This window comes from Mesorhizobium sp. M7D.F.Ca.US.004.01.2.1, assembly GCF_003997785.1.
Taxonomy (GTDB): domain Bacteria; phylum Pseudomonadota; class Alphaproteobacteria; order Rhizobiales; family Rhizobiaceae; genus Mesorhizobium; species Mesorhizobium loti.
This window is the reverse complement of the sequence record NZ_RZRQ01000014.1, coordinates 1-40,632: the sequence shown is the minus strand read 5'-3', so window position 1 is coordinate 40,632 and position 40,632 is coordinate 1. Positions and strand designations below refer to the sequence as shown.

Sequence of the window (40,632 nt, the reverse complement as noted above, 5' to 3'; positions counted from 1 at the left end):
CCTGGCCGGGGAGAAGGGCTTGCCGATCCTCAAGAGCAATCACGAGGCGCAGATGGCCGAGGGCGCCGCCATCGTGCTCGAGGACGCGGAGCAGCTGGTGCGCCGCTTCCCGTGGCTGTCGGCCGAGGGCATCACCGCCGGCGCCTATGGCCGCAGCGGCGAGGGCTGGTTCGACGCGCATGCGATGCTGATGCTGTTCCGCAAGGCGCTGCGGCAGAAGAAAGTCGATTTCATCACCGCCGATGTCACCGGCATCGAGCGGCAAGGCGACCGTGTCACCAGCGTCCGCCTCGACAATGGCGAGGTGCTGGAAGCCGGCACCGTGATCAACGCCGCCGGGCCGAATGCCGGCAAGGTCGCCGCCATGGCCGGGCTGGCGCTGCCGGTCGAGCCGCGCAAGCGCAACGTCTTCGTTTTCGAGGCGCGCGAGAAATATGCCGACATGCCGCTGCTGGTCGATCCCTCCGGCATCTATGTGCGCCCGGAAGGCTCGGTCTACCTCACCGGCGGCGCCGAGCCGGAAGAGGGCGACGGTCCGGCCGCCCCCGGGGATTTCGCGGTCGACTGGCCGCTGTTCGAAGAGGTGATCTGGCCGGTGCTGGCGACCCGCATTCCGGCTTTTGAGGCGATCAAGCCGACCCGCGCCTGGGCCGGCCACTACGATTACAACACGTTGGATCAGAACGCGGTGATCGGCCCGCATCCGCAGGTTGGGAATTTCATCTTCGCCAACGGATTCTCCGGCCACGGCCTGCAGCAGGCGCCGGCGGTCGGCAAGGCGCTGGCCGAGCTGATCGTGCATGGCGGCTATCGCACGGTGGACTGCTCGGCGTTTGGCTATGGCCGTGTCGCGGAAGGACGGGCGTTTCGGGAATTGAATGTGATTTGACGCCGGCGTTTCCTTCTCCCCTGGGGAGAAGGAAGACGCGTCCCTAAGCAGCTGCCGGTCTTTCAGCGTCGACATAGGCCTGCAGCCAGCTCAGCACCCGTCCCCAACCCTCGGCATGCTCGGTGGCCGCTTCACTCAGCCCGCCAAAGCCGCCATGGCAGATGGTGAGGCGCGTGCCGGTGGCGGTCGGCTCCAGCAGCCAGGCAATCGTCGTTTGCCGTCGGCCAAGTGTTGGATGGTCCCATTCATAGGCTCGCGTCTGTACGACCCTGCGCGGTGCCTCGATGTCGAGGAACTCGCCGCTCGCTGGAAGCTCCCTGCCGTCGGCCGTTCTGACAGAAACCGCCCAGCGGCCGCCGACGCGAAGATCGCATGACCAGTCCACCATCCTGTAGGTGTCGGCAGACCCCCACCAGCGCTCGACCTCGTTCGTGACCAGGGCACGGAAGACACGCTCCGCAGGCGCGCCGATATCGGCTGATGCCATGACGGTCTCGCCATTGGTCATGCTGTGCACGATAGGGACATGCATCATAGGGTTTCTCCTGACTAGATTGTTTCGTTACCGAAACGAGGCCGTTCACCCCTTTGATGCCGGGCGCGAGAGGCCCTTGCCGGTTTCGAGCAGGCTCTTGAGACTCGACAACACCAGTGGCCAGCCATTGCCGATATGTTCCAGCAGCTTATGCGGACCGTCGGCCTCATGAGTGACGGCGAGCTTCATCATGTCGCGCTCCTGCTCAATGACGAAGGTGCAGGTGGTGTAGCCGTCGGCCTTCACTTCCGGCATGAACTCATTGCGCCACTTGATGACGATGCGCCTGGGTGGATCGATCTCGAGGATCTCGCCGCTGTCGGTGACGCGGCCGTCGGGGTAGACGATCTTCCAGGCCGAACCCTTTCTCCACTCGCTCTGCATCTGGGCGCCGAGGAAATATTGCTGGTGGAACTCCGGCTCGGTCAGCGCTTCCCAGAGTTCTTCGGGCGTGGTGCGGATGTAGGTCACGTAGACGAACTTGTTGCTCATCAGTCTTCCCTTTCGAGGCGTTTCTTCAAGTCGCCGAGAGCGGTCAGCCGCCCCCGCTCGAATTTGCCGATCCAGCGGTCGGCGATCTCGTTGATGGGGACGGGGTTGAGGTAGTGCTCCTTCTCGCGCCCCTTGCGGACGGTGCTAACGAGGTTGGCCTCCTCCAGGATCGCCAAATGCTTGGTCACCGCCTGGCGCGTCATATCCATCTGTTCACACAGCGCGTTCAGCGTCTGCCCGTTCCTGGCATGGAGGCTGTCCAGCAACTGCCGGCGGGTCGGGTCGGCCAAGGCGCGAAAGACGGCATCCATGCTCATGGCTTTAATATGCAACCAAATGGTTGCATGTCAAGCGACCAAGGTCGTCAGGAATGTCACGGCTTTCTGAGGAAGGTCAGCCCTTGCGGGAGAACCAGAAGGCGTCGGCCATGTGCTTCATGCCGATGCGTTCGTAGAAGCCGACGGCGTTGGGCATGGAGATCAGGCTGATGGCGACGGACGGACCGAGTTGCCGGCGGGCCTCGTCCATCAGGCCCTTGCCGATGCCGAGCCCCTGCGCCGATTGGGAAACGGCGAGTTCGGAGATGTAGCAGACCCAGGAAAAGTCGGTCATCGCCCTGATAATGCCGATCAGTGGCCTGCCTTCGACGTCGAGGCGTGCGGTCAGCACCAGATTGGCGCCCGACAGCATTGCCTGTAGCCTGACGTCGTCATCGACGGGACGTGTCTCGCCGAGGCCGGATTCGATCAGAACGCGGCGGAATTCGTCGATGTCGAGCGCGGCTTCGCGTGCATAGAGGACGTGTGAGTTTTCTGCCATGGTCGCCAGACTGCACCATCGGGCTGGCTTGTGCCACCGCGCACAAACAGTTGCCTTTTATTTGCCGCCGGCTTTGTGTAAACCGTGCCTCAGCAAATCCTCCCGCAACGAAAACACGGGCAAAAGCCATGGAAAAATTCACCAAGCTCACCGGCGTCGCCGCTCCGATGCCGATCGTCAATGTCGACACCGACATGATCATCCCCAAGGATTATCTGAAGACGATCAAGCGCACCGGACTTGGCACCGGCCTGTTCGCCGAAATGCGCTACAATGACGACGGTTCGGAAAATCCGGATTTCGTGCTCAACAAACCGGCCTACCGCAAGGCGCAGATCCTGGTTGCCGGCGATAATTTCGGCTGCGGCTCGAGCAGAGAGCACGCGCCGTGGGCGCTGCTCGACTTCGGCATTCGCTGCGTCATCTCGACCTCGTTCGCCGACATCTTCTACAACAACTGCTTCAAGAACGGCATCTTGCCCATCACTGTCAGCCCCGAGGATCTCGAGAAGCTGATGGACGACGCGTCGCGCGGCTCCAACGCCACGGTGTCGGTCGACCTCGAGGCCAAGGAAATCCGCGGACCGGATGGCGGCGTGGTCAAATTCGACCTCGACGATTTCAAGCGGCACTGCCTGCTCAACGGTCTCGACGACATCGGCCTGACCATGGAAAAGGCCGGCGCCATCGCCTCGTTCGAGAAGCGCAACGCCGAACAGCGCCCCTGGGCCTGATAGACGCCGCCTGAGTACCAAGGCCGCACCGATGGCTGGTCTTCGCTTCGGGTAGAACGGGGACCTGTCATGACACGCTCGCTTTTTGCAGGCGCCTGCGGGCTGGCGTTGATGCTGCTTCCGACGACTAGCTTGCATGCCCAGACGCAGGCGCCTGCCATCGATCAGCAGGCGCCGATCCCGTTCGAGGGCGGTCACCTGACCGTCACCCAGCAGGAGCCCGACGGCGAAAAGGTGCTCGCCTTCGACGGTCAGAAGCTGGCGAGCAATTACGACGTCTTCTTCGACAGGATCGTCAATATCGCCGGCGCCAAGGTGGCGCTGGTCGATGTCGGCGACGGCAACATCGACCATCTCTGCGGTCCTCCTGTGATGATCGTGTGGAAGCCGAAAGGCGGCACGGTCCAGGGCATCACGGTGGAGCAGGACGGCTGCGGCGCGCCGGCGTCGGTGACCGACAATTCCCTCTATTTCGTCCCCTATCTCTTACCGGGCGCTTCGAAGCGTGTGATGCAATGGTCGCCCCAGGACGGGCTGACGATTTCGGGCAATCTCACCTACATGCCGGACCCTGGCACGGGTTGGAAAGATGTCGACGCGTCGGAATACGAAGACATGATCGACGCCTTCCACAACGAGGCTGTCTACAGGGACGCCGAAACATTGCTCGGCAAGGACATGGCCATCCTGGCGGCCAGTTTCCTGGCCGCCGGCGGTACGAAAAAGACGGCGTCCGGCATCGTCTATTTCGACGGCTGCGCGCCGCACAATTGCGGCGGCAACCACGGGTTCATGGCGGTCGACCAGACCAACCACAAACTCTATTTCGCCCGCAGCAGCGGCAAGCCAAGGATGGATGTCTGGCCGGCAGTGGAGACGTGGCCTGCCGACATCAAGGCGGCGCTGGACAAGGCGCTTGGCTCGCCGAACTAGGCCACCATTCCGCGAAGGTGATGACGAAAACGCGAAGGCTCCTGCGCAGAGCGCGGACTGGCGTTTCGGTTTCGGCCGGCTATGATCTGACGAAACGGAGGACCACCATGACACGTTCGCTTCTTGCCGGCGCCTGCGGGCTGGCCCTTTTGCTGGTGCCGGTGGCGGGCGCCTATGCGCAAACACAGACGCCCGCCGCCCAGCCGGCACCTGCGGCCGAGAAGCCTACCACCGACCAGGGGACAGACGCCGCCGACGCCTCCGATGACGACAAGCAGGCGCCTGTGCCCTTCGAGGGCGGCACGCTGACCATCACCCAACCGGAACAGGACGGTGAGAAGGTGCTTGCCTATGACGGCAAACAGCTGGCCACCAACTATGACGTCTTCTTCGATAAGATCGTGGAAGTCGGCGGCGTCAAGGTGGCGCTGTTCGATGTCGGCGATGGCGGCAATCAATGCGGGCCGGCGACAGTGATCGTCTGGAAGCCGGAAGGCGGCACCGTCCAGAGCACCACCGTCGAGCAGGACGACTGCGGCGCGCCGCCCTCGGCGGTGTCCGACAACGCCATCTATTTCGTGCCCTATTTGTTGCCGGGGGATCAGAAGCCGGCTTTGCAGTGGTCGCCGACCGACGGGCTGACGATTTCGGGCAATCTGACCTACATGCCGGAACCCGGCACGGACTGGAAAGACATCGATCCGGAAAAATACCAGAACATCATCGACGCCTTCCACAACGAGGCTGTCTACAAGGAAGCTGAAAAGCTGCTCGGCAAGGACATGCCCGACATGGCGACCAGCCTGCTGGTCGGCGGCGGCACGGAAAAGACCGCATCGGGCGCCTTTTACGCCAGCGGCTGCGTGCCGCATGACTGCGGCGGCAATGACGGGTTCATGGCGGTCGACCCGGCCAAGCACAAGCTCTACTTCGCCCGCCGCGGCGACAATGGCGAGCCGAACGCCTGGCCGGCGGTGGCGACATGGCCGGCGGATATCAAGGAAGCGCTGGACAAGGCGCAGGGGTCGGCAAATTAAAGCATTAGCTTTGCGCGGCGCCCCCGCGCTTTCGTCATCCATGGGCGGAGCGACGCGCAGCGGAGCGCAGACCCGAGGATGACGACGGAAGGGATGCTTCAACCAATCTCGGAGGTTCGCGCTTCGCTTCCGGGATAACAGTTCGCCTGGCTTGGCCCACGACCCGCGCCGTTCCGCCTGCTAATGCTGGCCGACAACCCAAGCAAGGCCCCTCATATGCGCAAACTCATCTCAACCGGTTCCCCCTTCGAAAAGACCGCCGGTTATTCGCGTGCCGTGGTGCAGGGCGACTGGTGCTTCGTCTCCGGCACGACCGGCTATGACTATGCGACGATGACGATGCCGGACACTGTCGAGGCGCAGACACGCAATTGCCTGGCGACGATCGGCAAGGCGCTTCATGATGGTGGCTTCGAGATGGCCGATGTGGTGCGGGCGCATTACTACATCACCGATCAGACCTTCGTGGACATCGTCTTCCCGATCCTCGGCGAGACGTTCGGCGACATCAGACCGGCGGCGACGATGATCGTCTGCCAGCTCAACAAACCGGAAATGAAGATCGAGATCGAAGTCACGGCGCTGCGGCGCACAGCGTAAAAGGCAGGCCGACGATGAAAGTCCAGCGCATCGTTGCCAACATCGAGACATCGGATGTCGCCGCGGCGAAGCGCTTCTACCAGGACGTGCTCGGCCTCGACATGCTCATGGACCTCGGCTGGATCACAACCTACGGCTCGCAAGCAAAGATGGATGTCCAGATCAGCTTCATGGCGCAAGGCGGCTCCGGAACGCCGGTGCCGCCTCTCTCGATCGAGGTCGATGATGTCGATGCAGCGCTCGATGCCATGAAGACGGCCGGCTTCGCCATCGAATACGGACCGGCCGACGAACCCTGGGGCGTGCGGCGCTTCTATGTCCGCGATCCGTTCGGCCGGCTGATCAACATTCTCTCGCATCGGTGATCATGGTTGTGGCGTGCAGGCTTGCGCGCCGGGCGCTTGGCGTTTAGCAAGACCCCAAATCGAAACGCATTCTTTCTGGGACGGTTTCTCCATGGCAACGAAGCATCTTTTCCTGCTCCCCGGCGACGGCATCGGTCCGGAGGCCATGGCTGAGGTCAAGAAACTGATATCAGCCATGAACGACAAGCTCGGCAGCGGTTTTACCACCGAGGACGGCCTGGTCGGCGGCTGCGCCTATGACGCGCATGGCGCGGCGATTTCCGATGCCGACATGGAGAAGGCGATGGCGGCCGACGCGGTGCTGTTCGGCGCCGTCGGCGGTCCGAAATGGGATGCGGTGCCGTATGAGGTGCGTCCCGAGGCTGGCCTGCTGCGGCTGCGCAAGGACATGGAGCTGTTTGCCAATCTTCGCCCCGCCATCTGCTATCCGGCGCTGGCGGCGTCCTCCTCGCTCAAGCAGGAGGTGGTCGAGGGTCTCGACATCCTCATCGTGCGCGAGCTGACCGGCGGCGTCTATTTCGGCGAGCCCAAGCAGATCATCGATCTGGGCAACGGCCAGAAGCGCGGCATCGACACGCAGGTCTATGACACGTTCGAGATCGAGCGCATTTCCGGCGTCGCCTTCGAGCTGGCGCGGACCCGGAAGAACCACGTCACATCGATGGAAAAGCGCAATGTGATGAAGTCGGGCGTGCTGTGGAACGAGGTCGTCACCCAGACCCACAAGGCGCGCTATTCCGACGTCAAGCTCGACCACATGCTGGCCGATGCCGGCGGCATGCAGCTGGTGCGCTGGCCAAAACAGTTCGACGTCATCGTCACCGACAATCTGTTCGGCGACATGCTGTCCGACATTGCCGCCATGCTGACCGGCTCGATCGGCATGCTGCCGTCGGCCTCGCTCGGCGCGCCTGACGTGAAGACCAAGAAGCGCAAGGCGCTCTACGAGCCGGTACACGGCTCGGCGCCCGATATCGCCGGCAAGGGCATTGCCAACCCGATCGCCATGATCGCCTCCTTCGCCATGTGCCTGCGCTATTCCTTCGGCATGGTTGATGAAGCCGACCGTGTCGAAAGCGCGATCGCTGCCGTGCTCGATGCAGGCCTGCGGACGAAAGACATCATGTCCGATGGCATGACCGAGGTCGGTACGGTTCAGATGGGCGACGCGATCATCGCCAAATTCCTGAGCTGATCCCCATGGCGGTCGACGTCCGCTGGGCGACGATCGAGGACGCCACGGCACTCGCGGCCATACTGTGCGCGATGGCGGAGCATTACCGGCAGCCGCCTCTCGATGCCGACCGGACCCTGTTTGCTGCACGCAAATGGCTTGGCGAGGAAAGCCCGGCCTATCCGCATTTCGCGCTCGCCTTCGTCGACGGCGAGGTCAGCGGCTTGGCGTCGGTGGCGATCGCGCATCCAGGTATCGATCTCGAGCGGCTGCTGTTCCTCAAGGACCTGTTCGTGCTCGACAACATCCGCAACGCCGGCGTCGGCCGGGCGCTGATCGGCTTTCTCGCCGATCATTGCCTCAGCCACGGCATTGGCCGTATCGACCTGACCACCGAAGATTGGAACGAGGGCGCGCTGCGTTTTTACGCGAGGCTCGGCGTCGAACGGCACGAGCAGAAGGTCTTTCTCAGGCTTTCGGGCAAGGCGCTGAAGGCGATTGCCCCTAGATCCTGACCCCTGCGGGTACCCGCCCCCAGGGGTTTTCGCCCACCTGAGACGGTACAAGCCCCAAGACCAGCAAGCCCACACCGCCGATAACCGGAATGAAGCAGAGCAAGACAAACCAGCTGCCCAGACCGACATCGTGCAAACGCCGCACCGTAAGCGCGATCCATGGCAGGCCGAATGCCAAGACGAAGACAGCGGCGGGTAGCAATCCGATCGACGTCCTACCCGCATTGATGCCGAAGCCGTTGATGGCCAAATTGACGAGTATCCCGAAGCCAATAAGCGCCACCAGCACAAGATTAAAGCATAGCCAAAAGGCCCAGAATTCCTTGCGGCGGGCGCGTCCGTTGAAATTGAAATAGTTCACGCTCACCGTGTTCCGGAAGTATGCCCACAGTCCCGTGGAACGAGTGGGCTGGTTTTCGGCGGTACGGCCGGGCTGGCGGGGAGGTGACGAGGCCGTGGTCGAATTCACGGCGACGATATTGTGTGCCGTGCCGTCATCGGGCTGGAATTCGACGAGGGTACCGCTGACGAGGGCCGCCCCCTGGGTCACATCGTTAAGGACGAAGAAGTAACGCTTGCCGTCAACTCCATTGATGTAGCCGTAGTCCTGATCCTTGTCGTAGTGAAGCACCGCGCCCTGCATGCGTACCCCCATCTATGCTGCGATGAGAATACTACCCAGGGTTGCCATCGATTGCAATATGCACGCTATACTAAACCCTGACGCCTGCCGGCACCGGCCCCCACTGGTTTTCCCTGGCCTGCGTCGGGATCAGCGCGAAGACCAGGATGATCAGGCTGCCGATGGTCGGGATCAGGATCAGCAGGCAGAGCCAGCCTGACAGGCCGATGTCGTGCAGCCGGCGCACGATCATGCCGAGGCTGGGAAGAATTGTCGCCAGCAGGAAAGTGCCGCACAGCCCGACCGTTATCGCGCCCGAGATATCGCTGTCGAAACCGCCCATATCCATATCGGTGTACAGGCCGATGCCGCCGATGATCAGCAGGCAAACCGTCCAGAATAGGCAGTAGCCCCAATATTCCTTGCGACGCGCGCGACCGGCGAAATTGAAATAGTTCTGCGTCACGCCACGCCAGAAATAGCCCCAGAGATCGCTGGGCTCGGCTGTTTCGGAAGACCGACCGAAATGCTGCGCAGGAGGTGGGGCTGCTGGGGGCGGAACGCCGGCCTGGGCAGGGGCGGCCTCGATGCCGGGGTCGGCGGCGGCCGCAGCGGCAGTCGGGGCGGCGATCGAAAAGACGTCGCGCGCCTGGCCGCCGCCCGGCTGGAACTCGACGGCCGTGCCGTTGGGCATGGCGGTTTCCCGGCGCAGGTTCTCGCGGGTGAAGGTGTAGCGGTTGCCGTCGGCTCCGGTGATGAAGCCAAACCCCTGGTCCTCGTCATAGTGAAGCACTTCGCCGCGCATTTGCCACCCCCGCTCGCCACGTCCCTGCCGAACGTGTGGCACAGGGCCGAGCCGATGGGCAATACCGGGCAGCATGGCTACCGTCTTGCCGGCAGATGAAGCATAAGGCATCAAGTACAACCGCCGTCGCCAAAGCAGACCCAAAAGCAGACAATGACAGCCGAGTGTTCCGATACCAGCGTCGCGATAGAGGACAGAGAGGCCGCAAGGCCTCCGAGGCTGGCCATCGATGCCACCGGTCTGATGTTCTGGCCACCCGGCGAGGGCCTGGCCGGCATCCCACGGGTAGAAAGCTTTCTCATCAACGCGGCGTTGGCGGATCCCGACTCTTGCGTGGAGGTGGTGGCGTTCAGAGCCGATGAAGCTCGGTTCCGCCCACTTGCCCCTTACGAGCAGGACCATGTCGCGGCGGGCGAGATTTCACCGCATCAGGTCCAGAGGTGGCCGGGAAGACGCACGGCGCTGTCGCAGGCTTTCGAGGCAGTGGCGCTGCAACCATGGGGCAAGCGCGACGCTGACCGCCATCTCGCCAAGACGGTGACCAATGGCCGCAAAGGGATTGCCTATCAGGCGACGAAGCTGCTGATCCGTGCCTATCGCCTGTACCAGCGGGCGAGGATCCGGTCGGGCCTGCGCCAGGACGTTCCAAGCCGAGCGGCCGAGACCGAACGCGGCCTTGTCTTGATCAGCCATCACATTCTGACCGGGGATGACCGAGCCGCCGTCTCGGCGCGCGCCGGTGGCCTCGCGTTTCTTTGCCACGACCTCATCCCGACACTGCGCCCCGACCTGGTTGGTATGACCCCTCGCGAGAGACGTTACGGGTCATATCTCGAACACCTCGTGCGTTCCGGTGCGCCGGCATTTTGTGCATCCGAGGAAGTTGGTGCGACGCTGACCGATCATATGCACAAGGCAGGCGTCGCCGCGCCGGTCGTGTATCGTTTTCCGATGCCCTCCATCCTGCACGAGACGGCATCACGCGCTGGCACGACCTCGCGCATCGAGACCGACGAGCCGTTCGTGCTCTACTGCTCGACCATCGAAGTACGCAAGAACCACATCCTGCTGGCGCGGATCTGGCAGCAGGCGCTCGACGAGGGCGTCAAGCTGCCGCGGCTTGTCTGCGCTGGGCGCTGGGGTTGGATGATCGAGCCGCTGCGGGCTTATTTGAAGGCGCATCCTGAGCTCCTCCAGTCGGTCACGTTCACCGGGCTGGTCAGCGACGAGGAACTCATCGGCTACTATCGCCGCGCTTCCTTCGGCGTCTTTCCCTCGCATATCGAGGGCTGGGGCTACGGCGCCTCGGAATGCCTCGATTTCAGCGTTCCGGTCATCGTCTCGACAGCGCCGTCGCTGATCGAAGCGACCGGCGGCCTGATGCCGGCGATCGATTCACAAGATCAGCAAGGCTGGTATGCGGCGATCCGCAGGATGGCGCAGGACCATGCGTGGCGATCCTCTCTGGTCGAGCGCATCGCGGAGAAGCATCGGCCGACGCCGGCGGCTGCTAGCTGGGCTGCCATCAAGGCAGGCCTGCAGGCGAGTGCGTCGAGCCGATCAAGGTTTTAGGCGGGCCGCTTCTTCGCCTTCTTGTGCTTGGGCGCGCCGGTGGCGTCGAATTTCGGCTTGCCCGGCTTCGCCCACGGCTTTGCCTCATGCGCGACTGCCGGGCGCTGATCGGCTGAAGCCGGTGCGCGTTTCTCGAATTTGCGCTTCGGCGCGTTGGGGTCGAACGGCGCCTTGCCGCGATGCGGTTTCTTGTCGGGGCTTGGCGGCTGGTAGCCGGCGCGCGACAGATCGGGCGTGCCGTCCAGCCGCTTCACCAGGATGTTGCCTTGCAGCTTGCGGTCGGGACCGATCGCGGCCAGGAAGCGGTCGGCCCAGTCCGCCGCGATCTGCACGTAGGTCTCTTCCGGCTGCATCTTGATGGCGCCGATCTCGCGCTTCGAGATGCTGCCGGTGCGGCACAGCATCGGGATCAGCCAGCGCGGCTCGGCATTCTGCCGGCGCCCGATCGACAGCGAGAACCAGACGCTGTCGCCGAAATCGTCTCGGCGGCTGGGCGCTTCGTCCCGGCGTGTGAAGTTTTCGCCCGCCGGTCTTTCACGCGATGGCGTGAACGGCGCAATTTCCATCAAGTCCTCCGGCGCCGAGCGGCTGGCGCGGCACTGGCGCACGAAGGCAGCGGCCACCTGTTCGGCACCATGCCTGGCGAGCAGCGCGTCGATGAAACCGCGCTCGTCCTCCTTCACCGGCTCGTCGAAAGCCGGATCGGCAAGGATGCGCTCGTCGTCGCGCCGCATCACGTCGTCGGCCGAGGGCGGGCTCGCCCATGTCGCCTTGAGGCCGGCATTCTGCAACAGCCGTTCGGTGCGCTTGCGGGCGCTGTTGGGCACGATCAGCGCGCTGACGCCCTTGCGCCCGGCGCGGCCGGTGCGGCCGCTGCGGTGCAGCAGCGTTTCCGGGTTGGTCGGCAGGTCGGCGTGGATCACCAGTTCGAGGTTGGGCAGGTCGATGCCGCGCGCCGCGACATCAGTGGCGATGCAGACCTTGGCGCGGCCGTCGCGCATTGCCTGCAAGGCATGGCTGCGCTCGTTCTGGCTGAGTTCGCCGGAGAGTGCGACGACGGAGAAGTTGCGGTTGTTGAAGCGCGCGGTCAGATGATTGACGGCGGCACGCGTGTTGCAGAACACCAGCGCGTTCTTGGCCTCGTAATAGCGCAGCACGTTGATGATGGCGTTTTCCCGGTCGGGTTGGGCAACGCTCAGCGCCCGGTATTCGATGTCGAGATGCTGCTTTTCCTCGCCGGCGGCCGAAATGCGCACGGCATTGCGCTGGTAGCCCTGGGCGAGCGTTGCGATCGAGCGCGGCACCGTGGCCGAAAACATCAGCGTGCGGCGCTCGGCCGGGGCAGCGTCGAGAATGAATTCGAGGTCCTCGCGAAAGCCGAGGTCGAGCATCTCGTCGGCCTCGTCGAGCACCACCGCCTTGAGCGCCGACATGTCGAGCGAGTGCCGGGTGATGTGGTCGCGCAGCCGGCCGGGTGTGCCGACGACGATATGGGCGCCGCGCTCCAGCACGCGCCGCTCCGAGCGCATGTCCATGCCGCCGACGCAGGACGCCACCGTGGCGCCGGTCAGCTCATAGAGCCATTCCAGCTCGCGTGTCACCTGCAACGCCAGTTCACGCGTCGGCGCCACCGCCAGCGCCAGCGGTGCCGCGGCGTGGCCAAAGCGCTCGGCGCCTCCGAGCAGGGTTGGCGCCAAGGCGAGGCCGAAGGCCACCGTCTTGCCGGAGCCGGTCTGCGCCGAAACCAGCGCATCGGCCTCGCCGAGTTCGGGCGCCACAACCGCCTTCTGTACGGGCGTCAGCTCGGAATAGCCGCGTTTTTCCAGCGCCTTTGCCAGCGCGGGAACGAGTGCATCGAAGTTGGACATCTTACTCTTTCGGAATTCGGATTCTTATATGCCCAGCAATGGGCCTGTCTTCGGCGGGCGTCGGGACGCTCCATGAGCCGGATAGTCACGCCGTTCGTACTTCGTGCCGCTGCCATTGTACAGGGCAACAGGGCGCTCATCGCAATTGACTCTTGACGCAAACCGCGTAAAAGCCCGCTTCGAACGGGATCGTCTTTCGATGCGCGGCCTTTTGATGGCTCTTCTTGCATTCGATGCCCCCAGCCTCAATGCACATCATTGGGCCGGGCGGGTCGGCACGTCTCCCCGTTCCAGCAAAACTATGGCCAAAACCACCGCCAAAACGGTGTGATTCCCTTGGCCTAACCACCCTCTCCCGGGTTCGGCCCGGGGGACGGAACCCGCATCGGCCAGCGGGTTTCTCCAAAAACCAAGCGGAGAGGGACAGGAGATTTTTCGATGAGTTTCAAGGTTGCAGTCGTCGGCGCCACGGGCAATGTGGGCCGGGAAATGCTCAACATACTGGAAGAGCGCGGCTTTCCGGTGAGCGAAGTCGTGGCGCTGGCCTCACGGCGCAGCCAGGGCACTGAAGTGTCGTTCGGCGACCGCACGCTGAAGGTCAGGACGCTCGACCAGTATGACTTTTCCGACACCGACATCTGCATCATGTCGGCCGGCGGCAACGTCTCCAAGGAATGGTCGCCGAAAATCGGCAAGCAGGGCTGCGTCGTCATCGATAATTCGTCGGCCTTCCGCTACGATCAGGACGTGCCGCTGATCGTGCCGGAAGTGAACCCGGACGCGATCTCGCTGTTCACGCGCAAGAATATCATCGCCAACCCGAACTGCTCGACGGCGCAGCTGGTGGTGGCATTGAAGCCACTGCATGACTTCGCCACCATCAAGCGCGTCGTCGTCGCCACTTATCAATCGGTATCCGGCGCCGGCAAGGAAGGCATGGACGAGCTCTTTACCCAGACCCGCGCGGTCTTCGTCGCCGATGGCGTCGAGGTCAAGAAGTTCACCAAGCGCATCGCCTTCAACGTCATCCCGCATATCGACGTCTTCCTCGACGACGGCTCCACCAAGGAAGAGTGGAAGATGGTCGCCGAGACCAAGAAGATGCTCGATCCCAAGATCAAGCTGACGGCGACCTGCGTGCGCGTGCCGGTGTTCATCGGTCATTCGGAAGCGGTCAACATCGAGTTCGAAAAGCCGATCACCGCCGATGAGGCGCGCGATATCCTGCGCGAGGCGCCGGGCTGCCAGGTCCTGGATAAGCGCGAGGACGGCGGCTACATCACGCCGCTGGAATCGGCCGGCGAGGACGCCACCTTCATCTCGCGCATCCGCGAGGATTCGACCATCGACAACGGCCTGTCGATGTGGATCGTCTCCGACAATCTGCGCAAGGGCGCGGCGCTGAACGCGGTGCAGATCGCCGAGCTGCTGGTCGAGCGCGGCCTGATCCAGCCGAAGAAGAAGGCGGCCTGACGGCTGATTCAGTTTTCGCTCACGGGCCGTATCGCCGCTGCCGCGGCGGGCCCTCCGCGAGGGCGCCGGACGACCGGCGGCCCGCAGTCGCGGGCTCGGCCTCTGGCCGTTAGCCCCCCTTCTCCCCGTTCACGGGGAGAAGGTCCCGGCAGGGGGATGAGGGGCAGCACCAGCCTCAGCTTCGATTCTCAGCCGCCAACCCAACCAACAGCTCCATTGCCTCCTCAGCCCTGTCCGCCGGCACGAACAGATGGTCGTGGTAGAAGGCCGAGACTGGATTGACGCCCATGCCGGCGGCGGCGAGCCGCGTGGTGATGGCGGCGAGGAAGCCGACGGCTTCCAGCGACGAATGGATGTTTAGCGTCACCATCCGGCAGCGGAACGAAGCGGTCAGTGCCGCTGCGCTGGCCTCCTCGTCGGTTACGATCAGCGTCACGCCCTCGCGCTCACGGAACACCATCACCGGCTCGAGGCCTTCCGGCTGGGGAACGCCAGGCGCCAGCGTGGCGAAGACATAGGTGCCGGCGAGCAGTTCCGGCGTCATCGATGCCAGCAGTGTCTTCAGATCGGTTTCGCCGGTCATTCGTCTTCTCTCGCCTGCAGAAGCGGGCCGCAGCCACCTGCTCCTCAATAGCCGCGACCGGCGAGTGCCGATAGCCCGGGCGCTGTACAGACGACATGGCGATGTCGCTGGCGGCTGGGCTTGCGGACCTGTTGCGTCGCACAATAAAGCAGCTGAGGACCAGCGCCGGTCCGCGAAAGGCTTCTGATGATCGTCCGCCCGCGCCCACGCCTTCTGCACCTGTTCTTCATCATGCGCGGCTCGGTGGTGCCGCGCATCCTGCCGCAGATCTTTGGCTTTGCAGCCTATGGCGCGTTGGTGGTGGTGGTCGTGCGGGCGCTGAAGCTCGACTTCGGCAATGCCGGCACAGCACCCTTCGCGCTGCTCGGTGTGGCGCTGTCGATCTATCTCGGCTTCCGCAACAATGCCGCCTACGACCGCTGGTGGGAGGCGCGCAAACTGTGGGGCCAATTGGTCTTCGATATCCGCAATCTGGCGCGCGCCTCCGCCGGGCTGGTCGACGACCGGGCGGAATTGCGCGGCCTGCTGATGGAAGCGATCGCCTTCTGCCACTTTCTGCGCGGGCTGCTCAGGCGGGTCGACGCGGCGCCGCAAGCCCGCGCCTTCATCGGTGACGAAACCGAGATAGTCGCCAAGGCAGCGAACGCACCCGACGCGATGGTACGCGGCATGGGCCGCCGCATCGCCGTGCTGCGCAAGGCCGGCGCGATCGACACGATCGGCTACCGCATCCTCGACGAGCGCCTGTCGGAAATCGCCGCCGCGCAGGCCGGATGCGAGCGCATCATGGGAACACCCTTGCCGTTCGCCTATACGCTGCTTCTGCAGCGCACCGCCTATGTCTTCTGCCTGCTCTTGCCCTTCGGGCTGGTCTCCGCCGCCGGCTGGGCGACGCCGCTGTTCACCGCGCTGATCGCCTACACCTTCTTCGGCCTCGACGCGCTGTCGGAAGAACTCGAGGACCCGTTCGGCACCGAGGCCAACGACCTCGCTCTCGACGGCCTCTGCAGGGTCTGCGAGATCTCGGTGTTCGAGGCTCTGGGCGAAACGCCACCGAAAATGCTGCCGGCCGAGAAGTTTTACTTCTCGTAGGCAGAACAACGCCAAAAAGAATCCGCATCCTGTAGGATCGCAGCCTCATGCCGCGTCCTTGGTTCGACCCCAGCGAAAGGGCTCGAACCATCAGGAGGGACCGCCATGAGCATTTCCGAAACCGTGCCCGTATCGCCGGGCGCTCTGTGGACCGGCCGCGCGCTCAGCGGCGTCATCGTGCTGTTCATGATCTTCGACGGCGCCATCAAGCTGCCGCCGCTCGACATCGTCACCCAGACGATGGTGCCGCTCGGTTGGCCGGCGGATCCGAATGTCGCGCGCATGCTCGGCATCATCGGCCTGATCTCGACGGCGCTCTACGCCTTGCCGCGCACTGCGGTGCTCGGCGCCATCCTGCTCACCACCTATATGGGCGGCGCCATCGCCACCAATCTCCGCGTCGATAATCCGCTGTTCTCGCACACGCTGTTCGGCGTCTATCTCGGCATCATCCTGTGGGGTGGCCTGTATCTGCGCGACCCACGCGTGCGCGCGCTGATCCCGTTCAGCCGATAGTCTCATTGTTTTGAAGCAATTCCGAACAGAAAACCGCTTCACACTTTTCCTGGAATTGCCTTAGGGAGAGAAAAATGTTCAGCACCATCCTCATTATCTTGCTCGTCATCATCGCCGCCGTGCTCCTCTATGCCGCGACTCGGCCGAATGATTTCGTCGTCACCCGCACCGCCACGATCAAGGCTCCGCCGGAAGCGATCTTCCCGCTGATCAATGATTTCAGCCGTTGGCCGACATGGTCGCCCTACGAAAAGCTCGACCCGCAGATGAAGCGCACGCTCTCCGGCACCGACAGCGGCAAGGGCGCGGCCTATGCCTGGGAGGGCAACGGCAAGGCCGGCAAGGGGCGCATGGAGATCGTCAATTCGGTGCCGTCCTCGCTGGTGTCGCTGAAACTCGATTTTGAGAAGCCGTTCAGGGCCAACAACAATGTCGACTTCACCCTGACGCCGTCGGGCGACAACACCGCCGTCACCTGGGCGATGCGCGGCGGCCGGCCCTTCATCGCCAAGCTGATGGGCCTGTTCATGAATTTCGACACGCTGATCGGCAAGGATTTCGAGGTCGGCCTCGCCAATCTGAAGCGTCTCGGCGAAAAGTGACGTGCATGAGCCCTATGCGGCGTGACGTCAGCTGTCCCATCCGGCAAAGCGGTTTGGGCTCAGCCATGACCTGGTGATCTGGCCGCCGCCATTGTTCAGCACGGCATCGACCAGCCAGCGCGCCGTGGCGGGCGCCGCATGCATGCCTATCGATCCCATCCCGCCATGCACGAAGAGCCCTTCGATGCGCGTTGGCCCGGCTACCGGCAATCCGTCGGGCAACATCGGCCGATTGCCCGGATAGACGTTCCTGATGGTGGGAACATCGAGGCCCCGGATCATGCGCAGCGTTCGAGCGGCCATCCGGCTCGCTATGTCGGTGTTGCGCACCAGATCCCGGAACGCCGGCTGGACAGTGGCGCCAAGGCGTGCGTCGCCGCCTTTCATCGGGTTGAGGCAGATGGCCTCAACCGCAATCTGGTCGTCACGCTGGCGAGCAAGATCTTCCAGACCGCGCAGGGACATGCGCTTCCCAAGCTCTTCCTGATCGGGCCATGTGAACTCTTCAACGATCCATGGAATCCTGAATCCAAGAGCACCAAGCTGGACAAGCCATCCGCGGCCCGCCGAAAGGGGGAGGCCCGGCAGGGGATCGTCGCCAACGGTTCGGCGCAGGACGTCATTGGCCCAAAGTCCGTTGGCAATGAACACCATGTCCGAGGTCAAAATGCCTTGATCCGTCAAGACGCCCTGGACCTTTCCGTTGCGCGTGTGGATCTGTGCGACACGCGTGCCGGTCTGAAACACCGCGCCCGCCTGACGCGCGGCGTGGGCGAAGGCATGGGTGGCTCCCATCGGTTCCAGGGTCCATGCCCGCTCGACGAAATAGCCGCCGGCCACGTTGAACCCCAAGGCCGGGTGGTCGTTGGCCAGATCGGTCCCGGTGGCCCGCTCCATGCCAACACCGGCCTGCCGATAGCAGTGTGCGGTCGCTTCGGCTTTCTCCAAAGTCTCGTCATCCTCGGCGATCAGCAGGTGCCCAATCCTTTCGAATTCAAAGGGAACAGGGCCGTCAGCCAGTTCTTCATAGATCGGGACGCAGGCGTCCAACATCTGGACGACCTCGGATTGGGGGCCGCTAAGCAGGGTTCCGGTGTTGCGCCCCGAAGACTCCGCCGCAATCACGTTCTGCTCGATGACGATTGTCTTGATGCCGTTGGATGCCAGTTCGTAGGCAAGGGTGCATCCGGCAATTCCGCCGCCGATGACGATAGCTTCGGTCGGTAAATGTGCCCGGTTTGGCCGAAATGTTCTTGCCATGGAATTCAAATGCTCCAGCGAATCTCGTATACGAGTATACCAAAATTCGATCTGGCGTCCACGCTCTTTGACGGAGGAAGCACCCTGGAAGCTTGCATGCGCGTCATGCCGTATCGTTTTGAGAGCATCTCACTGAAGGGGTCGGGATCAATCGCAAAAGATCAAATCAATCCTTTGCCGGAATTCCTTGCCCGTGGATCAAATCGCCGAGTTGCGAGTTAGAGACTCGCTTGGCGGCGGAGGCGTTTCCCTATCGGAGAGGAACGACAATGAAGAAAACGATGCTTTTGATGGCCCTGCTGATGCCGCTCGCCGCTTGTTCACAAACGGAAAAAGGCGCGGCTGTCGGCGGACTGGGCGGGGCTGCGGTCGGAGCTGCTGTCGCCGGTGATCCGGTTCAAGGTGCGGTCGTTGGTGGCGCTGTGGGTGCTGTTGCCGGTGCGCTGATCGGCCGGGCGAGCGAGCGTGGCGAATGCCGCTACCGTGATAGCCGTGGCCGCGTCTACATCGACCGCTGCCCGAGCGGCTATTGATCCGCCGCGTCGAAAAATGAAGTCGGCATAGCAAAACGGCGGGCACCATGGCCCGCCGTTTTCCTGGATGCGATAGAGCAATATTTATTCGGCGGTAGCGGCTTCCGCCTCGGCCGGTGCTGCGGCGGCAGCGGCAACAGCGGCTGCGGCGTCTTCCTGCGCCTTCTTCAGAAGGGCAGCGCGTTCCTGCGCCTTCTTGCCCGGCTCGGCCTTCTTCGGGTTGGAGCGGGCGTCGCGCTTGACGAGGCCGGCTTCGTCGAGGAAGCGCAGCACGCGGTCGGTCGGCTGGGCGCCATGCGCCAGCCAATGCTTGACGCGGTCGGCGTCGACCTTGACGCGCTCGCCGTCCTTGGGCAGCAGCGGGTTCCACGAGCCGATCGACTCGATGAACCGGCCGTCGCGCGGCGAACGGGCGTCGGCGATGACGACGTGGTAGTAAGGACGCTTCTTCGAGCCCGCGCGGGCCAGTCGGATCTTCAAGGGCATTTCTTTTCTCCTAAAAACTCTAAGTTCGTTGATTGGGTTTCAGTTGGTTTTCGTCACGCCGTTGGAAGCGGCGATCTGTTCGTGGTGGCGGATCACTTCGCGGACGACGAAGTTGAGGAATTTTTCCGCGAAATCCGGGTCGAGATGGGCATCCTTCGCCAGCTGGCGCAGCCGGGCGATCTGCTGCTGCTCGCGCGCCGGGTCGGCCGGCGGCAGGCCATGCGTCGCCTTCAGCACGCCAACCGCCTTGGTGCAGCGGAAGCGCTCGGCCAGCATGTGGATGAGGGCTGCGTCGATGTTGTCGATCGAGGCGCGGTAATCGGCCAGGATGGTGCGGGCGTCGGCCATATCTTTCTCTTCGTTCATGGCGTCCTCACTTCTTCTTGCCAAGGCCGGGCAGCCCGCCGCCGCCGAGACCGGGAAGCCCGGGAAGTTTCATGCCGCCGGGCAGACCGGGCAGGCCACCGCCGCCGGGAAGGCCTTTCATGCCGCCACCGAGACCGGCCGCTTGCGCCTGCTTCTGCAAGGCTTCGAGCTGCTTGGGATCCATCTTCGACAGGTCCGGCATGCCGCCGCCCATCATGCCGCCCATGCCGCCAGGCATCATGCCGCCGAGGCCCATCTTGGAGGCGAGACCGCCCATCATGCCGCGCATCAGGCCGCCGCCTTTGCCCTTGCCGCCCATCGCCTTCATCATGTCGGCCATGCCGCGATGCATCTTGAGCAGCTTGTTGATTTCGGCCGCGTCGGTGCCGGAACCGGCGGCGATGCGCTTCTTGCGTGAATGCTTGAGAAGGTCGGGGTTGGCGCGCTCGGCCTTGGTCATCGACGAGATGATGGCGAGCTGGCGGCCGAACATCTTGTCGTCGAGACCGGCGGCGGCCATCTGGTCCTTCATCTTGCCCATGCCGGGCATCATGCCCATGATGCCGCCCATGCCGCCCATCTTCGACATCTGCTGAAGCTGGCTGGCGAGGTCGTTCAGGTCGAACTTGCCCGACTGCATCTTCTTGGCCATCGCCGCCGCCTGTTCGGCGTCGATGTTTTCTGCGGCCTTTTCGACGAGCGAGACAATGTCGCCCATGCCGAGGATGCGGTCGGCGATGCGCTTGGGGTGGAATTCCTCCAGCCCGTCCATCTTTTCGCCGGTGCCGATCAGCTTGATCGGCTTGCCGGTGACGGCGCGCATCGAAAGGGCTGCACCACCGCGGCCGTCGCCGTCCATGCGGGTCAGCACGAGACCGGTGATGCCGACGCGCTCGTCGAAGCTCTTGGCCAGATTGACGGCGTCCTGGCCGGTCAGCGAGTCGGCGACCAGCAGGATTTCGTGTGGGCTCGACACCTTCTTGATGTCGGCCATCTCGACCATCAGCGGTTCGTCGATATGGGTGCGGCCGGCGGTGTCGAGGATGACGACGTCATGGCCGCCGAGCTTGGCCGCCTGCACGGCGCGGCGCGCGATGTCGACCGGCGACTGCCCGTCGATGATCGGCAGCGTGGCGACCTTGACCTGTTCGCCGAGTTGGCGCAGCTGCTCCTGCGCGGCGGGCCGCCGCGTGTCGAGCGAGGCCATCAGAACCTTCTTGTTCTGACGCTCGGAAAGGCGCTTGGCGATCTTGGCCGAAGTGGTCGTCTTGCCGGACCCCTGCAGGCCGACCATCATGATGACGACCGGGGCCGGGGCATTGAGATCGATGGCGACGCCTTCGGCGCCGAGCATCTCGACCAGTTCGTCATGGACGATCTTGACGACCATCTGGCCGGGCTTGATCGACTTGACCACGGCGGCGCCGACGGCCTTCTCGCGCACCTTGTCGGTGAAGGAGCGCACCACTTCCAGCGCCACGTCGGCTTCGAGCAGCGCACGGCGCACCTCGCGCAGCGCCGCCGAGACATCAGCCTCCGACAGGGCACCGCGGCCGGTGAGGCCGTTCAGGATGGAGCCAAGGCGCTCCTGCAGCGATTCAAACATTCTTCTTCCTTTTTCCCAGGCACCCGGACGGTGACCGAGAAGTAATGCGTTCGCGCCAAGTGTCCAAGCAAAAGCCCGTGCAAGCGAAAAGCCAAAAAGCACCCGGGGGCGCTCAGCGCTGCCGGGTGTTGGCCTCCAGGATCGATTTACAGCACTTCACCTCAAAAGAGGTTTCGGCGTCCTGGTCGGCTTGCTCGGAGGGATACTCGTCGCGGAATTCGGGGCGTGTAGACAGGAAATCGGCCGCAGAGTCAAGACAAGGCCCATATCGGGTCGTCCCAGGCTGCGTTCAGGCCGAGCCCGACCGGTCGGGCAACTCAGCGGCAACCCTCAGCGGTGAGCGCGGATGCAGCAGCAACCAAATCGTCAGCAGGCTGCAGGCGATGCCGATGAAGGCGATGAGAACCGCATCATATGTCGTCCAGCCCGGCCCTTCGAGCGGCCTGGCGGTGAACAAAGCGAAGGAATTGTAGCTCTGCTGATGCGAGATCAGCAGAAACCCGGTCAGATTGTTGCCGAGATGAGCGCCCAAGGCGGCGCCGAGATTGCCGGTGGCATAGACGACAAGCGTCAGCAGCAGCACGAAAGCGGCGATCGAGGCGAGCACGCAGGCGTTGATGGCGGGCGACGCGCCTGTGCTCCAATGCAGCGACGTGAACAGCAAGGCGGGCAACAGAGCCCAGATGAACGGGCTCCTGAACCGGTTGGCCAGGCCGCGCAGCAGATAGCCGCGAAACAGCATTTCTTCGGACGAGGTCTGCAACAAAGTGAGCGCGGCGATCGGGATCGCGAACAGCAGCCAGGACGACAGGCTGATCGTGCCGCGCGCGATCTGCGGCTGCAGCAGATAGAGCAGGATCTCGGATATGAGCGAGGTGATCAGCACCGCGATCAGCCCCTTGAGGAAGCCCGACCATGAAATACGATGGCTGACGCCGATCAGCGCCGATAGCTTCTCGCCATGCACCCAGCGCATGGCAACCCACAGGCCGATCCAGATGCCGGCGAACGAGACGAGCGCGGTGAGGATGCCGATGGGCGAGGCGAGGAAGTCCTGCATTACCCCGCCTGGTGGCGGAGCCGCTGGTGCCTGCCAGGTGAAGAAAACGTAGGTGCCGCAGAACAGCACGGCCGCGGTCGTGGCGGCCCAGAACAGGACCACGATCGCCGTTCCGAGGAAAAGGCGCGGCAACGTCGTCCTGGCGTTCGGCGAGCGCCTATAGCGCTCGAAGGCGGCCGAATCGATCGTCACGCTGGCTCCTTTGCCCAATTCATCGCCTGTTGATCTAGCCGATGGTCCGGAAAATCGGAATCGTTTTCGCAAAGGAATCACGCACGGATGACCGCCGCACGTCCAGACATGCGTGGCCCTGCCGGATCGACCGCCTGCAGGTCACCGGGCGGTCGCTGCTGTCGCGGCGGCCGCCTGTGCTAATTCATGTCAGCGCACGACGTACATGATGCGCCGCGTCTGTGGATCGATCAGCGCCGGCTGGCCGTTCACATAGACATAGCGGTAGTTGTAGTCCGGAATCTCGCGCAGTTCGACGGTGTCGGGCAAGGTCGCGCCGGTCACCACCTCGCCGTCGAGATAGACGGGGTCGAGGCGATGCGTGTCGACATAGGTTCTGATTTCGGGCGGAGGCGGGGGGAAGGCGTCCTCGACCGGCTCACCGCCAACGATCGCGCCGGTATAATCGGTCGAGTAGTTGCCGATGTCTTCCGGCGGCGAGACGACAGCAACGCTGGAACGCCGCTGCGTCAGCACGACCCGGCTGCCACCGAAATCAGCCGTCACATAGTCGGAATAGACCCAACCCTGGCCGCCGGCCTCGGCGATGGTGCACCATTTGCTGTTTTCCATGCAGCCATTGAGCGTCGCCGACTGCCCGGCGGCGAGCACGCCGATGACAGGATATTGCGGACCAGGCCCGGCTCGGACGTTGAGATCGGTGACGGCGGAGACGGCGGTGTCGGCAAAGGCGGCGCCCGACATCGCGGTCAGCATTCCGGCGACCGCCGGAAACAATAGAGATTTCATGGTTTCTCTCCGTTTTCATGGGCCCTCGCCAGCGAAAACGGGTCAGCGGCTTATGCGTTCCCGCTAAAACGCCTGCGCCAACTCACGATTTGTTCCCTGTTCTTTCGGCAAGCCGGTCAGAAGTTCGTGAACGAAGGCCAATTTCCGCGCCGTGACGTCCGAAATGACGAAGGGGTAGAGGTCGGGCAGGCCCATGCAGCGGTTGATCGAATTGGAGGCTTCCGACAGCACCAGCCAGCGGGCAAGGATCTTTTCGAAAGGCTCGGGCGCGGTCGCCGGCTCCGAAGGTGCGGCCTGCAGCCCGCCGCCGGTGTCGCCCTGCGGCAAGTCGTTGGCCTCCACTGTCTCCAGCCGGCCGAGCGGAAAGTTCAGCGCGTGGACCATTTCCAGCGTGTCGGTGATGTGCAGGTGGTGGGCCCAGGTCTCGGCCCAGTCCTCCCACGGATGCGAGGTGGCATAGGCCGAGATGTGGCCTTGCTGCCAGTCGGGCGCGGCACCATTGACGTAGTAGGTCTTCAACGCCCGCTCGTAGTCGGCGCGCTCATCGCCGAACAGCGCGCGGAAAGCTTCCAGCCTTTGCGGATCGTCGCGGATCAGGCGGTCCCAGTAATAATGGCCGAGCTCATGGCGGAAATGGCCGAGCAAGGTGCGATAGTTCTCGCCCATCTCGACACGCCGCTTCTCGCGCTCGGCCGAGTCCGCCTCGGCGACGTTGAGCGTGATCAGGCCATTGTCGTGGCCGGTCAGGATGCGCTCGCCGCCGGGGCCGCCGCCGATCGGGTCGGCGAGGAAGTCGAAGGCCAGGCCGATCTCGTCGGCGGGGGTCTGCTTGGGCGCCACCGGCAGGCCGAAGGCCAGAAGCGAGTAGATGGCGCGCTTCTTCGCCGCCTCGACGCGGATCCAGCGGCGGCGGTTGCCGTCGACGGAGAGGTTGGGGATCAGCTGGTTCAGCACGCAGGCGCGGCAAAAACCCTGTCCCGGCTCGGCCATCCAGTTGCAGGCGCATTCGTCGGCATTGGTGCACTGGAAGATGCCGTCGATATCAGACAGCGCAAAGCGGGCGTGCTCGGGATCGTAGAGCACGAGACTCCTGCAGTTCAGGCACTGGGCGTTCTCGAAGTAGAGACGGTGGCCGCAATGCGGGCAGTCGAAGAGTTTCATCTCGATCTCAAACCTTCAGAGCCAGCATATGTGGGGCGGCACGTGCCCAACGCCAACCGCCGGCCGGCGTTCCGCATCTCTCGAAGCTATTTAAGCTGGGCGAAGGAAAGGCCTGCCGCCTGCAGGGCCTGGCGGCGGCAAGACCCGCCGAACCGGCGCCGATGATCACGACATCAACGTCTTCCATTGCGTTTCCGCCACAATAATCACTTGATCGTAGGCAAATTCCCCTTCATTGGCCAGCGTAGCGCCGGGGGACGGTGACAATTGCGCGTTTCACTGGCAAATTCGCAACCGGGACGTGATTCAGGCAATCAGGAGAAAAAAGCATGGCATTACTTGCCAAGGGAAAGATGTTTGCATCGGCCGTGGTGGCGGTGCTTGCGCTGGCTACGGGCGCGCAGGCGGCGGCCAGCTGCGGCAAGACCGGCGCCGGATTCGAGGCTTGGAAGCCGGAGTTCGCCGCGGAAGCCAAGTCCGAAGGTGTAGGCCCCAAGGGTCTGGCCGCTCTGGCCGGCGCGAGCTACGCAACAAAGACGATCTCCGTCGACCGCGGCATTCACAAGGCTTTCAGCGGCTCGGTGGATGATTTCATGAAGCGCCGTGGCGGGGCCGCGATCATTTCCAAGGGCCGGTCGCTGAAGAAGTCGAACGCGGCACTGTTTTCCCAGATCGAAGCGAACTACGGCGTGTCGCCGGGTGTGTTGCTCGCCATCTGGGGTATGGAAACCGGGTTCGGTTCCGCCATGGGCAACCAGAATACGGTCTCAGCCATTTTGACGCTTGCCTATGATTGCCGCCGTCCGGGTTTCTTTTACCCACATGCCATTGCGGCCCTGAAGCTGGTTGACCGCGGGGCGTTGACAGCCTCGTCGGTCGGCGCCGCGCATGGCGAGATTGGCCACACGCAGTTCCTGCCGGGAAATGTCTTGAAGTATGGCGTCGGCAGCGGAAACCTGCGCGACAAGGGCACTGCGCTGGCTTCCACCGCCAACTTCCTCAAGGGTCATGGCTGGCGTGCCGGCGCGAGCGCGAGCGCGAATATGGGCGCAATTGCCGGCTGGAATTCCGCAAGCGTCTATCAGCAGGCGATCGCCCGCATCGCCACGGCGATCGATGGCGACTGATAACGGATAGCAGTCTCTGTTCGACAGAATAGCCCGGCCTTGCGCCGGGCTTTTTGTTGATGGTCCCGAACGCGGCGCGGATGCAGGGTCTTAGCAGGGTCTTAATTGAGCAAGACTTGCCTCGCGCCAAGCTGTGCGAGGCCCCGTCTCAATTCACAGTCACTCTCAATTCACGGTCACATTGAGTGCATAGGAGCAGCCTGCCAGCGTCTTGCCCGGATGCGAATCAACAGTCGAGACGTTGAGCGCTATGCGCGTTTCGATCTTCATGCCGTTGGCGTCCTCGGTGCTTTCGACGACGATTTTCTCGCCCAGGAATTTTTCCGCAGTCGACACCGTTGGAACTATTTCCAATTCATGCGCCAGATCCGGTGCCGAAACCCCGTCAAGGACCGCCATCGGCCCGGTCGCGGTAAAGACGATCGAGCTTGTTTCGCGCCCGAAGGTACGAACCGGCTCCGGTAAGTCGTACTGCTTGAGAAAGAGGTTGCCGGACGTGGCTTCCTTCCAACCGAGCTTTTCCAGTGCAACTGGGCCGTCGCTGATCCAGAAGGCGAAATTATTGTAGGCGGAGACGCTTGCCTTGCACTCGATCAACCCGGCCAGGTCGACGGAGGCCGGGTCGAACTCCTGGCCGGCCGCCGGCGTCGCCAGAAGAACCAGCGGCGCCAGGCAGCGACCGAGACCGCGCATCCGCGTTACTTGTTGCGGTTGCGCGCGGCCAGCGTGCGCAGCCGCAACGCGTTGAGGCGGATGAAGCCGGCAGCGTCCTTCTGGTCGTAGGCGCCGCGATCGTCCTCGAAGGTGACCAGCGCGTCGGAATAGAGCGTCTTCTTCGACTTGCGGCCGGTGACGATGACGTTGCCCTTGTAGAGCTTCAGCCGCACCGTGCCTTCGACGTCTTCCTGGCTCTTGTCGATCATCGCCTGCAGCATCAGGCGTTCGGGCGCGAACCAGAAGCCGTTGTAGATCAGCTCGGCATAGCGCGGCATGAACTCGTCCTTAAGGTGTGCAGCACCGCGGTCGAGCGTGATCGATTCGATGGCGCGGTGAGCTGCGATCAGGATCGTGCCGCCGGGCGTCTCGTAGACGCCGCGCGACTTCATGCCGACGAAGCGGTTCTCGACCAGGTCGAGCCGGCCGATGCCGTTGTCGCGGCCGAGATCGTTGAGCGCGGCCAGCATCGTTGCCGGCGACAGCTTCTTGCCGTTGAGCGCGATCGGATCGCCCTTCAGGAATTCGATCTCGATCTCGGTGACGGTATCAGGCGCATCCATCGGCGAAACGGTGCGCTGGTGGACGAATTCCGGCGGCTCGCTCCACGGGTCTTCCAGCACCTTGCCCTCGGAAGAGGAGTGCAGCAGGTTGGCGTCGACCGAGAACGGCGCGTCGCCCTTCTTGTCCTTCGGCACCGGGATCTGGTGCTGCTCGGCAAAATTGATCAGGTCGGTACGCGACTTGAACGACCAGTCGCGCCATGGCGCGATGACCTTGATGTCGGGGTTCAGCGCGTAAGCCGAAAGCTCGAAGCGGACCTGGTCATTGCCCTTGCCAGTGGCGCCATGCGCAATCGCGTCGGCGCCCGTCTCTTTGGCAATCTCGACCAGATGCTTGGAGATCAGCGGCCGCGCGATCGAGGTGCCGAGCAGATAGGTGCCTTCATAGACGGCATTGGCACGGAACATCGGGAAGACGAAGTCGGAGACGAATTCCTCGCGCACGTCGACGACACGGATGTCCTTGATGCCCATCATCTCGGCCTTGCGGCGCGCCGGCTCGAGTTCGCCGCCCTGGCCAAGATCGGCGGTGAAGGTCACGACTTCGGCGCCGAGTTCGGTCTGCAGCCATTTCAGGATGATGGATGTGTCGAGGCCGCCGGAATAGGCGAGCACGACTTTCTTGACGTCTTTGGCCTTGGACATTTTTACCCCGTCGATGGCGGACGCCCCAGCCGAGGCGTCATGGATTGTCGGAGGGCCTTTTAGCAGGAACGGCAAAGCGAGCAAGCACGCGTGCGTGCATGGCTTCTGGTCCAGCGCATGGCGAGGGCTGGTGCCGACAGGGGAAACAACCGGCTGCAATCAAGGGCTGCATTTGCTGGAGGGATTTAATCAAGTTTTCACGCTCCGTCGCTAATATAACGACAAGCTGTGTCGGCGACGTGCCGGGACGGCCTTGCCTGCCTCGTCGCGGGCACCCTCGGGCTTGGGCCATTCCTGATGCGCGTTATATCATGTATCGCCACGGAGCATAATTTGTGGCTTGTCCTGCTGGCGGCGCTGATGTGCGTCACTGGCTGCTGGGTGACGATCGGCCTCTTCGACCGTGCCAGGAAAACCGCCGGCGTGCAGATGCGGGGCTGGCTGTTCCTGACAGCGGTTGCCGCCGGCTCCTCGATCTGGTGCACGCACTTCATCGCCATGCTGGCCTATCAGCCCGGCGCGCCGATCACCTTCGATCCGGTCCTGACCATGGTGTCGCTGGTCATCGCCATCGCGGGCACCGGAGCCGGCTTCACCCTAGCCTCCGACAAGAGCCGGCGTCTTGCCCCGGAATGGGGCGGATGCGTCGTCGGGCTGGCGATCTCGGCCATGCACTACATCGGCATGATGGCCTATCACGTTGCCGGCATCGTCGAATGGGACAGCTCCTATATTGCCGCTTCACTGGTGATTTCGGCGGCGTTTTCCGCCGTGGCCGTCGGCCATGCCGTGCGTCGGCCATACCGCTGGTCGCACTATCTCGCCATCGGGCTGCTGGTGCTGGCGATCGTCGGCCTGCATTTCACGGCGATGGCGGCGGTGGCCGTGACGCCGCTGTCCTTCATCACCACCGGCACCAACCCCGACATTCTGGTGGCGATGGCGGTCGCCGTTGCCGTTGTCGGCCTGATCGTCGCAGCCACCGGCTTCGCCAGCTACCTGATCGACGAACGCGGCCGCCTGGAGAGCTTCGAGCGGCTTCAGCATCTTGCCCTCAACGACGCCCTTACCGGTCTCCCCAACCGGGTCTCCTTCAACGACCGCCTCGACCATGAGATCGAACGGGCGCGGGAAGACAAGGACACGATGACGGCCGTCATCGTCATCGATCTCGACCGCTTCAAGGAGATCAACGACCTCAGGGGGCACGCGGCCGGCGACCAGGCGCTCAAGATCGTCGCCCGCAGGCTGTCGAAACTCATCGGCGAGGGCGAATTCGCCGCAAGGCTCGGCGGTGACGAGTTCGCCGCGATCAAGCGCTTCAAGGATCAGAACGACCTTCTCGGCCTGGTCTCGCGGCTGGAGAAATCCCTGTTCGAGCCGTTGCGGCTCGACGATTTCGAAATCGCCGCCGGCGCCAGCATCGGCGTCGCCGTCTATCCGCGCGACGGGGCTGATCGCGAGCGGCTGGTCAGCAATGCCGACCTCGCCATGTACCGGGCGAAGAACGATGTGACGCGGGCCGTCTGCTTCTACGAATCCGCCATGGACGAGACGGCGCGGGCGCGCCGCGCGCTGGCCACCGACCTTCGGCAGGCGATCGAGCGCGGCGAGCTTTCGCTCCATTATCAGGTGCAGACCTCCGTCCCGACCGGCGCCACCTGCGGCTACGAGGCGCTGCTGCGCTGGACCCATCCCGTGCATGGCATGATCCCGCCGGTCGAATTCATTCCGATTGCCGAGGAGAACGGCTCGATCATGGCGATCGGCGAATGGGTGCTGCGGACCGCGTGCCGCCAGGCAGCCTCGTGGGACAATAGCCACAAGATCGCGGTCAATCTGTCGCCGGTGCAGTTCGCCCATGCCGATCTCGCCAAGCTCGTCCACCAGATCCTGGTCGAGACCGGGCTGTCGCCGAAACGCCTGGAGCTCGAGCTGACCGAATCGACGATCGTCGCCGACAAGGTGCGCACGCTGCATGTCCTGCGCCAGATCAAGGCGCTGGGGGTGACGATCGCGATCGACGATTTCGGCACCGGCTATTCCTCGCTCGACACGCTGCGCTCGTTTCCCTTCGACAAGATCAAGCTCGATCGCTCGTTCATGGCCGATGTCGAGCGAAGCCCGCAAGCCAAGGCGATCATCCGGGCGGTGCTGACGCTGGGCCGCAGCCTCGATATTCCGGTGCTCGCCGAAGGCGTCGAGACGCATGTCCAGCTCACCATCCTGCAGGTCGAGGGCTGCAACGAGGCGCAAGGCTATTTCCTCGGCCGGCCCAAGCCGATCGATCAAATCCTGCTTATTGGCGGCCCCGACGTCCGGAACGATCAGCCTGCCGCCACGGAACCCGCCAGGATGCGGCTGAGCAGGCAGGCATAGGATTTACGGCGGCTGGGCGCCCGTTGACGCCTTCGCCATACGCCTGCTGGATCGACCATCGGATCGCTCCTGCGTCTGGCACCGTCGCGGCTCATCCTGTATAGGCGCCTCCAATCTCCTGAGGCCGCTCATGTCGTTCATTCCGGACACCGCCACGCTGATCCAGTTTGCCATTGCCACCGTGATCCTGGCGATCACGCCGGGGCCGGACATGACCTTGTTCGTCTCGCGCACGCTGAGCCAGGGCCGCGCCACCGGCTTTGCCTCGATGGCGGGTGCGCTGTGCGGCACGCTGATCCACACCACGCTGGTGGTGGTCGGCGTCTCGGCGCTGATCGTCGCTTCGCCGATGGCCTTCTTCGTGCTGAAGATTTTTGGTGCCGGTTATCTCGTCTTCCTGGCCTGGCAGGCGATCACCAGGGGCTCGGCCTTTTCGCCGGAGAAGAAAACCGGCCCCGAAATTTCGCTGTTGCGCAGCTGGGCGGCGGGCCTCGGCGTCAATCTGCTCAACCCGAAGATCATTCTGTTCTTCATGACCTTCCTGCCGCAGTTCGTGTCCGTGCATGATCCGAGCGCACCGGGAAAGCTGTTTTTCCTTGGGCTCATGTTCATCGTGCTGTCGATCCCGGTGACCGTGCCGATGGTGCTGGCGGCGGAAAGGTTCTCGGCGGCGATGAAGGCCAGCCCGCGCGTGACGCGGGTGGTGGACTATCTCTTTGCCGGCGTGTTCTCCGCCTTCGCGCTCAAGATCCTGACGGCGCAGGCGAAGTAGGGGCCCGTCATCCTGTTCGACCATCCTCTTCGGATCCTGGCTCGCCCTGCCACCAGCTTCCGGCCCAGCGCCCGGCGCTGAGCCAGTAGAAAATGCCGCCGACCATGCCGCTGCCGATCACTGCCATGATGGCGCTGGTGTCCCTGACCGCGAAGGTGGTGTCACCGCTGTGGTCGACGAGGCCGAGGAAAACCGCCGCAACCACCGCACCCGCCAGCGCATAGAACAGCCAGTCGCGCCGGCCGAGGATCTCGGCAACCAGGATGACGACGCAAGCCGGCATCAGGGCGAAATAAGCGACGAACAAGGCGACGAAGGGAATTGAGAAATACAGGGAAGCCGTCGCTGTGGGGTGCGCGTGCTCCGGCGTGTAGCCAAGTGACGCCAGGAACAGGACGTTGAGGAAGGCGCTCGCCGCCAGCGAGGCGACAGCATAGCCGAACAGGATAACAGTGAAACGGACGAGGTAGCCGACGAGGCGGGTCATCCCAAATCTCGGCCCAAATCCCGACGCATGCCAGACTTGCGCCCGGCCAGAAGCCAGTAGACCGAACCGGCGGCAATGCCGGCCGTGGCCAGAAAACCGAGAAAACCCGGATTGAAAACAAAGCTGCCTGCCGAGCGCGGCATGGAAACGCCAAACGCCGTCGAGGTGATCGCGCCCGTGGCGGCAAAGTAGAACCATCCCCGAAGCGAAAACCATTCGGCGACAAAGAGCGCGGGGCCGACGATCAACAGCGCGCCGATCATCACGGTCAAGACGGCGAGCGGGAAGGAGCCCAACCAGTCGAATGCGAAAATGATGGACCAGTTCCCGTCCTCGATGCCTTCCAGAAGCGCGATCAGCAGCACGGGCACCAGGATCGAGGTCAGCACACCGGCGATATAACCGACGGCCATCACGGCGAGGCGTTTCAGCCAGGCGAAGCGGCGGCTCACGCCTCGCCGTGCCCCGCGATCATCATGGCCTCCAGGGCCAGCCGGTCGACCTTGCGCATGCGCTCGGAGTCCGACTTGAGCTGGCCGCAGGCGGCCAGGATGTCGCGGCCGCGTGGCGTGCGAATCGGCGAGGCATAGCCGGCATTGTTGATGTAGTCGGCGAATTTCTCGATCGTCTCCCAATCCGAGCACTGGTAGTTGGTGCCTGGCCACGGGTTGAACGGGATCAAATTGATCTTGGCCGGAATGCCCTTGAGCAGCTTAATCAGCCCCTTGGCGTCCTCGATGGAATCGTTGACGTCCTTCAGCATCACATATTCGAAGGTGATGCGCTTGGCGTTCGACAGGCCGGGATAGGCACGACAGGCGGCGATCAGTTCCTTCAGCGGATACTTCTTGTTGATCGGCACCAAAAGGTCGCGCAAATCGTCATTGGTGGCATGCAGCGAGATCGCCAGCATGACGCCGATCTCCTCGCCGGTGCGGAAGATTTCCGGCACAACGCCGGAGGTCGACAACGTGATGCGCCGCTTCGACAAGGAAAGACCATCGCCGTCGGAAGCGATCAGCAGCGCCTTCTTCACCGCCTCGAAATTGTAGAGCGGCTCGCCCATGCCCATCATGACGATGTTGGAGACTTTGCGGCCCTCGGCCGGCACGATGGCGCCGTCCGGCGTGTCGCGGTCGGGGAAATCGCCGAGCCGGTCGCGGGCGGTGAGCAGCTGGGCGAGGATTTCCTCGGCGGTCAAATTGCGCACCAGCTTCTGCGTGCCGGTGTGGCAGAACGAGCAGGTCAGCGTGCAGCCAACCTGCGAGGAGATGCACAGCGTGCCGCGGCCTTCCTCGGGAATGTAGACGGTCTCGATCTCGACGGGCCGGCCGGCGCCGCGCGGCGGAAAGCGGAACAGCCATTTGCGCGTGCCGTCGGAAGAAATCTGCTCCTCGACGATCTCGGGCCTGGCGACGGTGAAATGCTTGTCGAGCTCGGCGCGCAGATCCTTGGAGATGTTGAACATGCCGGCGAAGTCGGAGACGCCGCGCACATACATCCAGTGCCAGAGCTGCTGGGCACGCATCTTGGCCTGGCGTTCCGGCACGGTGCCTGATGCAACCAGAGCCTCGGCGAGCTCGACCCGCGTCAGGCCGATCAGCGACGGCTTTTCGGGCTGCGCTGCGCGGGCACGCAACGCGTCACGGGTGCCGTCAATGGTAAGATCGAATGAAAGGGTCATGGTTGCACTAATATAAGCGGTTTGCGGCCGATTTCACGCATCGTGCCGGAAAGGAAGCGCGGCGCATAGCACAGGTTGAGGGCAGAGTCATGCGGCGGGAATGCAACGGCATGCACGCCGGCTGACAGGCTGCTACGACCATCTGGCAGCCTTGCCCAGTCTTTCCACGTAAAGGAACCGATCACATCGTCGTGTTTGCGTAACGATTCCCATCGCGCCGTCGAAATCCGAAGGGGGCAACCATGCCCCTACAAAATGGGAGTATGCAGAATGAACTCTATCAAGCTCGCCGTCATTGCCGGCCTCGTCGGCCTTTCCACCTCGCAGGCATTTGCCGAAGACGCGATGGGCACGATGACCATGATGAAGGGTGGAGAAGTGATGGCGATCATGCCGGACGGGCACATGGGCACCATGATGCCGGATGCAAAGATGGGCGCCGAGATGATGAAGATGGCAAAGCCGATCAAGCACTGCATGATGATGATGACCGACGCCAAGGGCAAAGCCTTCATGATCGATACGTCGACCAAGAAGGCTCAGGCCGAATGTGAAAAAATGGCCATGTGAGACCTCGTTGACCCGCCCCGCCGGCATGGAAGCCGGCGGGGCCATACGGAACACCGGCGGTGTCGAGCTGGAGCCCCCTCATCCGTCGCCCCTAAGGCTGGCCCAAATAGCCATCGCCATGTTAGGTCCGAACATCCCATCCCGAGGACAGACATGGCCGGCATATCGCGAAAATATCCCATGCTGCGGCGCACGCAGGCGATGTGGGGCTCGCGGCGCGTCTGGCAGCCGCGGCTGGTGTTCTGGGCCGGCGCCATCTGCATAGGCCTGATCAGCGTGCTGTTCGCGGTGCTGGCCGACCGGGCGCAAAGCCTGTTCCATGCGATGATCGGCAGCGAGGGGGGCGGGCGTTTCTATCTGCCGCTCATCGCCACCCCACTCGGTTTCGTGCTGTGCGCCTGGTTGGCGTACGCCTTCTTCCCCGGTTCGCAAGGCAGCGGCATTCCGCAGGCGATCGCCGCACGCCACCTGCGCGACGACGAGGACCGCAGCCATATCCTGTCGCTGCGGCTGGCGGCGGGCAAGATCGCGCTCACCATCGTCGGCCTGTTCTGCGGCGCCTCCATCGGCCGCGAAGGCCCGACCGTGCAGGTCGGCGCGTCGCTGATGCTGCAGGTGGCGCGCTGGGGCGGCATGGCGCAGGCGCGCGGCCTGATCCTGGCCGGCTCGGCGGCAGGCATCGCGGCCGCCTTCAACACGCCGCTGGCCGGCATCGTCTTCGCCATCGAGGAGATGGGCCGCACCTACGAGGCGCGCACCAACGGGCTGGTGCTGACGGCGGTGATCCTGGCGGGTCTCGCCTCACTCGGCCTGATCGGCAACTACACCTATTTCGGCGTCGCCAAGGAGACGATCTCGTTTGCCGCCGAGTGGCCGCTGGTGCTTGCCTGTGGTGTCATCGGCGGCGGTTTCGGCGCTCTGTTCTCGTTGCTGGCCTTGAAGGCGACGCGGCGGATCCGGCGCTGGAACACGCAGCAGCCACTGCGGCGCGCCCTGATCGTGGCGGCGGTCTGCGGACTTGCGGTGGCGGTAATCGGCATCGCGTCAGGTGGGCTGACCTTTGGCACCGGCTACATGCAGGCGCGCGGCGCCGTCGAAGGCACGCCGCTGCCCCCACTCTTCTTTGCCGAAAAGTTCCTGGCGGGGCTGCTGTCGATGGTCTCGGGCATTCCGGGCGGCATCTTCGCACCCTCACTGGCGGTCGGCGCCGGCATCGGCAGTTCGCTTGGCCTTCTCTTCGGCGCCAGCACGGGCGCGGCGGCGCTGCTCGGCATGGCCGGTTATTTCGCCGGCGTAGTGCAAGCGCCGATGACGGCCTTCGTCATCATCCTGGAGATGACCGGCAATCACGACAATGTCATCGCGCTGATGCTGGCCTCGATGCTGGGCTACGGCACGGCGCGCATGATCTCGCACGAGCCGCTCTATCACGCGCTGTCGCGGGTCTTCATCGCCGAGGCGATCCGGCGGCGGCGGGCGGAAGTCGCGCCGGGGCAAGGCTGAAAGAAAAAAGGCCGGGCTTCGCGGCCCGGCCTTTCCCTCAAAACGAAGCTTTGCCTATTTGCACTTGGCGATTGACGTCAGCGCCGCCGAAATGCCCTTCAGCGAGAAGACATAGGAGGTCGGGTTGCCGCGGCCGGACTTCGCCGTCACCTTCATATCGGTGCCGGTCTTCATGGCGGCGATCAGCACCGGCTCCTCGGCGGCATTCTCGACCCAGGCCGACTTGCCGCGCGTAAACATCGAGAAGGTCTTCTTGTCGATGGTGACGGTGGCCTTGGAGCCTTCCTGGAAGTTGTAGCCGGCGATGAATTGCGGCTCGTAGGAGACCTGCTGGCCGGGCCGCTGGCTGACGAAGAAGAACATGTCGCCATGGTCGAGCGTCGGCGGCTGCTTGTCGGTCGGCACGGTCAGGACATAGCAGACCTTGCCGCCAGAGGCCTGGTAGCTGTAGGTGCCCCAGGCATTGTGCTGGCCGATCTTGGTCGCCGACTGCGCCAGTGCCGGCGCCGCCACGGCCACCAGGACCAGGCTCGAAACTAGTGCAATCAATCCGCGCATCGCTTTTCCCGTATTCCAACTGGTGCGGCGGCAGGCCGGCTTGGCGTCCTGCCCGTCGCTTCATTTTGATTTAATCTGGGTTACCAAACGGTGAATTTCCTTTGAGAAAAGGACCCGCACCCGAGGAAACCGCCGCCATTCCCGCGCCGCCGCCCTGTCAGCGGGTGGCGCGACGTCCCTTCGGCGACTTGGAGGCCACGAAAGCGGCAAGAGTTTGACTTTTTGCGCTGCCGCCGAAAGCCGGCTTCAACGGCGTTTCGCGTGCGTGTTCAGCCCTTGTCGGCGATGGCGTCCTTGGCGGCCTGCCGGTGCGCCGGGGTGATGTGGGCGCTGACGGCGGTGATCGCGGCGGTGAGCACGGCGATGTCGTCGGTGAAGCCAAGTCCGAAGACGAAGTCGGGGATGACATCCACCGGCAGGACGAAATAGCCGAGCGCGGCCAGCAAGACGCCCTTGGCGCGCAGCGGCGTGTTCTTGTCCATGGCGCAGTAATAGGCGGCCACGACCTCTTCCATGAAGGGGATCTGCCGTGCGGCCTTCTTTGCCGTGCGCCAGAATTTCTCGCGCACCTCGTCCTCGTCGCCGAGCTTGCCGCCAAAGCCGAAGAAATCAAAACCGGATTGTTGCGCCATCAGTTTCTCCTTGCAGGGCTCATGCGCATCCCGGCGCATGCCCGCGAGCGAAAATGTGGTGAAACCCGACCCCCGCTGCAAGATGCCGGCGCCAATTTGGGTTTGCTGCCGCATCGTGGACGTCGCAACACCCGGGGCGATACCCGAGGCGATAGCGGGGGTCAGCCGCCGGCAAAGCGGTTCATCTTCTTCGCCAGATCGATATCGAGCGCGGTGACGCCGCCGGCATCGTGGGTGTTGAGCGTCACGTCGACGGCCTTGTAGACATTCGACCAGTCGGGATGGTGGTCCATCTTCTCGGCGGCAAGCGCGACGCGGGTCATGAAGGCGAAGGCCTCGGAGAAATTCGCGAAGGTGAATGTGCGCTTGATGGAGGCGCCATCCGCCGCCGGTGCCCAGCCTTCGAGCCCGACCAGCGCGGCGGCGATTGCGTCCTTGCCCAGTTTCTCTCTCGTCATGTCAGCTTCCCGTGCTATTTCCAAAAATGACTCTCACCATAGTGCATGTCGCCCAAAAGTGCGTTGCGGTTTTGGGATAGCGACATGCACAAAGACAAATCCGGATCGATGAGCGCGAAGCCCATAAATTCCATTCTTTTCGTCTGCCTCGGCAACATCTGCCGCTCGCCGCTGGCGGAAGGTGTCCTTCGAGCCGTCCTGGCGGAGCGCGGTTTGGGCCGGGACATCCTGCTCGATTCGGCGGCAACCAGCGGCTGGGAGGTCGGCTCCGATCCCGATCCACGCTCGATCGCGGTTGCGGTGCGCCACGGCGTCGACATTTCCGGGCAGACGGCGCGTAAGGTCACGCCGCAGGATTTCCACCGCTTCGACCTGATCCTCGGCATGGACCGGTCGAATGTTGCTGATCTGAAAGCGCTGGCGCCGGCAGCCATGCGCGACCGGGTGCAACTGTTCCTGGAATTCGCGCACGGCAAGGCGGGTGATGTGCCGGACCCCTACTATGACGGTGCGGAAGCCTTCGCTTCGGTCTACCGCATGATCCGCGAGGCGTCGGAGGCGCTGGCGACAAGGCTGGAGGTGCGGGCGTCCGTGCCTGACAGCGGCCAGGCTTCCTCGACGATATAGGGGCCGCCGCCGACCGAATCGCGCGACGACATCAGCACGAAACGGCCGATGCGGAACGGCAGCGTCGAGAAATTGCCGCGCGCCGACAGATATTGGGCGACGTCCAACGGGGTCGAATTGCGCAGCCTTGCAAGCGTGACATGCGGCATGAACTTGCGCGGGTCGGCGGGGATGCCGAGCCGCTGGCAGATGCGGTCGATCTCGCCCTGAAGGGCGGCAAGATCGGGCGAGGCGGAAGCACCGGCCCACACCGCATGCGGCTTCTTCTGGCCGAAAGCGCCGACGCCGGACAGCGCCAGCGAGAAGGAAGGGCGATGGACACGGTCGAGCGCGTTGGCGATCTCGTCGGCGACATGGCCTGGGACATCGCCGATGAAACGCAGCGTCAGGTGGTAGTTCTCGACGTCGATCCAGCGGGCGCCTGGCAGGCCGCCCCGCAGCAGGGACAGCGAAAGGGCGGCGTCACGCGGAATTTCGAGGGCGGTGAAAAGACGCGGCATGAAGAGCCTCCCTTCCTCGAATCGAACTGTACCCATAGCGAATCATCGATAGTCAAACGGGGCAAGATGTTTGTTGGTCACAGTCTTTGTTAAAAAGCTTCCCCAACGGAAACAGCTCCAGTCCCGCCTTACAAGCCGCCCGGCACCGCCAAGATGGCCTTCTCGACGGTGGGCAGGATGCGTTCGACCATCTGGTCGACGCCTCGCGCGTTCGGATGCAAGCCGTCCTCGAGCCGCATGCCCGGTTGGCCGGCGACGCCGTCGAGAAAGAACGGGTAGAGCGCAACGCCATATTTGCCGGCCAGGTCCGGAAAGATGGCGTCGAAGGCGTTCTGGTAGTCGGCACCAAGATTGGGTGCGGCGCGCATGCCGGCCAAAAGCACGGCAATCTTGCGCTCTTTCAGTCTACCCAGCATCTCGTCGAGGTTCTTCTTGGTGATGTCGGGCGAGACGCCGCGCAGCATGTCGTTGGCACCGAGTTCGAGGATGACCAGCTGCGTGCCGTCCGGCACCGACCAGTCGAGCCGCGCCAGGCCGCCGCTCGTCGTGTCGCCGGAGACGCCGGCATTGGCGACGGTCACATCATGGCCCTTGGTGCCAAGCGCTGCCTGCAGCCTGTCGGTAAAGCCCTGGTCCGGCCCAAGGCCGAAGCCCGCCATCAGGCTGTCACCGAAGCCAACGATCTTGAACGGCTCTGCACGCGCCGACGACATGGCGCCGCAAATGGCGAGGAAAACCATGAAGCCTGCGGCAATACTGCGTTTGAAAGACATGCGGCAGGCCCCATATGAACAAGGAATTCTTCCGGCGACGGCTTCCGGCAAAGCAGAGCCTTCATCCTCCATATAGGACGCTTTCATTTTGACAGAAGCCGTCATCGCGCTGAAAGACGTATCGCTGACGCTCGGCGAAGGGGCCTCTTCCGTCCATGTGCTGAAGGGCGTCAGCCTCGATGTGGCGGCTGGTGAGGCGACCGGCATCGTCGGTCCTTCGGGTTCCGGCAAGTCGACATTGCTGATGGTTCTGGCCGGTCTGGAAAGGGTCGATTCGGGTACGGTTCGAATCGCCGGCGAGTTGCTCAACGGCAAAAGCGAAGACCAGATTGCTTCGTTTCGTGGCCGAAACATTGGCATCGTGTTCCAGTCCTTCCACCTCATTCCCAACATGACGGCGCTCGAAAATGTCGCGGTGCCGCTGGAACTGGCCGGGCACGCCGATCCGTTTTCGGTGGCGGCGCGCGAGCTGGCGGCGGTTGGCTTGAGCGACCGCGTCACCCACTATCCCGGCGAATTGTCGGGCGGCGAGCAGCAGCGCGTGGCGATCGCCCGGGCGCTGGCGCCGTCGCCGCGCATTCTCATCGCCGACGAGCCGACCGGCAATCTCGACCAGGCGACCGGGCGGCAGGTCGCCGACCTGCTGTTCGCCAAGGCGGCCGAGCGCGGCATGACGCTGGTGCTGGTCACCCATGATCCGGCCCTTGCGGCACGCTGTTCGCGCCAGGTTTCGATGCGGTCCGGCCGGATCGAGGCGCCCGTCAAGGTGACGGCCTGATGCCATTGTCGCAGACGCTGAGGCTCGCGGTCCGCTTTTCGCTGCGCGAGATGCGCGGCGGCCTGTCCGGCTTCCTGATCTTCCTCGCCTGCATCGCGCTCGGCGTTGCGGCCATCGGCGGCGTCAACTCGGTGGCGCGTTCGATCACCGCCGGTGTCGCCAATCAGGGCCAGACGCTGCTTGGCGGCGATCTTCGCTTCCAGATCAACCAGCGTGACGCCAGCCAGCCCGAACGCGGCTTCCTTGATGGGCTGGGCGAGATTTCCAGAACCGCCAGCATGCGCTCGATGGCGCGTCTCGCCGACGGAACCGACCAGGCGCTGGTCGAGGCCAAGGCGGTCGACCATGCCTATCCGCTCTATGGCACGCTCGAGACCGAGCCGGCGCTGTCGAAGCAGGAACTGTTCGGCGAAGAGTTCGGTGTTTTCGGCGCCGCGGCCCCCGATCTGCTGTTCGAGCGCCTGCATCTCAAGCTCGGCGACCGGCTGAAGCTCGGCACCGCCACCTTCGAACTGCGCGCCAGGCTGGTCACCGAACCGGACGCCGTGTCCGACGGTTTCGGCTTCGCGCCGAGGCTGATGATCTCGACCGAAGGGCTGGCGGCCACCGGACTGGTCCAGCCGGGCAGCCTGGTCGAGAATGCCTACAAGATCCGGCTGCCGGCGGACGCCGACGAGGCGCGGCTCAAGGCCATCCAGGATCAGGCGGCCAGCGATTTTCCCGAGGCCGGCTGGTCGATCCGCACGCGCAGCAACGCCGCTCCCGCGCTGTCGTCCAACATCGAACGCTTCTCGCAGTTCCTGACCCTGGTCGGGCTGACGGCGCTGGTGGTCGGCGGTGTTGGCGTCGCCAATGCGGTGCGCGCATATCTCGACGGCAAGCGCGGCGTCATCGCCACTTTCAAGAGCCTGGGCGCTTCGGGCGGCTTCGTCTTTGCCGTCTACCTCGTGCAGATCCTGATCATAGCCGCACTCGGCATCATCCTGGGACTTGTGCTGGGGGCGCTGATGCCATTCGCGGCGAGTGCCGCACTTCAGTCCGTCATTCCGGTGCCGGCGCAAGGCGGCTTCTATCCCGGCGCGCTCGGCATGGCGGCGCTGTTCGGCCTGCTGGTGACGCTGGCCTTCGCTTTGCTGCCGCTCGGCCGCGCTCGCGACGTGCCGGCCACCGCGCTGTTTCGCGA

At 63.8% G+C, this 40,632-nt stretch carries 47 protein-coding genes; 22 read left to right on the top strand and 25 right to left on the bottom strand.

Going from position 1 to position 40,632, the window contains the following annotated elements; translation table 11 throughout:
- On the top strand, positions 1–889 hold an 889-nt coding region (locus EN993_RS04840; RefSeq protein ID WP_164757538.1), incomplete at its 5' end, for an FAD-binding oxidoreductase.
- Positions 890–932: 43 nt separating this feature from the next.
- Here EN993_RS04840 and EN993_RS04835 read toward each other — a convergent pair.
- From EN993_RS04835 to EN993_RS04820, 4 genes are all read right to left on the bottom strand, one after another.
- On the bottom strand, positions 933–1,424 hold the full coding sequence (locus EN993_RS04835) for an SRPBCC domain-containing protein (protein WP_127262535.1): 492 nt from the start codon (positions 1,422–1,424) through the stop codon (positions 933–935).
- A 45-nt stretch (positions 1,425–1,469) separates the two neighbouring features.
- The gene (locus tag EN993_RS04830) at positions 1,470–1,916 is read right to left on the bottom strand and encodes an SRPBCC domain-containing protein (RefSeq protein WP_127262534.1); all 447 of its coding nucleotides are present in this window, start codon (positions 1,914–1,916) and stop codon (positions 1,470–1,472) included.
- The gene (locus EN993_RS04825; RefSeq protein WP_206532344.1) at positions 1,916–2,227 is read right to left on the bottom strand and encodes a metalloregulator ArsR/SmtB family transcription factor; all 312 of its coding nucleotides are present in this window, start codon (positions 2,225–2,227) and stop codon (positions 1,916–1,918) included. Before EN993_RS04825 ends, EN993_RS04830 begins: the two co-directional genes overlap by 1 nt.
- 82 nt (positions 2,228–2,309) lie before the next feature.
- Positions 2,310–2,735: a GNAT family N-acetyltransferase gene (locus tag EN993_RS04820; RefSeq protein WP_127262532.1), complete on the bottom strand. Its 426-nt coding sequence runs from the start codon at positions 2,733–2,735 to the stop codon at positions 2,310–2,312.
- A 128-nt stretch (positions 2,736–2,863) separates the two neighbouring features.
- Between EN993_RS04820 and leuD the strand changes: the two genes are divergently transcribed.
- From leuD to EN993_RS04785, 7 genes are all read left to right on the top strand, one after another.
- Positions 2,864–3,469, top strand: coding sequence for a 3-isopropylmalate dehydratase small subunit (leuD, locus tag EN993_RS04815; protein WP_126066949.1), 606 nt, complete (start codon positions 2,864–2,866; stop codon positions 3,467–3,469).
- Positions 3,470–3,538: 69 nt separating this feature from the next.
- A complete protein-coding gene (locus EN993_RS04810; RefSeq protein WP_127262531.1) occupies positions 3,539–4,402 on the top strand; it encodes a hypothetical protein in 864 nt (287 codons plus the stop codon).
- 107 nt (positions 4,403–4,509) lie between these two features.
- Positions 4,510–5,439, top strand: a complete 930-nt coding sequence (locus EN993_RS04805) for a hypothetical protein (RefSeq protein ID WP_127262530.1) — start codon at positions 4,510–4,512, stop codon at positions 5,437–5,439.
- 216 nt (positions 5,440–5,655) lie between these two features.
- A complete protein-coding gene (locus EN993_RS04800; RefSeq protein ID WP_126066947.1) occupies positions 5,656–6,039 on the top strand; it encodes a RidA family protein in 384 nt (127 codons plus the stop codon).
- A 14-nt stretch (positions 6,040–6,053) separates the two neighbouring features.
- Complete coding sequence (locus EN993_RS04795) at positions 6,054–6,404, top strand: VOC family protein (RefSeq protein ID WP_127262529.1); 351 nt, start codon at positions 6,054–6,056, stop codon at positions 6,402–6,404.
- Positions 6,405–6,495: 91 nt separating this feature from the next.
- A complete protein-coding gene (leuB, locus tag EN993_RS04790) occupies positions 6,496–7,599 on the top strand; it encodes a 3-isopropylmalate dehydrogenase (RefSeq protein ID WP_109663690.1) in 1,104 nt (367 codons plus the stop codon).
- A gap of 5 nt (positions 7,600–7,604) precedes the next feature.
- The gene (locus EN993_RS04785) at positions 7,605–8,093 is read left to right on the top strand and encodes a GNAT family N-acetyltransferase (protein ID WP_127262528.1); all 489 of its coding nucleotides are present in this window, start codon (positions 7,605–7,607) and stop codon (positions 8,091–8,093) included.
- On the opposite strand, the gene EN993_RS04780 is transcribed toward EN993_RS04785, so the two are convergent.
- Positions 8,083–8,736 carry a DUF805 domain-containing protein gene (locus EN993_RS04780; RefSeq protein ID WP_127262527.1) on the bottom strand — a complete coding sequence of 218 codons (654 nt, stop codon included), beginning with the start codon at positions 8,734–8,736 and terminating at the stop codon, positions 8,083–8,085. The genes EN993_RS04785 and EN993_RS04780 overlap by 11 nt on opposite strands.
- 70 nt (positions 8,737–8,806) lie before the next feature.
- Positions 8,807–9,520: a DUF805 domain-containing protein gene (locus EN993_RS04775; RefSeq protein WP_126066942.1), complete on the bottom strand. Its 714-nt coding sequence runs from the start codon at positions 9,518–9,520 to the stop codon at positions 8,807–8,809.
- A 153-nt stretch (positions 9,521–9,673) separates the two neighbouring features.
- Between EN993_RS04775 and EN993_RS04770 the strand changes: the two genes are divergently transcribed.
- Positions 9,674–11,092: a glycosyltransferase gene (locus EN993_RS04770; protein WP_127262526.1), complete on the top strand. Its 1,419-nt coding sequence runs from the start codon at positions 9,674–9,676 to the stop codon at positions 11,090–11,092.
- Here the strand turns inward: EN993_RS04770 and EN993_RS04765 are convergent.
- A complete protein-coding gene (locus tag EN993_RS04765; RefSeq protein WP_109663698.1) occupies positions 11,089–12,960 on the bottom strand; it encodes a DEAD/DEAH box helicase in 1,872 nt (623 codons plus the stop codon). The two genes, EN993_RS04770 and EN993_RS04765, sit on opposite strands and share 4 nt — an antisense overlap.
- A 438-nt stretch (positions 12,961–13,398) precedes the next feature.
- On the opposite strand from EN993_RS04765, the gene EN993_RS04755 reads away from it, so the two are divergent.
- Positions 13,399–14,433, top strand: coding sequence for an aspartate-semialdehyde dehydrogenase (locus tag EN993_RS04755; RefSeq protein ID WP_027059343.1), 1,035 nt, complete (start codon positions 13,399–13,401; stop codon positions 14,431–14,433).
- 175 nt (positions 14,434–14,608) lie between these two features.
- Here EN993_RS04755 and EN993_RS04750 read toward each other — a convergent pair whose 3' ends face one another.
- Entirely contained in the window at positions 14,609–15,016 is a 408-nt protein-coding gene (locus tag EN993_RS04750; RefSeq protein ID WP_127262524.1) for an ACT domain-containing protein, read from the bottom strand.
- Positions 15,017–15,202: 186 nt separating this feature from the next.
- Here EN993_RS04750 and EN993_RS04745 point away from each other — a divergent pair, with 186 nt between their 5' ends.
- The 3 genes from EN993_RS04745 (at position 15,203) to EN993_RS04735 (ending at position 17,226) form a co-directional block, all read left to right on the top strand.
- On the top strand, positions 15,203–16,108 hold the full coding sequence (locus tag EN993_RS04745) for a bestrophin family ion channel (RefSeq protein WP_127262523.1): 906 nt from the start codon (positions 15,203–15,205) through the stop codon (positions 16,106–16,108).
- A gap of 105 nt (positions 16,109–16,213) precedes the next feature.
- On the top strand, positions 16,214–16,624 hold the full coding sequence (locus EN993_RS04740) for a DoxX family protein (protein ID WP_127262522.1): 411 nt from the start codon (positions 16,214–16,216) through the stop codon (positions 16,622–16,624).
- A gap of 74 nt (positions 16,625–16,698) precedes the next feature.
- Positions 16,699–17,226 carry an SRPBCC family protein gene (locus tag EN993_RS04735; RefSeq protein WP_127262521.1) on the top strand — a complete coding sequence of 176 codons (528 nt, stop codon included), beginning with the start codon at positions 16,699–16,701 and terminating at the stop codon, positions 17,224–17,226.
- A 27-nt stretch (positions 17,227–17,253) separates the two neighbouring features.
- On the opposite strand, the gene EN993_RS04730 is transcribed toward EN993_RS04735, so the two are convergent.
- Complete coding sequence (locus tag EN993_RS04730; RefSeq protein WP_127262537.1) at positions 17,254–18,486, bottom strand: FAD-dependent oxidoreductase; 1,233 nt, start codon at positions 18,484–18,486, stop codon at positions 17,254–17,256.
- Between the two features lie 269 nt (positions 18,487–18,755).
- Between EN993_RS04730 and EN993_RS04725 the strand changes: the two genes are divergently transcribed.
- A complete protein-coding gene (locus tag EN993_RS04725; protein ID WP_127262520.1) occupies positions 18,756–19,019 on the top strand; it encodes a glycine zipper domain-containing protein in 264 nt (87 codons plus the stop codon).
- An 84-nt stretch (positions 19,020–19,103) separates the two neighbouring features.
- Here EN993_RS04725 and rpsP read toward each other — a convergent pair whose 3' ends face one another.
- The 6 genes from rpsP to EN993_RS04695 all read right to left on the bottom strand — a co-directional run bounded on the left by rpsP (position 19,104) and on the right by EN993_RS04695 (position 24,679).
- On the bottom strand, positions 19,104–19,505 hold the full coding sequence (rpsP, locus tag EN993_RS04720; protein WP_013528800.1) for a 30S ribosomal protein S16: 402 nt from the start codon (positions 19,503–19,505) through the stop codon (positions 19,104–19,106).
- Positions 19,506–19,544: 39 nt separating this feature from the next.
- Positions 19,545–19,871, bottom strand: coding sequence for a chorismate mutase (locus EN993_RS04715; RefSeq protein ID WP_056585656.1), 327 nt, complete (start codon positions 19,869–19,871; stop codon positions 19,545–19,547).
- Positions 19,872–19,878: 7 nt separating this feature from the next.
- On the bottom strand, positions 19,879–21,477 hold the full coding sequence (gene ffh / locus EN993_RS04710; protein WP_109663712.1) for a signal recognition particle protein: 1,599 nt from the start codon (positions 21,475–21,477) through the stop codon (positions 19,879–19,881).
- Positions 21,478–21,766: 289 nt separating this feature from the next.
- On the bottom strand, positions 21,767–22,729 hold the full coding sequence (locus EN993_RS04705; protein ID WP_127262519.1) for a type II CAAX endopeptidase family protein: 963 nt from the start codon (positions 22,727–22,729) through the stop codon (positions 21,767–21,769).
- Between the two features lie 189 nt (positions 22,730–22,918).
- Positions 22,919–23,518, bottom strand: a complete 600-nt coding sequence (locus tag EN993_RS04700; protein ID WP_109663714.1) for a DUF1236 domain-containing protein — start codon at positions 23,516–23,518, stop codon at positions 22,919–22,921.
- Between the two features lie 63 nt (positions 23,519–23,581).
- Entirely contained in the window at positions 23,582–24,679 is a 1,098-nt protein-coding gene (locus EN993_RS04695) for a putative zinc-binding metallopeptidase (protein ID WP_109663716.1), read from the bottom strand.
- Between the two features lie 329 nt (positions 24,680–25,008).
- Here EN993_RS04695 and EN993_RS04690 point away from each other — a divergent pair, with 329 nt between their 5' ends.
- Positions 25,009–25,806, top strand: coding sequence for a lytic transglycosylase domain-containing protein (locus tag EN993_RS04690; protein ID WP_109663718.1), 798 nt, complete (start codon positions 25,009–25,011; stop codon positions 25,804–25,806).
- A gap of 165 nt (positions 25,807–25,971) precedes the next feature.
- Here the strand turns inward: EN993_RS04690 and EN993_RS04685 are convergent, their stop codons facing one another.
- Positions 25,972–26,499, bottom strand: a complete 528-nt coding sequence (locus EN993_RS04685; RefSeq protein ID WP_109663720.1) for a hypothetical protein — start codon at positions 26,497–26,499, stop codon at positions 25,972–25,974.
- A gap of 5 nt (positions 26,500–26,504) precedes the next feature.
- The gene (locus EN993_RS04680; protein ID WP_109663722.1) at positions 26,505–27,728 is read right to left on the bottom strand and encodes an argininosuccinate synthase; all 1,224 of its coding nucleotides are present in this window, start codon (positions 27,726–27,728) and stop codon (positions 26,505–26,507) included.
- 333 nt (positions 27,729–28,061) lie between these two features.
- On the opposite strand from EN993_RS04680, the gene EN993_RS04675 reads away from it, so the two are divergent.
- Both EN993_RS04675 and EN993_RS04670 read left to right on the top strand, forming a co-directional pair.
- Positions 28,062–30,107, top strand: coding sequence for a bifunctional diguanylate cyclase/phosphodiesterase (locus tag EN993_RS04675; RefSeq protein WP_245468641.1), 2,046 nt, complete (start codon positions 28,062–28,064; stop codon positions 30,105–30,107).
- A 130-nt stretch (positions 30,108–30,237) separates the two neighbouring features.
- Positions 30,238–30,879 carry a LysE family translocator gene (locus tag EN993_RS04670; RefSeq protein WP_127262518.1) on the top strand — a complete coding sequence of 214 codons (642 nt, stop codon included), beginning with the start codon at positions 30,238–30,240 and terminating at the stop codon, positions 30,877–30,879.
- A gap of 7 nt (positions 30,880–30,886) precedes the next feature.
- Here the strand turns inward: EN993_RS04670 and EN993_RS04665 are convergent, their stop codons facing one another.
- The 3 genes from EN993_RS04665 to rlmN are packed head-to-tail and all read right to left on the bottom strand — an operon-like array spanning position 30,887 to position 33,050.
- Positions 30,887–31,366 carry a hypothetical protein gene (locus tag EN993_RS04665; RefSeq protein WP_127262517.1) on the bottom strand — a complete coding sequence of 160 codons (480 nt, stop codon included), beginning with the start codon at positions 31,364–31,366 and terminating at the stop codon, positions 30,887–30,889.
- Positions 31,363–31,818, bottom strand: a complete 456-nt coding sequence (locus EN993_RS04660; RefSeq protein WP_109663729.1) for a hypothetical protein — start codon at positions 31,816–31,818, stop codon at positions 31,363–31,365. The genes EN993_RS04665 and EN993_RS04660 overlap by 4 nt, the downstream gene beginning before the upstream one ends.
- Complete coding sequence (gene rlmN / locus EN993_RS04655; RefSeq protein ID WP_126066927.1) at positions 31,815–33,050, bottom strand: 23S rRNA (adenine(2503)-C(2))-methyltransferase RlmN; 1,236 nt, start codon at positions 33,048–33,050, stop codon at positions 31,815–31,817. The genes EN993_RS04660 and rlmN overlap by 4 nt, the downstream gene beginning before the upstream one ends.
- A gap of 270 nt (positions 33,051–33,320) precedes the next feature.
- Here rlmN and EN993_RS04650 point away from each other — a divergent pair, with 270 nt between their 5' ends.
- Positions 33,321–33,620, top strand: a complete 300-nt coding sequence (locus tag EN993_RS04650) for a hypothetical protein (protein ID WP_127262516.1) — start codon at positions 33,321–33,323, stop codon at positions 33,618–33,620.
- A 153-nt stretch (positions 33,621–33,773) separates the two neighbouring features.
- Positions 33,774–35,123, top strand: a complete 1,350-nt coding sequence (locus tag EN993_RS04645) for a chloride channel protein (protein WP_127262515.1) — start codon at positions 33,774–33,776, stop codon at positions 35,121–35,123.
- A gap of 54 nt (positions 35,124–35,177) precedes the next feature.
- Here EN993_RS04645 and EN993_RS04640 read toward each other — a convergent pair whose 3' ends face one another.
- The 3 genes from EN993_RS04640 to EN993_RS04630 all read right to left on the bottom strand — a co-directional run bounded on the left by EN993_RS04640 (position 35,178) and on the right by EN993_RS04630 (position 36,771).
- On the bottom strand, positions 35,178–35,681 hold the full coding sequence (locus tag EN993_RS04640; protein WP_056585679.1) for an invasion associated locus B family protein: 504 nt from the start codon (positions 35,679–35,681) through the stop codon (positions 35,178–35,180).
- Positions 35,682–35,950: 269 nt separating this feature from the next.
- Positions 35,951–36,313 (bottom strand): YkvA family protein, encoded by a 363-nt coding sequence (locus EN993_RS04635; RefSeq protein ID WP_127262514.1) that lies wholly within the window; start codon positions 36,311–36,313, stop codon positions 35,951–35,953.
- Between the two features lie 161 nt (positions 36,314–36,474).
- A complete protein-coding gene (locus EN993_RS04630) occupies positions 36,475–36,771 on the bottom strand; it encodes a 4a-hydroxytetrahydrobiopterin dehydratase (RefSeq protein ID WP_127262513.1) in 297 nt (98 codons plus the stop codon).
- Positions 36,772–36,879: 108 nt separating this feature from the next.
- On the opposite strand from EN993_RS04630, the gene EN993_RS04625 reads away from it, so the two are divergent.
- Positions 36,880–37,398 (top strand): low molecular weight protein-tyrosine-phosphatase, encoded by a 519-nt coding sequence (locus tag EN993_RS04625; RefSeq protein WP_127262536.1) that lies wholly within the window; start codon positions 36,880–36,882, stop codon positions 37,396–37,398.
- Here EN993_RS04625 and thpR read toward each other — a convergent pair.
- Positions 37,302–37,898 carry an RNA 2',3'-cyclic phosphodiesterase gene (gene thpR, locus EN993_RS04620; protein WP_109663738.1) on the bottom strand — a complete coding sequence of 199 codons (597 nt, stop codon included), beginning with the start codon at positions 37,896–37,898 and terminating at the stop codon, positions 37,302–37,304. The genes EN993_RS04625 and thpR overlap by 97 nt on opposite strands.
- Positions 37,899–38,026: 128 nt before the next feature.
- Positions 38,027–38,671, bottom strand: a complete 645-nt coding sequence (locus EN993_RS04615; protein ID WP_109663740.1) for an arylesterase — start codon at positions 38,669–38,671, stop codon at positions 38,027–38,029.
- Between the two features lie 88 nt (positions 38,672–38,759).
- On the opposite strand from EN993_RS04615, the gene EN993_RS04610 reads away from it, so the two are divergent.
- Positions 38,760–39,449: an ABC transporter ATP-binding protein gene (locus EN993_RS04610; RefSeq protein ID WP_109663743.1), complete on the top strand. Its 690-nt coding sequence runs from the start codon at positions 38,760–38,762 to the stop codon at positions 39,447–39,449.
- Positions 39,449–40,632: FtsX-like permease family protein (locus tag EN993_RS04605; RefSeq protein WP_127262512.1), on the top strand; the 1,184-nt coding region annotated here is incomplete at its 3' end. The genes EN993_RS04610 and EN993_RS04605, both read left to right, overlap by 1 nt.

What these genes read in the sequence shown, in the direction of transcription:
- EN993_RS04835 (WP_127262535.1), bottom strand. Translation starts at nt 1,424, where the DNA reads ATGATGCATGTCCCTATCGTGCACAGCATGACCAATGGCGAGACCGTC.
- EN993_RS04830 (WP_127262534.1), bottom strand. Translation starts at nt 1,916, where the DNA reads ATGAGCAACAAGTTCGTCTACGTGACCTACATCCGCACCACGCCCGAA.
- EN993_RS04825 (WP_206532344.1), bottom strand. Translation starts at nt 2,227, where the DNA reads ATGGATGCCGTCTTTCGCGCCTTGGCCGACCCGACCCGCCGGCAGTTG.
- EN993_RS04820 (WP_127262532.1), bottom strand. Translation starts at nt 2,735, where the DNA reads ATGGCAGAAAACTCACACGTCCTCTATGCACGCGAAGCCGCGCTCGAC.
- leuD (WP_126066949.1), top strand. Translation starts at nt 2,864, where the DNA reads ATGGAAAAATTCACCAAGCTCACCGGCGTCGCCGCTCCGATGCCGATC.
- EN993_RS04810 (WP_127262531.1), top strand. Translation starts at nt 3,539, where the DNA reads ATGACACGCTCGCTTTTTGCAGGCGCCTGCGGGCTGGCGTTGATGCTG.
- EN993_RS04805 (WP_127262530.1), top strand. Translation starts at nt 4,510, where the DNA reads ATGACACGTTCGCTTCTTGCCGGCGCCTGCGGGCTGGCCCTTTTGCTG.
- EN993_RS04800 (WP_126066947.1), top strand. Translation starts at nt 5,656, where the DNA reads ATGCGCAAACTCATCTCAACCGGTTCCCCCTTCGAAAAGACCGCCGGT.
- EN993_RS04795 (WP_127262529.1), top strand. Translation starts at nt 6,054, where the DNA reads ATGAAAGTCCAGCGCATCGTTGCCAACATCGAGACATCGGATGTCGCC.
- leuB (WP_109663690.1), top strand. Translation starts at nt 6,496, where the DNA reads ATGGCAACGAAGCATCTTTTCCTGCTCCCCGGCGACGGCATCGGTCCG.
- EN993_RS04785 (WP_127262528.1), top strand. Translation starts at nt 7,605, where the DNA reads ATGGCGGTCGACGTCCGCTGGGCGACGATCGAGGACGCCACGGCACTC.
- EN993_RS04780 (WP_127262527.1), bottom strand. Translation starts at nt 8,736, where the DNA reads ATGCAGGGCGCGGTGCTTCACTACGACAAGGATCAGGACTACGGCTAC.
- EN993_RS04775 (WP_126066942.1), bottom strand. Translation starts at nt 9,520, where the DNA reads ATGCGCGGCGAAGTGCTTCACTATGACGAGGACCAGGGGTTTGGCTTC.
- EN993_RS04770 (WP_127262526.1), top strand. Translation starts at nt 9,674, where the DNA reads ATGACAGCCGAGTGTTCCGATACCAGCGTCGCGATAGAGGACAGAGAG.
- EN993_RS04765 (WP_109663698.1), bottom strand. Translation starts at nt 12,960, where the DNA reads ATGTCCAACTTCGATGCACTCGTTCCCGCGCTGGCAAAGGCGCTGGAA.
- EN993_RS04755 (WP_027059343.1), top strand. Translation starts at nt 13,399, where the DNA reads ATGAGTTTCAAGGTTGCAGTCGTCGGCGCCACGGGCAATGTGGGCCGG.
- EN993_RS04750 (WP_127262524.1), bottom strand. Translation starts at nt 15,016, where the DNA reads ATGACCGGCGAAACCGATCTGAAGACACTGCTGGCATCGATGACGCCG.
- EN993_RS04745 (WP_127262523.1), top strand. Translation starts at nt 15,203, where the DNA reads ATGATCGTCCGCCCGCGCCCACGCCTTCTGCACCTGTTCTTCATCATG.
- EN993_RS04740 (WP_127262522.1), top strand. Translation starts at nt 16,214, where the DNA reads ATGAGCATTTCCGAAACCGTGCCCGTATCGCCGGGCGCTCTGTGGACC.
- EN993_RS04735 (WP_127262521.1), top strand. Translation starts at nt 16,699, where the DNA reads ATGTTCAGCACCATCCTCATTATCTTGCTCGTCATCATCGCCGCCGTG.
- EN993_RS04730 (WP_127262537.1), bottom strand. Translation starts at nt 18,486, where the DNA reads ATGGCAAGAACATTTCGGCCAAACCGGGCACATTTACCGACCGAAGCT.
- EN993_RS04725 (WP_127262520.1), top strand. Translation starts at nt 18,756, where the DNA reads ATGAAGAAAACGATGCTTTTGATGGCCCTGCTGATGCCGCTCGCCGCT.
- rpsP (WP_013528800.1), bottom strand. Translation starts at nt 19,505, where the DNA reads ATGCCCTTGAAGATCCGACTGGCCCGCGCGGGCTCGAAGAAGCGTCCT.
- EN993_RS04715 (WP_056585656.1), bottom strand. Translation starts at nt 19,871, where the DNA reads ATGAACGAAGAGAAAGATATGGCCGACGCCCGCACCATCCTGGCCGAT.
- ffh (WP_109663712.1), bottom strand. Translation starts at nt 21,477, where the DNA reads ATGTTTGAATCGCTGCAGGAGCGCCTTGGCTCCATCCTGAACGGCCTC.
- EN993_RS04700 (WP_109663714.1), bottom strand. Translation starts at nt 23,518, where the DNA reads ATGAAATCTCTATTGTTTCCGGCGGTCGCCGGAATGCTGACCGCGATG.
- EN993_RS04695 (WP_109663716.1), bottom strand. Translation starts at nt 24,679, where the DNA reads ATGAAACTCTTCGACTGCCCGCATTGCGGCCACCGTCTCTACTTCGAG.
- EN993_RS04690 (WP_109663718.1), top strand. Translation starts at nt 25,009, where the DNA reads ATGGCATTACTTGCCAAGGGAAAGATGTTTGCATCGGCCGTGGTGGCG.
- EN993_RS04685 (WP_109663720.1), bottom strand. Translation starts at nt 26,499, where the DNA reads ATGCGCGGTCTCGGTCGCTGCCTGGCGCCGCTGGTTCTTCTGGCGACG.
- EN993_RS04680 (WP_109663722.1), bottom strand. Translation starts at nt 27,728, where the DNA reads ATGTCCAAGGCCAAAGACGTCAAGAAAGTCGTGCTCGCCTATTCCGGC.
- EN993_RS04670 (WP_127262518.1), top strand. Translation starts at nt 30,238, where the DNA reads ATGTCGTTCATTCCGGACACCGCCACGCTGATCCAGTTTGCCATTGCC.
- EN993_RS04665 (WP_127262517.1), bottom strand. Translation starts at nt 31,366, where the DNA reads ATGACCCGCCTCGTCGGCTACCTCGTCCGTTTCACTGTTATCCTGTTC.
- rlmN (WP_126066927.1), bottom strand. Translation starts at nt 33,050, where the DNA reads ATGACCCTTTCATTCGATCTTACCATTGACGGCACCCGTGACGCGTTG.
- EN993_RS04650 (WP_127262516.1), top strand. Translation starts at nt 33,321, where the DNA reads ATGAACTCTATCAAGCTCGCCGTCATTGCCGGCCTCGTCGGCCTTTCC.
- EN993_RS04645 (WP_127262515.1), top strand. Translation starts at nt 33,774, where the DNA reads ATGGCCGGCATATCGCGAAAATATCCCATGCTGCGGCGCACGCAGGCG.
- EN993_RS04640 (WP_056585679.1), bottom strand. Translation starts at nt 35,681, where the DNA reads ATGCGCGGATTGATTGCACTAGTTTCGAGCCTGGTCCTGGTGGCCGTG.
- EN993_RS04635 (WP_127262514.1), bottom strand. Translation starts at nt 36,313, where the DNA reads ATGGCGCAACAATCCGGTTTTGATTTCTTCGGCTTTGGCGGCAAGCTC.
- EN993_RS04630 (WP_127262513.1), bottom strand. Translation starts at nt 36,771, where the DNA reads ATGACGAGAGAGAAACTGGGCAAGGACGCAATCGCCGCCGCGCTGGTC.
- EN993_RS04625 (WP_127262536.1), top strand. Translation starts at nt 36,880, where the DNA reads ATGAGCGCGAAGCCCATAAATTCCATTCTTTTCGTCTGCCTCGGCAAC.
- thpR (WP_109663738.1), bottom strand. Translation starts at nt 37,898, where the DNA reads ATGCCGCGTCTTTTCACCGCCCTCGAAATTCCGCGTGACGCCGCCCTT.
- EN993_RS04615 (WP_109663740.1), bottom strand. Translation starts at nt 38,671, where the DNA reads ATGTCTTTCAAACGCAGTATTGCCGCAGGCTTCATGGTTTTCCTCGCC.